This is a genomic window from Synechococcus sp. (genome assembly GCF_982614295.1).
This window is the reverse complement of the sequence record NZ_CEXBMR010000006.1, coordinates 2,690-49,282: the sequence shown is the minus strand read 5'-3', so window position 1 is coordinate 49,282 and position 46,593 is coordinate 2,690. Positions and strand designations below refer to the sequence as shown.

At 50.8% G+C, this 46,593-nt stretch carries 50 protein-coding genes, 1 tRNA gene and 1 pseudogene; 23 read left to right on the top strand and 29 right to left on the bottom strand.

Features of this window, described 5'->3' with window-relative positions:
* Positions 1–169: 169 nt before the first annotated feature.
* Positions 170–964, bottom strand: coding sequence for a class II aldolase/adducin family protein (locus AC2JC8_RS02090; RefSeq protein ID WP_484594115.1), 795 nt, complete (start codon positions 962–964; stop codon positions 170–172).
* 110 nt (positions 965–1,074) lie between these two features.
* On the opposite strand from AC2JC8_RS02090, the gene AC2JC8_RS02085 reads away from it, so the two are divergent.
* On the top strand, positions 1,075–1,212 hold the full coding sequence (locus AC2JC8_RS02085) for a hypothetical protein (protein WP_484400551.1): 138 nt from the start codon (positions 1,075–1,077) through the stop codon (positions 1,210–1,212).
* Here the strand turns inward: AC2JC8_RS02085 and AC2JC8_RS02080 are convergent.
* On the bottom strand, positions 1,209–1,514 hold the full coding sequence (locus AC2JC8_RS02080; RefSeq protein ID WP_255131029.1) for a DUF6679 family protein: 306 nt from the start codon (positions 1,512–1,514) through the stop codon (positions 1,209–1,211). The two genes, AC2JC8_RS02085 and AC2JC8_RS02080, sit on opposite strands and share 4 nt — an antisense overlap.
* 61 nt (positions 1,515–1,575) lie before the next feature.
* Here AC2JC8_RS02080 and AC2JC8_RS02075 point away from each other — a divergent pair, with 61 nt between their 5' ends.
* Together AC2JC8_RS02075 and gatC are read left to right on the top strand one after the other, a co-directional pair.
* Entirely contained in the window at positions 1,576–2,364 is a 789-nt protein-coding gene (locus tag AC2JC8_RS02075) for a creatininase family protein (RefSeq protein WP_484400549.1), read from the top strand.
* Positions 2,361–2,654 carry an Asp-tRNA(Asn)/Glu-tRNA(Gln) amidotransferase subunit GatC gene (gatC, locus tag AC2JC8_RS02070; protein WP_255131000.1) on the top strand — a complete coding sequence of 98 codons (294 nt, stop codon included), beginning with the start codon at positions 2,361–2,363 and terminating at the stop codon, positions 2,652–2,654. Before AC2JC8_RS02075 ends, gatC begins: the two co-directional genes overlap by 4 nt.
* Here gatC and crtR read toward each other — a convergent pair.
* From crtR to AC2JC8_RS02055, 3 genes are all read right to left on the bottom strand, one after another.
* Positions 2,651–3,631, bottom strand: coding sequence for a beta-carotene hydroxylase (gene crtR / locus AC2JC8_RS02065; protein ID WP_484594114.1), 981 nt, complete (start codon positions 3,629–3,631; stop codon positions 2,651–2,653). The genes gatC and crtR overlap by 4 nt on opposite strands.
* Positions 3,632–3,678: 47 nt before the next feature.
* Positions 3,679–4,263, bottom strand: a complete 585-nt coding sequence (locus AC2JC8_RS02060) for a hypothetical protein (protein WP_484594113.1) — start codon at positions 4,261–4,263, stop codon at positions 3,679–3,681.
* A gap of 76 nt (positions 4,264–4,339) precedes the next feature.
* Positions 4,340–4,421 (bottom strand) — tRNA-Leu (locus AC2JC8_RS02055).
* Between the two features lie 51 nt (positions 4,422–4,472).
* Between AC2JC8_RS02055 and ileS the strand changes: the two genes are divergently transcribed.
* Positions 4,473–7,766, top strand: a complete 3,294-nt coding sequence (ileS, locus tag AC2JC8_RS02050) for an isoleucine--tRNA ligase (protein WP_484594112.1) — start codon at positions 4,473–4,475, stop codon at positions 7,764–7,766.
* A gap of 58 nt (positions 7,767–7,824) precedes the next feature.
* On the opposite strand, the gene AC2JC8_RS02045 is transcribed toward ileS, so the two are convergent.
* Complete coding sequence (locus tag AC2JC8_RS02045; protein ID WP_484400544.1) at positions 7,825–8,439, bottom strand: DUF3177 family protein; 615 nt, start codon at positions 8,437–8,439, stop codon at positions 7,825–7,827.
* Between the two features lie 89 nt (positions 8,440–8,528).
* On the opposite strand from AC2JC8_RS02045, the gene AC2JC8_RS02040 reads away from it, so the two are divergent.
* Genes AC2JC8_RS02040 through AC2JC8_RS02025 form a run of 4 tightly spaced genes read left to right on the top strand, consistent with a single transcriptional unit; the run spans position 8,529 to position 12,699 of the window.
* Positions 8,529–9,782, top strand: coding sequence for an FIST signal transduction protein (locus AC2JC8_RS02040; protein WP_484400542.1), 1,254 nt, complete (start codon positions 8,529–8,531; stop codon positions 9,780–9,782).
* Positions 9,783–10,445 (top strand): tRNA (guanosine(46)-N7)-methyltransferase TrmB, encoded by a 663-nt coding sequence (trmB, locus tag AC2JC8_RS02035; protein WP_295475259.1) that lies wholly within the window; start codon positions 9,783–9,785, stop codon positions 10,443–10,445.
* An 18-nt stretch (positions 10,446–10,463) separates the two neighbouring features.
* Positions 10,464–11,774 (top strand): IctB family putative bicarbonate transporter, encoded by a 1,311-nt coding sequence (locus AC2JC8_RS02030; protein WP_484419892.1) that lies wholly within the window; start codon positions 10,464–10,466, stop codon positions 11,772–11,774.
* Positions 11,767–12,699 carry a BadF/BadG/BcrA/BcrD ATPase family protein gene (locus AC2JC8_RS02025; RefSeq protein ID WP_484594111.1) on the top strand — a complete coding sequence of 311 codons (933 nt, stop codon included), beginning with the start codon at positions 11,767–11,769 and terminating at the stop codon, positions 12,697–12,699. The genes AC2JC8_RS02030 and AC2JC8_RS02025 overlap by 8 nt, the downstream gene beginning before the upstream one ends.
* Here AC2JC8_RS02025 and glmM read toward each other — a convergent pair.
* Entirely contained in the window at positions 12,688–14,064 is a 1,377-nt protein-coding gene (gene glmM, locus AC2JC8_RS02020) for a phosphoglucosamine mutase (RefSeq protein WP_484594110.1), read from the bottom strand. The genes AC2JC8_RS02025 and glmM overlap by 12 nt on opposite strands.
* Positions 14,065–14,123: 59 nt before the next feature.
* Complete coding sequence (locus AC2JC8_RS02015; RefSeq protein WP_484400537.1) at positions 14,124–14,390, bottom strand: hypothetical protein; 267 nt, start codon at positions 14,388–14,390, stop codon at positions 14,124–14,126.
* On the opposite strand from AC2JC8_RS02015, the gene AC2JC8_RS02010 reads away from it, so the two are divergent.
* Positions 14,390–16,135, top strand: a complete 1,746-nt coding sequence (locus AC2JC8_RS02010; protein ID WP_484400536.1) for a lytic transglycosylase domain-containing protein — start codon at positions 14,390–14,392, stop codon at positions 16,133–16,135. The genes AC2JC8_RS02015 and AC2JC8_RS02010 overlap by 1 nt on opposite strands.
* Positions 16,136–16,159: 24 nt before the next feature.
* On the opposite strand, the gene AC2JC8_RS02005 is transcribed toward AC2JC8_RS02010, so the two are convergent.
* On the bottom strand, positions 16,160–16,651 hold the full coding sequence (locus AC2JC8_RS02005; RefSeq protein ID WP_484419894.1) for a hypothetical protein: 492 nt from the start codon (positions 16,649–16,651) through the stop codon (positions 16,160–16,162).
* 76 nt (positions 16,652–16,727) lie between these two features.
* Complete coding sequence (locus AC2JC8_RS02000) at positions 16,728–17,132, bottom strand: 4Fe-4S binding protein (RefSeq protein ID WP_295456885.1); 405 nt, start codon at positions 17,130–17,132, stop codon at positions 16,728–16,730.
* Between the two features lie 54 nt (positions 17,133–17,186).
* Between AC2JC8_RS02000 and AC2JC8_RS01995 the strand changes: the two genes are divergently transcribed.
* Positions 17,187–17,744 (top strand): thioredoxin domain-containing protein, encoded by a 558-nt coding sequence (locus AC2JC8_RS01995; protein WP_484400533.1) that lies wholly within the window; start codon positions 17,187–17,189, stop codon positions 17,742–17,744.
* Here the strand turns inward: AC2JC8_RS01995 and AC2JC8_RS01990 are convergent.
* Entirely contained in the window at positions 17,712–18,809 is a 1,098-nt protein-coding gene (locus tag AC2JC8_RS01990) for a UDP-N-acetylglucosamine--N-acetylmuramyl-(pentapeptide) pyrophosphoryl-undecaprenol N-acetylglucosamine transferase (RefSeq protein WP_484594109.1), read from the bottom strand. The genes AC2JC8_RS01995 and AC2JC8_RS01990 overlap by 33 nt on opposite strands.
* 49 nt (positions 18,810–18,858) lie before the next feature.
* Here AC2JC8_RS01990 and AC2JC8_RS01985 point away from each other — a divergent pair, with 49 nt between their 5' ends.
* Complete coding sequence (locus AC2JC8_RS01985) at positions 18,859–19,608, top strand: hypothetical protein (RefSeq protein ID WP_484400531.1); 750 nt, start codon at positions 18,859–18,861, stop codon at positions 19,606–19,608.
* A 27-nt stretch (positions 19,609–19,635) separates the two neighbouring features.
* Here AC2JC8_RS01985 and AC2JC8_RS01980 read toward each other — a convergent pair whose 3' ends face one another.
* Both AC2JC8_RS01980 and AC2JC8_RS01975 read right to left on the bottom strand, forming a co-directional pair.
* Positions 19,636–19,797 (bottom strand): hypothetical protein, encoded by a 162-nt coding sequence (locus AC2JC8_RS01980; RefSeq protein WP_484594108.1) that lies wholly within the window; start codon positions 19,795–19,797, stop codon positions 19,636–19,638.
* A gap of 14 nt (positions 19,798–19,811) precedes the next feature.
* Positions 19,812–21,017, bottom strand: coding sequence for a phosphoglycerate kinase (locus AC2JC8_RS01975; protein ID WP_484400530.1), 1,206 nt, complete (start codon positions 21,015–21,017; stop codon positions 19,812–19,814).
* A gap of 99 nt (positions 21,018–21,116) precedes the next feature.
* Here AC2JC8_RS01975 and AC2JC8_RS01970 point away from each other — a divergent pair, with 99 nt between their 5' ends.
* Both AC2JC8_RS01970 and ylqF read left to right on the top strand, forming a co-directional pair.
* Complete coding sequence (locus AC2JC8_RS01970; protein WP_484400528.1) at positions 21,117–21,500, top strand: universal stress protein; 384 nt, start codon at positions 21,117–21,119, stop codon at positions 21,498–21,500.
* Positions 21,500–22,429: a ribosome biogenesis GTPase YlqF gene (gene ylqF / locus AC2JC8_RS01965; protein WP_484400527.1), complete on the top strand. Its 930-nt coding sequence runs from the start codon at positions 21,500–21,502 to the stop codon at positions 22,427–22,429. Before AC2JC8_RS01970 ends, ylqF begins: the two co-directional genes overlap by 1 nt.
* Before the next feature lie 115 nt (positions 22,430–22,544).
* Here ylqF and AC2JC8_RS01960 read toward each other — a convergent pair whose 3' ends face one another.
* Entirely contained in the window at positions 22,545–22,766 is a 222-nt protein-coding gene (locus AC2JC8_RS01960; RefSeq protein ID WP_484400526.1) for a hypothetical protein, read from the bottom strand.
* A 33-nt stretch (positions 22,767–22,799) separates the two neighbouring features.
* Positions 22,800–22,958, bottom strand: a complete 159-nt coding sequence (locus AC2JC8_RS01955) for a hypothetical protein (RefSeq protein ID WP_484400524.1) — start codon at positions 22,956–22,958, stop codon at positions 22,800–22,802.
* Between the two features lie 38 nt (positions 22,959–22,996).
* On the opposite strand from AC2JC8_RS01955, the gene AC2JC8_RS01950 reads away from it, so the two are divergent.
* Positions 22,997–23,959: an RluA family pseudouridine synthase gene (locus AC2JC8_RS01950; RefSeq protein ID WP_484594107.1), complete on the top strand. Its 963-nt coding sequence runs from the start codon at positions 22,997–22,999 to the stop codon at positions 23,957–23,959.
* Here AC2JC8_RS01950 and AC2JC8_RS01945 read toward each other — a convergent pair.
* The 4 genes from AC2JC8_RS01945 to AC2JC8_RS01930 all read right to left on the bottom strand — a co-directional run bounded on the left by AC2JC8_RS01945 (position 23,956) and on the right by AC2JC8_RS01930 (position 30,122).
* Positions 23,956–26,214 (bottom strand): glycoside hydrolase family 9 protein, encoded by a 2,259-nt coding sequence (locus AC2JC8_RS01945; protein WP_484594106.1) that lies wholly within the window; start codon positions 26,212–26,214, stop codon positions 23,956–23,958. The genes AC2JC8_RS01950 and AC2JC8_RS01945 overlap by 4 nt on opposite strands.
* Before the next feature lie 71 nt (positions 26,215–26,285).
* Positions 26,286–26,981 (bottom strand): LuxR C-terminal-related transcriptional regulator, encoded by a 696-nt coding sequence (locus AC2JC8_RS01940; RefSeq protein ID WP_484594105.1) that lies wholly within the window; start codon positions 26,979–26,981, stop codon positions 26,286–26,288.
* A gap of 6 nt (positions 26,982–26,987) precedes the next feature.
* Positions 26,988–28,535 carry an APC family permease gene (locus AC2JC8_RS01935; protein WP_484594104.1) on the bottom strand — a complete coding sequence of 516 codons (1,548 nt, stop codon included), beginning with the start codon at positions 28,533–28,535 and terminating at the stop codon, positions 26,988–26,990.
* Entirely contained in the window at positions 28,536–30,122 is a 1,587-nt protein-coding gene (locus AC2JC8_RS01930; protein WP_484594103.1) for an ABC transporter ATP-binding protein, read from the bottom strand.
* A gap of 71 nt (positions 30,123–30,193) precedes the next feature.
* Between AC2JC8_RS01930 and AC2JC8_RS01925 the strand changes: the two genes are divergently transcribed.
* Entirely contained in the window at positions 30,194–32,485 is a 2,292-nt protein-coding gene (locus tag AC2JC8_RS01925; RefSeq protein ID WP_484419898.1) for a RelA/SpoT family protein, read from the top strand.
* Positions 32,486–32,532: 47 nt separating this feature from the next.
* Here AC2JC8_RS01925 and AC2JC8_RS01920 read toward each other — a convergent pair whose 3' ends face one another.
* Together AC2JC8_RS01920 and AC2JC8_RS01915 are read right to left on the bottom strand one after the other, a co-directional pair.
* Entirely contained in the window at positions 32,533–33,048 is a 516-nt protein-coding gene (locus AC2JC8_RS01920; protein WP_484594102.1) for a phosphoribosyl-AMP cyclohydrolase, read from the bottom strand.
* A 115-nt stretch (positions 33,049–33,163) separates the two neighbouring features.
* Complete coding sequence (locus AC2JC8_RS01915; RefSeq protein ID WP_484594101.1) at positions 33,164–34,570, bottom strand: glycosyl hydrolase family 57; 1,407 nt, start codon at positions 34,568–34,570, stop codon at positions 33,164–33,166.
* A gap of 124 nt (positions 34,571–34,694) precedes the next feature.
* Here AC2JC8_RS01915 and AC2JC8_RS01910 point away from each other — a divergent pair, with 124 nt between their 5' ends.
* Both AC2JC8_RS01910 and mnmE read left to right on the top strand, forming a co-directional pair.
* Positions 34,695–35,111: a Hepatitis C virus core protein gene (locus AC2JC8_RS01910; RefSeq protein WP_484594100.1), complete on the top strand. Its 417-nt coding sequence runs from the start codon at positions 34,695–34,697 to the stop codon at positions 35,109–35,111.
* Positions 35,104–36,459 carry a tRNA uridine-5-carboxymethylaminomethyl(34) synthesis GTPase MnmE gene (gene mnmE, locus AC2JC8_RS01905; RefSeq protein ID WP_484400512.1) on the top strand — a complete coding sequence of 452 codons (1,356 nt, stop codon included), beginning with the start codon at positions 35,104–35,106 and terminating at the stop codon, positions 36,457–36,459. Before AC2JC8_RS01910 ends, mnmE begins: the two co-directional genes overlap by 8 nt.
* Before the next feature lie 14 nt (positions 36,460–36,473).
* Here the strand turns inward: mnmE and AC2JC8_RS01900 are convergent, their stop codons facing one another.
* Positions 36,474–37,172, bottom strand: a complete 699-nt coding sequence (locus tag AC2JC8_RS01900) for a DUF4079 domain-containing protein (RefSeq protein WP_484400511.1) — start codon at positions 37,170–37,172, stop codon at positions 36,474–36,476.
* Between the two features lie 138 nt (positions 37,173–37,310).
* Between AC2JC8_RS01900 and AC2JC8_RS01895 the strand changes: the two genes are divergently transcribed.
* The 3 genes from AC2JC8_RS01895 to argS are packed head-to-tail and all read left to right on the top strand — an operon-like array spanning position 37,311 to position 40,183.
* Entirely contained in the window at positions 37,311–37,466 is a 156-nt protein-coding gene (locus tag AC2JC8_RS01895; protein WP_484400509.1) for a DUF2256 domain-containing protein, read from the top strand.
* 43 nt (positions 37,467–37,509) lie between these two features.
* Positions 37,510–38,337: a carboxylating nicotinate-nucleotide diphosphorylase gene (nadC, locus tag AC2JC8_RS01890; protein ID WP_484400553.1), complete on the top strand. Its 828-nt coding sequence runs from the start codon at positions 37,510–37,512 to the stop codon at positions 38,335–38,337.
* Between the two features lie 40 nt (positions 38,338–38,377).
* On the top strand, positions 38,378–40,183 hold the full coding sequence (argS, locus tag AC2JC8_RS01885; RefSeq protein ID WP_484400508.1) for an arginine--tRNA ligase: 1,806 nt from the start codon (positions 38,378–38,380) through the stop codon (positions 40,181–40,183).
* A 59-nt stretch (positions 40,184–40,242) separates the two neighbouring features.
* Here argS and AC2JC8_RS01880 read toward each other — a convergent pair.
* Positions 40,243–40,689 (bottom strand): annotated as a pseudogene (locus tag AC2JC8_RS01880) (DUF1643 domain-containing protein); the annotation flags it as partial.
* Between the two features lie 85 nt (positions 40,690–40,774).
* Between AC2JC8_RS01880 and AC2JC8_RS01875 the strand changes: the two are divergent.
* Positions 40,775–41,857, top strand: coding sequence for a pyridoxal phosphate-dependent aminotransferase (locus tag AC2JC8_RS01875; RefSeq protein ID WP_484594099.1), 1,083 nt, complete (start codon positions 40,775–40,777; stop codon positions 41,855–41,857).
* Positions 41,858–41,968: 111 nt separating this feature from the next.
* On the opposite strand, the gene AC2JC8_RS01870 is transcribed toward AC2JC8_RS01875, so the two are convergent.
* From AC2JC8_RS01870 to prfB, 6 genes are all read right to left on the bottom strand, one after another.
* Entirely contained in the window at positions 41,969–42,697 is a 729-nt protein-coding gene (locus AC2JC8_RS01870) for an MBL fold metallo-hydrolase (RefSeq protein ID WP_484594098.1), read from the bottom strand.
* 42 nt (positions 42,698–42,739) lie between these two features.
* Positions 42,740–43,333 (bottom strand): anthranilate synthase component II, encoded by a 594-nt coding sequence (locus AC2JC8_RS01865; RefSeq protein ID WP_484594097.1) that lies wholly within the window; start codon positions 43,331–43,333, stop codon positions 42,740–42,742.
* The gene (locus AC2JC8_RS01860; RefSeq protein ID WP_484400966.1) at positions 43,333–43,755 is read right to left on the bottom strand and encodes a diacylglycerol kinase family protein; all 423 of its coding nucleotides are present in this window, start codon (positions 43,753–43,755) and stop codon (positions 43,333–43,335) included. The genes AC2JC8_RS01865 and AC2JC8_RS01860 overlap by 1 nt, the downstream gene beginning before the upstream one ends.
* A 32-nt stretch (positions 43,756–43,787) precedes the next feature.
* Positions 43,788–44,297 (bottom strand): rRNA maturation RNase YbeY, encoded by a 510-nt coding sequence (ybeY, locus tag AC2JC8_RS01855; RefSeq protein ID WP_484400959.1) that lies wholly within the window; start codon positions 44,295–44,297, stop codon positions 43,788–43,790.
* Positions 44,297–44,452, bottom strand: a complete 156-nt coding sequence (locus AC2JC8_RS01850; protein WP_484400958.1) for a DUF3285 domain-containing protein — start codon at positions 44,450–44,452, stop codon at positions 44,297–44,299. The genes ybeY and AC2JC8_RS01850 overlap by 1 nt, the downstream gene beginning before the upstream one ends.
* Before the next feature lie 10 nt (positions 44,453–44,462).
* Positions 44,463–45,588 (bottom strand): peptide chain release factor 2 gene (gene prfB / locus AC2JC8_RS01845; protein ID WP_484400965.1). Its coding sequence is split into 2 segments (ribosomal slippage): positions 44,463–45,512 and positions 45,514–45,588, totalling 1,125 coding nucleotides; the frame shifts between segments, so codons are not numbered across the junction.
* Positions 45,589–45,680: 92 nt separating this feature from the next.
* On the opposite strand from prfB, the gene grxC reads away from it, so the two are divergent.
* Positions 45,681–45,938, top strand: a complete 258-nt coding sequence (grxC, locus tag AC2JC8_RS01840; RefSeq protein WP_484594096.1) for a glutaredoxin 3 — start codon at positions 45,681–45,683, stop codon at positions 45,936–45,938.
* Between the two features lie 17 nt (positions 45,939–45,955).
* On the top strand, positions 45,956–46,593 hold a 638-nt coding region (locus tag AC2JC8_RS01835), incomplete at its 3' end, for an ATP-grasp domain-containing protein (protein WP_484594095.1).

Genomic DNA, 46,593 nt, shown 5'->3' with positions numbered 1-46,593 from the left:
GCAACTGGAAACCACTAAATTTCAATATTGGTGCAATCGTGTGATTGGCCTAGGTAAATTAGAATTCAAACAAACAGATCCCAGCCAAGAGGCTAGCTGCCTTAAACTTGCAGAAACACTTTGGCAACTAAGTGCAAAGCAGATCAATGCATCTATCACATAAAGCCGCTTAATCAAACATATCGATATCCGTTGCTTTTATCTCCTCCCAAAAGGATTGAAAACCATACCAACCTGCAAGTTCATTTCCAATTTGCTGGCTTGTATAACTTGCCCACTCATCTCTTATTAATTTTGGAGTTCCAGCAGCTTCTGCTAATAGCTGCGCTTGGCAGCAACGCTCCATTGCAATAAACCAAAACGCAGCTGAATCTATTGTTTCACCAACAGTGAATAAACCATGGTTTTGATGAATTGCAGCTTTCCCAACCATGAAATTATCTGCAAACTTATTGGCGGATTCCTGCTCTAATACCACCTTGCCGCCATCAACTGAAATCAATTGATGCTGTTTATAAAAACTGCATGCATCTTGAGTAATTGGATCAAGCTGTTTACCAAGGCTTGAAAATGCTTTGCCATAGGGTGAATGGGCATGGGCTGCTGCTATCACTTCAGGCCTTCTTTGATGAATCGCCGCATGCAATACAAATGCAGCACGATTAACAGGCAATTCACCAATCACAACATCACCTCTATGATTTACTAATAATAAATCACTAATGCACACCCTCTTAAACGACATTGCAAATGGATTTACCCAAAAATGATCCATGTATTCAGGATCCCGGGCCGTGATATGACCAGCCACACCCTCTCCAAAACCCAAGTCACCAAATATCCTTAATGCACCTACCAAACGCTCCTTACGATGTTGCCTTTCCTGTTTTAGATCAGAAAAAACTGGTGGCGCAAATTTCCTCAGTTGCTTTGGGGTGAGCTGAACCCCATCAATTTCATACATACCAACAAACCGTAACCACCAGAAATAAACCTAAAACCCACACCAAACGCGGCAACCAACCATGGTTTTAAGCGCCAGAATAAAATTCATAAGCATCCAATCACTGCCCAATGGAATCAGCTGGAATCACCCTTGGCCAACTTCTACCGCTACTAACAGTGCTGTTCAGCATCAGCTTGTTTGTGTTTGGCAGCACCGGTGGTTACTACGACACTGATTCCTACGACGGCAATGGCACAGCCCACTAAGGCTGAGGTTTTAATTGTTCTGCCTCTGGGCATTCACCTTGCTCAGCCACGATCAAATCCTCAGAAGCAGCACTACGGCTGAAAAATGCTAATCGGGTGCTCACTGCACCAATTGAATCGATCCGCACAATTTCTTCCCAACTGTGCAGTTCGTCTTCTTCCTCAGCGTCGTAACGCAAAGTAACGCAATCGCCTTCAATCTCCAGGATTTTGGCCTGTTCGATCCAGCGTTGCTGATCTCGCAGAAATACCCACACCGGGCGTTGTTCTGCGCTGAACTGATAGAGCTTGCGTTGCAACATGGTCGAGGCGCTCCCGCGCGCTATCGCCATCCTAGGCAGGCTCCGCCACTATTTTGCAGCGATGACAACAACTTCACCAGCTTTAAACACCGAAGCGATCCGCCTGCAGCTGCGCAGCTGGCCGGAAGTTGAAACCTACCTACTGCGCTGCAAGGGAATAATCGTTCCACTTGGTTCCACCGAACAGCATGGCCCCACTGGTGCAATCGGCACCGATGCCCTCACAGCAGAAGCTGTTGCCCTTGAGGTGGGGCGCCGCAGTGGTGTGCTCGTAACACCAGTTCAAGCTTTTGGCATGGCTGAGCATCACCTGGGCTTCCCTGGCACCGTGAGCCTGCAACCCAGCACCTTGCTGGCAGTGATGCGGGATGTGGTGCTCTCGCTGGCGGGCCACGGCTTTGAACGGATCTTTGTAATCAATGGCCATGGCGGCAACATCGCCACCAGTCGTGCTGCTTTTGCTGAAGCCTATGGAGAAGCGCGGCGGCGCCAGCTACCTGTAGCCGGGCAATTGCAATGCAAATTGGCAAATTGGTTTATGGCTGGTGCTGTGATGCGGGAAGCGCGGGAGCTCTACGGCGATCGGGAAGGGCACCACGCCACCCCAAGTGAAATTGCCCTCACCTTGCACCTAGAACCAAGCCTCGAACAACTGCAAAAACCCTTAGCGGAAGCCGCACCCGCCGGACCAATCCACGGACCGGATGATTTCCGCCGCCGCCACCCCGATGGCCGCATGGGTTCTGATCCATTTTTAGCAAAAGCAAGCCATGGCGAGCGTCTGCTCGATCTAGCCGCCACCTCCCTCTGCAAAGATCTAGAGGAATTCCTCACCCCTAGCGCCCCATGAGCCGCATCAGCGCCAATGACGTACGCAAAGTGGCCCAGCTGGCGCGGCTGCAATTAAGCGATGAAGTAATTGAAACTTTTACACCGCAGCTAGAGGAAATTATTGATTTTGTTGCTCAATTAGAAGAGATCGATACAACGAATGTTGCCCCTACTACCAGGGCCGTGGAGGTGGTTAATGTATGTAGAGAAGACGTAGTTAATACTACAGAAGTGAGGGAAGAATTATTAGATCTTGCCCCTGAGAGGGAAGGTGATTTTTATCGAGTTCCTAAAATATTGGCCGACTAAGATCTAGGGCCTACTGATGTTTTGTGAAGCAGTGAAATCAACTTTCTTTTATCAGAAAACCTAGGGACAAATGCAGCAAGCCAGCGCAACTTTGATCGATTGCGGCTATGGCTGCGAATTCCGATAATAATATCGTATAAAAAATTTCCAAAATCATTAAAAGATTCAAAGATACCAATTCTTTGTGGTGAACTGTGTTTGTCTAGTAGTGGTTTTGTTGCTCGATAAGCCTTTTGATATAGGAACCAAGGGATCGATGGCCAGAGGTGATGTATGAGGTGATAATTTTGCCCCATAATTAAAATATTCATGGTTTTACCTGGATATACCCGGGCATTGTGCCAACGATTTCTTGAGTGAAAGGGGCGATGGGGCAGATAATCAAAAAACAATCCAAGCGTTACGCCCACCATCAATGCTGGAGCAAACCAGCAATTAAATACAAATTGCAAGTTCCCCCCCTGAGCAGCCGCAACAATAATAAAAACAAAGATTGTGCGCGCTAGGGCCCATTCAAATAATTCATATCTACGCCACAAACGCCGCTGGAAAAAGAAATATTCGTGATAGAAAAATCTTGGTGCTATCAGCCAAAGGGGGCCAAAAGTTGAAACGATATGGTCTGGATCATGTTTTGGATCATTTACATGGGCATGGTGTTGAAGGTGCACCCTTGTGAAAACAGGAAAGCTAAATCCCAAAAGCAAAGCTGCCCCATGGCCCATAAAGGCATTCCAAAAATTATTTGGATGGGCTGCGTTATGGCAGGCATCGTGGATAACAGTGCCCTCTAGATGCAGAGCAAGGAAACCTGTTAAAACTAAAACTGGCAGAGCCCAATGGCCAACAAACCAACCCCAAATAGTTAGGGTAGCTAATAAATATCCGCCAATAAATAATCCCAGCGTTGGATTCCACGCGGGAGGGGGTTCAACAAATTCGCGGGGCACTGATCGCAGCGCTGCAGAGTCGCTCATGAAATCCAGCCTAAAAAGCCACCAGCGCAAGAGCCAGGAAGTTGATTTTAGCCGTTTTCTTTAGCGATGAGCTGGGGCAGCAACGTGTGGGTGGGTTGGCGGCGACCAGGCCTTCCGCAACTCAAATCCAGTAGCCCCATCACCTTGTCTGGGGGAAACGTATTTGCTACCCAACGAGCCTCCAATTCATAAAGGCGTTGATCTGGGGGATATGCAGAAAAAATATGCAGCTTTTCCTGCGCCGGGGTGGAAGCCATCATTTTCTGTTGCAGCTGATCTAACCCCTTGGAAAGGGGTGCGGCCTCCCTACAGATCTGCATCACATGAACCGATTCATGGGCAAGGGTGTTCCAGTGGGTTTCCGCTTGGGGCGGCATGGTGTTTTTACACATCAAGATCTGGCCGATGCGATGGTTGTAAAGGCCCTCCAACCCCTTGGAGCAGCTATTGGAATGCACCACCTTCACCCCATGGAGCGCAAGGCGCTGCTCTAACTCCTGCAACTGCAACCAACTGGCGGCCACAGGGGTTGGGAATCCAGCGCTCAACTGATGAAAAGAGCCTTGCAAAGGCAAGGCAGAACCAAGTGATGCCGCAGCTAGGAAAGAAACCAGCAGTGCACGCGCCGCCAAGGCAGGAGCCCATAATGACAAACCATGGTCTCGAGAGACCAGTGCTGCGACTAGCTACATATTTATTTTAGATTTATGCCCACCGGGGGACTTGAACCCCCACGACCTAAGCCACTGGTACCTAAAACCAGCGCGTCTACCGATTCCGCCAGGTGGGCGTATTAGCAACTCTAAACAGCGCTTGAATATGGGCAGCCTTAAACCACCCATTGCTGGCCAATTTGATTGGTGTGCTGGCCCTTATTGCCGGCCTCTTACTGCTTTTCCTGCCGTTGCTGGCCTCTGATCTAACTCGCCCCCGAGATAGTTTCTGGGGTGCCCTAGTGCTGCTGCTAGGCCTGGTGCTGATTACCACCGCCGAGCGGTTAAGGGGTGCCCCAATGCTTGCGGTGCTTTGCGCTGGATTGCTAATAGCTCGATTAACAAACGAGGTGGCCGCTAACCGCTGGAATGCCTTAGCCCCTCAACAAAAAGAACAGCTTGCCGATCTTGCCCTCTGGCGCCAGCGCTTAGTTGCCACAGCAAAAAGGCTCCAAACCCTGTTCGGTTCATTAAAGAAAGCAAACCAAAAACCAGCAGCAACAAAAAAATGGGTGCGCGTGGATAATCAACAGCTGAATGCCCCTGCAGAATTGCAGGCAAGCAAAATCTCTTACAAGGACAGCCTGAACCTGCTGGAAACCCCGTTTTCAATGCGGGCTAATGCCAAAACCCGTGAACCAGAACTCCAAAATTTCTGGCATGAAATAGGCCTATACGAGCAATTAAGCCGCCACAACCCCGGCAGGCCCTTCACCCTGCACGATGGCCCCCCATACGCCAATGGAGCGTTGCATGTGGGCCATGCTTTAAATAAAACCCTAAAAGACATTGTTAATAAATATCAGCTGATGCAAGGGCGGCGAGCCCGATTCATACCCGGTTGGGATTGCCATGGCTTACCAATCGAATTAAAAGTGCTGCAAGGCATCAGCCAAGCGGAGCGCTTAAAACTCAGCCCCCTTGATCTAAGGCGTCGCGCCCATGCCTTCGCCCTTGAACAGGTGGAAATCCAAAAGCAGGGCTTTCGCAGGTGGGGGATCTGGGCTGATTGGGATAGCCCTTACTTAACACTGCAAAAGAAATATGAAGCGGCTCAAATTGATGTTTTTGGCCGCATGGTGCTGGCGGGCCATGTATATCGCGGCCTAAAGCCTGTGCACTGGAGCCCCAGCTCCCGCACAGCCCTTGCAGAAGCTGAGCTCGAATATCCAGATGGCCATATTTCACCGAGCGTTTATGTGGCCTTTGCGGTGCTTAAGCCCAGCCCCGCATTAGCTGCATGCCAAGCCCTTGAAAATCTGCAGCTCGCAATTTGGACCACCACCCCCTGGACCCTGCCCGCAAACCAAGCAGTGGCCGTGAACGGTACACTTAATTACGCCGTTTGCGCTGATGGGAAGGGTCGCACTTTAATCATTGCAGAGGATTTAGTAGAAAATCTACGCACAAAGTTAGATCTGAATCTAGAAAGTTTATTTATCATTAAAGGTGTTGATCTTGAAGGCACTAGCTATCAAAACCCCATCTTAGATCGCATTAGTGAAGTAGTAATAGGTGGCGACTACATCACAACTGAAACCGGCACTGGCCTTGTGCACACTGCCCCAGGCCATGGTGTGGATGATTTTAATACCGCCAAAACCTACAATCTCCCTGTTATTTGCCCCGTAGATGAGGGGGGCACTCTCACCGCAGAAGCGGGTATCTTTGCAGGCTTAAATGTATTAAAAGATGCTAATTCTGTGATCATTAGTGCTTTAAAAGAAGCCAATGCTCTTCTCCTAGAGCATCCATATGAACACCGCTACCCCTACGACTGGCGTACAAAAAAACCAACGATCTTCCGTGCTACAGAACAGTGGTTTGCATCTGTTGAAGGCTTTCGCAGCGAGGCGCTTAAGGCCATATCAGAAGTGGAGTGGATTCCAACAAGTGGGCGCAATCGCATCGAAGGAATGGTTAAAGAACGTGGCGATTGGTGCATAAGCCGCCAACGCACTTGGGGGGTGCCAATCCCGGTTTTCTACCATCGCAGCAGTGGAAAAGTGTTATTAAATAGCGAAAGCTTAAATCATATTCAAGCCCTGATTTCTAAACATGGCGCTGATGTGTGGTGGGAAAAAGATGAAGTAGATCTGCTACCCGAAAGCTATGCCGCAGAGGCAGATCAATGGCGCAAAGGCACAGACACAATGGACGTGTGGTTTGATTCAGGCTCATCCTGGGCCAGTGTTCTTGGTGAAGAAACAGACCTCAATTATCCAGCAGATCTCTATCTAGAAGGCTCTGATCAACATCGAGGCTGGTTCCAAAGCAGTTTGCTCACTTCAGTGGCTGTGAACGGCTGCGCCCCCTACTTAAAAGTATTAACCCATGGCTTCACCCTTGATGAAAAAGGGCGCAAAATGAGTAAATCATTGGGTAATGTTGTAGATCCAGCTGTAATTGTAGAGGGGGGCAAAAATGAGAAACAAGAACCCGCCTATGGCGCTGATGTATTAAGGCTTTGGGTGAGCTCAGTTGATTATTCAGCTGATGTGCCGCTCGGATCTGGCATCCTTAAACAACTTGGCGATGTGAATCGCAAGGTAAGAAATACAGCTCGATATTTATTGGGCAATTTACATGATTTCAATCCCAAAGAAGATGCCATAAATTATGAAAACCTACCATTATTAGATAAGTGGATGCTATATCGCACAGCTCTTGTGATCGATGAGGTTACAGAGTATTTTGAAAATTATGAATTCTACCGTTTCTTTCAAACGCTTCAGAATTTCTGCGTTGTTGATCTCTCTAATTTCTACCTTGATATCGCCAAAGATCGCCTTTATGTAAGTGCAGCAGATTCCCATCGCCGCCGCAGCTGTCAAACAGTTTTAGCTTTAATTGTAGAACGTTTAGCTGCTTTAATTGCACCGGTGTTATGTCATATGGCAGAAGATATTTGGCAAAATTTACCTTACGAAGTTAGTGAGAAATCAGTATTTCAACGGGGTTGGCCCGCAGCCGCAAACGAATGGAAAGGCGAGCTGCAAATAAGCCTTAGTTCAAATGTAACCAGCTTGATCGAATTGAGATCCCAAATAAATCGTTTATTGGAGAGCTGCAGAAACAAACAGGAGGCTGCGTCGATTGGATCTTCCCTTGAAGCCCAGGTGCAGATTGAACTTGGCCATGGCGATCAAGCTGATGCCCTCACAACCGCTCTTCAACAATTAGCTGCTAGCAATTACCCGGAAGTTGACAACTTAGCAGATTGGTTATTAGTTAGCGAACTATCATTCAACTCCGCTCCATTTACTGAACCTCTGGCTGAATTTTGCAGTGATGGCGTTACCTTACGGATCGCCCGTGCCGCTGGTGAAAAATGCGAACGCTGCTGGCATTACTGCACAGATATCGGTGAAAATGCAATTCACCCAAGCATCTGCGGACGTTGCATTGAAGTGATTTTATAACTTTTATAAGTTATTAATTAGTTATTAATTAGTTATTAATTGGCAACTTCTGAGTTAGCTAAAACCCTCCCGCCAAGCGACCCTGGCGCGGCAAGCGCACCAGCAGCCATTGGATTACCCCCACCCCATAAGCCGCAAGCCCCAAATAACCAAAGAAGCCAGATACTGCGGCTGTCCATTGGGCGCCAAAGAAGAAGCCCAGCACCAAAGCCAGCACCCCTTGGAAATGACCCGGCGCCTCTAGCCAGAGGGCGCAGCTAGCTGCTGGTGCTTGCCCCCAAGCGCAACCCAAGGCCATTGCACTCAAGCCAAATCCCAGCAGGCTTAATGCCGTTAAGGCCCAACGCCACAGCCGCATCGTGAAAGGCAAGGCTCGAAACGGCGGCAGATCGGCCAACTCTTCATTTAGATCTACCCAAAACCACAACGACACCACAATTAATAACTGGGCCAAGGTGGCCGTTATGAATGCCATTGGCCTAGCTGCTGCCATCAGCAGCACTGTTATCCCCAGCAAGCTGCTCACTTTCCAATACAAATTCAGCAATCGCACCAAAGCAGGCTCCTGCCGCATTGCCGCCCACACCAGTAACACCAGTGGCAAACCCACGGCAAACACCAGCTCCAAGCGATAAATCATCCACACCAAACTGCGTAGCAGAGGAAGGGCCATGGAAAAGATTGAGTTTGGGCCATTATCCGCAACATGATCCGCAATCAGTTCAGCACTGGCATTAAGGTCGAAAAACTATCCGCCCCTTCATGCTGCAACTGTTTAAAGGCAGCAAATCCACTCCTCTGGTGCGCACTGCCCTTTCCCAGCAGCCTGCACTAGAGCAAGCGGTTGCTGAATTAGCCCAGCAATTGAAAGGGCTTGGTGAGATGGATCTCGCCCTTGTATTTGCCAGTAGTAGTTACGCCAGTGATCTACCAAGGCTGCTGCCTTTGCTGCAAAAGCAATTGCGCTGTAGCCACTGGCTCGGCGCTTGCGGTGGTGGCGTAATTGGCACAAATACAACCGGAATACCGCAAGAAATCGAATCCGGCCCAGCTATCAGCATCACTTTGATGCGCTTACCGGGGGCAAAACTGAGCCCATTTCAGATCAACCTCAACAAATTGCCCGATCTCGATGGACCACGGGAACCATGGATGGAGGCCGTTGGGGCAGATCCAGAAGCCGGTGGGGCGATGTTGATCTGGATTGATCCAGCCAGTAGTGGCATAAACGATCTGATCAGCGGCCTTGATTACGGTTACCCAAGCATGGCCAAGCTCGGCGGCTTGGCTGGTCAACACAGCGCAAACCATGGTGGTTTGTTTTTTGGCGATCAAGTTTGCAACGGTGCTGTGGGTTGCGTGATCAGCGGCACCTTCAGCCTCCAGCCATTGGTTGCTCAAGGCTGCCGGCCGATTGGCCCCATATTTGAAGTGGCTCAAGCTCAACGCAATGTGCTGCTTGAATTGCGCCAAGGCGATGCCTTGCGGAACCCCCTAGCAGCTTTACAAGGCCTGATCGGCGAGCTGCCCAGCAGTGATCGAGATCTACTGCGCAATGCCCTGTTTGTGGGTTTAGGAAAGGAGAGCTTCAGCATGCCAAATCCAGAAACACCACAGGTATCGCCCTTTTTAGTGCGCAATTTGATGGGTATGGATCCGCGCCTTGGCGCAATTGCTGTAGCCGATCGCTTACGCATTGGGCAGCAACTGCAATTCCAATTGCGCGATGGCAACAGCTCGCGCCAGGAATTGCATGAACTGCTAAAAATCCAGCAGCAGCAACAGCCAAAACCTCTAGCTGCCTTGCTTTTTGCCTGCCTTGGTCGCGGCAAGGGGCTCTATGGCGAAGAAAATGTTGACGTGGGCCTCTGCCGTGATCTTTTCCCTGATGTGCCCGTTGCCGGTTTGTTTTGCAATGGTGAGATCGGCCCCGTGGCAGGCAGCACCCAAATGCATGGCTACACCGCAAGTTGGGCTTTTCTTGTGCCAAACCCTGAGCTAGAGCCCGGTAAGTAGTTGCGGCAACACGTAAATCCCCTCAGCAGTTTTTACCAACTGGAACGCCAGCTGCCAGCAATTGCTGAGCTGTTTCCAGATCCAGCCCTTCCCCTCCACCTAGATATTGGTTGTGCCAGGGGGCGATTTCTTTTAGCCCTCGCTCCCCAAAGGCAAAACCACAATCACTTAGGCCTTGAAATCCGCAGGCCATTGGTGGATTTAGCGGAGGCTGATCGCCGCAAGCTGGAACTAACGAATCTCTATTTTCTTTTTTGTAATGCCAATATTAGCCTTGAAGATTGGCTACAACAATTACCACCAAATCTTTTGAAGCTGGTAACAATTCAATACCCAGATCCATGGTTTAAAAAAAGGCACCACAAACGCCGAATGGTGCAACCATCTTTAATCACTGCCCTAGCGAAGGCGATGGCGCCTGATGCACAACTATTTCTGCAAAGTGATGTGCCCGAGGTGATTCGCTTAATGCTGGAGGCTGTTGATAATTGCCAGGCTATTGATAACACTCATGTTTTTTACCCCTGCGATGGCGGCAGCTGGATGGAGCTAAACCCTTTCCCTTATGCCACTGAGAGGGAAGCTCAGGTGCTCGAAAAAAACCTGCCTGTTTATCGCAGGCTCTATGCAAAACGCGCTGGCTCCATAATCCAAACCAACTAAGTTTTAAAAGTGCCGTTTATGGATTCAACCCCTGCGATCCCGTGGTTGCTGCGTTGGCAGGGGCTATGGCATAGAGGCGCAAAATCAAGCCGGTTACAACCTCTATTACCACAGCTGGCGGGGGGGTTATTGGTGGCGCTGCTGCTGCTGCTACCCCTCGCCGATCGCGGCGGGCTTGGCTTATTGATAAGCGCTTGCAGTGTGTTGTGGCTTGTTTGGTGCCTTTCCGCCCCCCCAAGTTCAAAACCGCTGGGGGCAATTAATGGCTGGTTGCTGGCTTATCTCGCCTTGGCGCTGCTCGCCACAGGGTTCTCGCCCGTGCCTGCTGCTGCTGCAAAAGGTTTATTCAAATTATTGAGTTACTTAGGCGTTTATGCATTGATGCGCAGGCTTTTGGATGAAGCCCCCCGTTGGTGGGATCGATTACTCGCTGGCCTGCTGCTGGGTGAGCTAATTACTGCCGTGATCGGCTTGCGGCAGTTATATGGCAACACCACTGAGTTGGCTCGTTGGGCTGATCCAAATTCTGTTGCTGATGGCACGCAGCGGATCTACAGCAGCCTTGAAAATCCGAATTTACTTGCTGGATATTTAATCCCAATCTTGCCGCTTGCCTTAGTGGCTTTGCTGCGTTGGAAGAGCCCTTGGTTGCGCTTATTTGCCCTTACTAGCTTTGTATTAGGTGCCGTTGCAATGCTGTTCACCTACAGCCGAGGCGGCTGGATTGGCATGGTGCTGGCCCTTGCTGTTTTAGGCCTACTTCTATTACTGCGTTTCAGCCGTTTACTAGCAGCTCCTTTAAAACGCTGGTTGCCGCCATTAGTAATCGCTTTTGTGGTGCTGGCCTTAGTGGTTGCAGCCGTGAAGGTGGAACCACTGCGGGTGCGGCTGATGAGCATGGCTGCCGGCCGGGAAGATAGCTCCAACAACTTCCGCATCAACGTGTGGTTAGCAGCTATCGAGATGATTCAAGATCGCCCCTGGCTTGGTATTGGCCCTGGAAACACAATTTTCAACTTGATCTATCCCCTTTACCAGCAGCCGCGTTTCACCGCTTTAAGTGCCTATTCAGTGCCCCTTGAACTTGCAGTTGAAACCGGCATTCCCGGTTTGCTTGCGGTTTTTGGATTGCTAATTACAAGCTTAAAAATTGGCTTCAGCCAGATCCATAGAGATTTGTTTTTAAGCCTGCCTTGCCTTGGTGCAATTGCTGCTTTGGTGGGGTTAGCGGGCCATGGCTTTGTAGATACGATCTTTTTTAGGCCTGAGGTGCAAATCAGCGGCTGGTTTGTGCTCGCAACCCTTGGCGCCAAAAAAACGGATGACTAAATCAATCGTTTTAGCTGGATTTGATGCCGGCCAAACCCATACCCGCTGCCGCCTTGCTTTAGCTGATGGCACCGTTTTAGCTGAAGGGGAAGGCAGTGGCGTAAGCCACCTCAGCAGTGCCGGCGGCCCAGAACAATTTCAACAAGCCCTACGCAGCAGCTTTAATGCGGCAAGCAGTTGTTGTGAATTAAAAGAGCCAATCCAAGCTGCTGCGATTGGGGCCAGTGGCATTGAGCTCCATAGCCCCACTCAAGGCCTTGGCACCCGTTTAGCCCAAGAAACCCTGGCGATGCAGGCGGTTTTGGTAACTGGTGATGAACGCACTGCCCTTGCCGGCGCCTTTCCCGCTGGAGCAGAAGGCATTGTTTTAATCAGCGGCACTGGCGCCATTGCCGTTGGACGCAATCAATTAGGCAAGCAACATCGCTGTGCTGGTTGGGGTTGGTTGGTTGATGGGGTGGGTAGTGCCATGGATATCGGCCGCGACGGCTTAGCCCTCAGCCTGCGGATGGCCGATGGACGCCTCGCCGAAACAAAGCTCAAATCTGTGCTGTGGGCTGCCCTTGGCGTTAGCCAGCCCCATGAATTAAAAGCTCTGGTGGTTGATCCAAGCTTCGGCGCTGCAGGATTTGCCCGCCTTGCCCCTTTGGTGAGCGATCTAGCTGCAAGCGGTGAAATCAATGCCCAAAACGTTATATGCATTGCTGGCGAAGAATTGGCCTTGATGGTGGAGGGGGTAGCTACCGCCCTTGAGATGCAAAAGGTGCCGCTTTGCTGTTTTGGTGGAGCGATCGAACACCTCCCTCCACTGCAAGCAAGTTTTCAGGCTGTGTTGCAACAGCGGCTGCCTGGCTGCAGCCTGCAAAAACCCCTAGGAGATGCCTGCCATGGCGCTTTACAACTGGCCGGGGAGTTACTTATTTAATTCCCGCTCTGCAATTACCGAGAGGGTATTAGTCCAGCGATCTACTAATTCCGAGCTAGAGGCCTCCACCATCACTCTTAGTAGCGGTTCAGTGCCGGAAGCGCGCACTAAAACCCTCCCCTCTGTTGCCATTTCCGCCTCTGCCTGGGCCACCGCTTCCACTAACGGGATGCATTTCTGCCATTCCTTACGGCGTTCACGGTTTGGCACCTGCACGTTTTGCAAGCGTTGCGGATAAGAAACAAAACTCTGGTTGCGGCGATCCGCCAAGGTTTCACCTTTTTCTAAAAGCGCCGCAAGTTGCAAAGCAGTAAGCAAACCATCACCGCTCATGCCGTGATGAGCGCAAAGAATATGGCCCGATTGCTCACCGCCAAGGGCTGCTCCCTGCTGCTCCATAGCTTGATGCACAAATTGATCTCCCACAGCAGTGCGCTCAAGTGCGCCGCCACGGCTGTTCCAGGCCCGTTCAAAACCAAGATTGCTCATCACGGTTGCTATGAGCAACTGTTTTGGCAAGTGGCCCGCTGCCGCTAAAGCAGAGCCCCACATAAACAAAATGTGATCACCATCAACCAAGCGGCCCTGGCCATCCACTGCCAACACCCGATCGGCGTCACCATCAAAAGCAAAACCCATCTCAGCGCCGTGTTGCAACACCGCCTGCTGCAATGGCTCCAAATGGGTGCTACCGCAACCCACATTGATGGCCTCGCCATCAGGGGTGCTATGGAGCTCTATCACATCAGCGCCAAGGCTCCTAAATAATTCCGTGCTGCAGGCAGTGGCAGATCCCCAGCAAAGATCCAACACGATGCGTCTACCGCTGAGCTGGTTATCACCCAGCCCCTGCCGCACTAATTGGCGGTAGTTATTAAGCAGGTCTTGGCGTTGATAGATGTTGCCGCAACGGTTCAGCGCTGGGATTAATTCTCCCCGCAAACCCAACTCAATCGCTTGCTGTTGCCGCCTACCCAACTTGGCGCCACCGGCTGCAAACAACTTGATGCCGTTGTCTTGCGGCGGGTTATGGCTAGCCGAAACCATCACGCCACCTGCTGCCCCGAGCTGTTGCACCAACCGCGCCACAGCGGGTGTGGGGCATAACCCCAGGTTCCACACCTCACGGCCAGCGGCAGTGAGGCCAGCTTCCAAAGCCGCAGACAACATCGCCCCACTAGTGCGGGAATCGCGGCCGATCAACACTGGCCCATCCCCTTGCAACACCTGCCCGCCCCAGTAGCCCACTTGGAGAGCTAATGCGGGGGTCATCAAAGTGCCAACGCGGCCGCGAATGCCATCCGTGCCAAAGCTCACACCTGCAGGAAAAGGGGAACCCACCGGGTGGCCAGAAAGATCAGCCATGGCAGAAAAATCTCTTGCCCGAAGGGTAACCGCAGCTGCTGATCACCAGCTAAAGCCCCCTACTGCCAGCGTTGGGGCCGCCAAGCAAGGGCCGCTAGTTCAATGGCGCCCCAAAGCAGCAAGGCGCCAATTACAGCGCCAGGCAACCACTGAAAAGGTGGAATTGGCCGCAATAACCAACTGCCAAGGCCTAGGGATACGGCTACGGCACAGCGGCGTTTTTGCAGCTCTAAGGGCAAAAGATCTGGCCCTAAATAGCGCTGCAACCGCTGTAAAAACCCGAGCGCTGAATTAAGCAATTTGAATAGCCGGATCAACAAAGCCATTGTTGCCCCCATACGATGCCAGCGCCAATAGAGCAGAAAAGGTGTTGGGCATAGAACAACGGGGAGCAGCGGGATTAGCTGCTGTTGCCTTGGGCACTGCCATTGCTTTAGGGGCATTGCAGCAGCAGCTAGTTCGCCAAAGGCCCAGCCTTAATAGCAACAGCGATTTATCTTTTTTGCGCCGCAGCGCCAAGTTTGATCCCGATCCACAGCGTCGAAGGGAGGCACGCCTAATCCTTGTAGGCCAACAGGTTGATAGCGCCAGCCAATTGGAATTATTGCGGGGGCAAGGCTGGGGGAATCCCAGCCAGGAGAAACTTCTGGCGCCAATCAGCCTCAAATTGGAGGCGCTAGCCCAAGCGCAATTGGGCCAAGCAGAAGCAGCTAAAAAAAGCTGGCAATACCTGTTTAAACAGTTTCCCGCCGCTCCCCCCAGCGCTGATGCTCTTTACGCCTTAAGCAAACCCGTGGAATTGTTTAAACAATTTCCGGCCCATCCCGCCGCCTTAGCAGCAGCGCTTAAGTGGCAACAGCAAAGGGGTGGCAGCGAAGCAGGCTTGCACCTGGCTCGTTATGGCAAGCGCTGGCCTGGTGCCGGGGCAGCAATGGCAGCCGCCTGCAAGCAATCGAAACAGCCTGTGAGCGCTGAAAACAAGCAACTACTGGCAGCTGGCTTAGTTGCCCAAGGGGATCTAGCAGCAGCAAATCGCTGCCTAGGCGATAAAAAAACGAAGCTGCAAGAAGAAGTTGAACCGCTCAGTGCCGTTAGCAAAGCCTGGCAAATAACTAGAGAATTACTTGTAAAACGCCAATGGGCAAAGGCCTACAACTTCCTCGCCCAAGCAAACCCAGATAAACAAAGCGCTCCAATCGCTGCGCGCAGCCGCTTTTGGATGGGGTTATGCGCCTGGCAGCAGGGCCAAACAGCAGAGGCAAGGGCTATTTGGCAAAACCAATTGCAGCAATATCCCTATGGCTATTACGCCTGGCGGGCCAGTGTTCGCCTAGGGGTTGCAGCGCCAGCGCCAACGCAAGCTGCAAACAGGGCTGGTTTACTGCCCGCACCGTTAGCAAAATTAGAAAGCCTGGGCTTGCATACTGAAGCTTGGGAGCATTGGCGCACCTGGCGCTTGGGCCAATCGGCGCAAACAGCGGCAGATCTTTGGCGGGAAGGCCAGTTGCGGCTTGCGGTGGGGGATCGCTGGCTAGGGCTTGCTCAACTTGATAGCGCAGCCCTGGCTGGAGTAGCCAGCAACAAAGAACAACAAAGCCTTCTGGAGAGGCAGAGGCATCCATTAAGTTTCAGCGCAGAACTTGGCGCTGCTGCTCGCAAAGCGGGGATCGAACCACTGCTGCTCCAAGGGGTAGCCCGGCAGGAATCACGGCTAAATACAACGGTGCGGTCGCCGGCTGGGGCGGTGGGGCTTCTGCAACTGATGCCCGCTACGGCGCAGGAACTAGCAGGGGCAAAACTCACGGATATGGAGCTGGAAAAAGCAAGCCTTAATTCCCAACTAGGGGGGCGCTATTTAAAACAAATGCTTGTGAAATCAAACGGCAATATCTTCCTTGCTGTTGCCAGTTACAACGCCGGGCCAGGGGCAGCTGGCAGCTGGCTAAATGAAACATTGCAGCAAATTCCTGAATTATGGGTAGAAGCAATTCCATACCCTGAAACTAGAATCTACGTAAAAAGTGTGCTCGGTGGCAAATTTAGCTACGAACAAATAAGCCGCCTTAAATAAATTAAATATATTTAATTGTTTAACTTACCGACCCCCTAGAAGCCCAAGCTCGATTAAGTTTCTTACTATTGGCCATTGAAGCAATTCCAGGTGCATCATTTCACCATAGGTTATAAAAAACATTATAAATGCAGTAAATCCAAACAAAGCCAGCCATGATGATGGCCAAATTCTTAAACGCACTAAATCAAGCCTCGCCAGCAATAACGCACTGGCTAACACTAAAAAATCTGAGAAGCCTGGAAGATACAGCAAGTACATGCCTCCAACCACAACCAACAAAAGAGTTAAAACAAGCGTTAATACCTTACTTGCTGCCATAAATAAAGACAGCTGACGTAATACTAAATCTGGTAATGTGCAGAAAAGTGTAATAACAAATACTTGGGCTAAATTAAAAATCCAGAATGCTTCATCCACCATTGTTGCGTCTATCCCACCACCCCTGATTCCATCTTGTTCAAATCCCCAATGAACACCCAAATAAAAACTAATCAACCCCAGCAGGCTGATCATCGGTGCCCTGATAGGCAGTAGTAACAATTTCGCAGATCCGTTCATAACAAAGATGCGTTTAGAAAAAATGCTGTTGTTAAAGGGTGAGGCTGATGGCATCCAGGGGGCATACCGCTATGCATTGTTCGCAAACAACGCAGCGGCGCAGATCAAACTGCAATTGCCATTTTGGTGCCCTGCAACTCAAAGCACCACTAGGGCACACACTGGAGCAGATGCCGCAATCCACGCAACGCTCCGGATCGATATGTATTTCTCCAGCGGCACTGGTGATCTCTAGCCCAATATCCCTTAACCATTGCTCAGCTGCCGCCAGCTCATCTATATCGCCGGAGAGTTCCACCACCATGGTGCCCCTTTGATTTGGGGCCATTTGGGCCTTGATGATGCGGGATGCCACGTCGTAATCAACCGCCAGGCGGTAAGTGATCGGCTGATGCACCGCTTCACGGGGAAACAGCAGTGTGAGCCTGCGTTTCAAGGCAAGATTTTCATAGTGCTGCCAGCATGGCAGCGATTCTTATTTCTGGCTGCCATGGGAGCTTCCCCCACCCCTGCTCGCCGCATACCTCAATTGGTATTGCTAGCTGTTGCCCTGCTGGTGGTGGCTATCACCTGGCTGCAAGGAACCCTCGGCCCTGGTGATCTGCTCGATCAATTGGCGCGCCGTTCGGTACCCCTAAATCAAGCCCTAAGCAACGGCAAACCAAGCCTTGTGGAATTTTATGCCGATTGGTGTGAGGCCTGTCGCAGCATGGCACCTGCCATGGCAGACCTCGAAAAACAACATCCTGAAATCAATTTGGTGATGCTCAACGTTGATAACCCCACCTGGCAACCTGAATTGCAACGCTGGCAGGTAAACGGCATCCCACACCTCCAACTTTTTGATAGCAAAGGGGAATCGGTGGGTCGTTCGGTGGGTTTGCGTTTGAACGCTGAATTACTAAGCCTTGCTGCTGCCTTAAGCGAAGGCCGCTCCCTTCCCGATCTAGCTGGGGTTGGAGCGGTGAGCAGCCTGGATGATGAATCTAAAATCGGCCGAGAAAACTCAATAAATTCAGCGGCGGCGGGTCCGCGTAGCCATGCTTAATTCACACAGCAAATTCACCAATTGCTGATCCGCATCCCGCACCGCTAGCCGGGCCATGCCTGCTGCTAACTGCGTTAGCGGATCTGCGCTCCCCTCGGCGCCCCTTAAACGAGGGCCTAGCAAACGCCAAAGCATGCGGCTCAAGGGCTGCCCCTCAGGTTGATGCTGCAGCATTAATACGGCTGCGCCAACCGCCATACATGCCTCGGCGTTAGCTACTTGATGATTATCGGCCGCTTGGGGGAAAGGCACCAATAGGGCAGGGGTGTTGCAGGCCGCAAGTTCGCTGATGCTGCCGGCCCCAGCCCTACTTATTGCCAGGTTGCAATGCTGCAATAGGCCAGGGATTTCGTTGCTGAATTGCCGCTCCACATAGCCGGGATGCTGCAGGCTGCCGAAATCTGGATCATGGCTGCCGCTGAGTTGCACAACTCTGCAACCCTGAGCTAACAATGCCGGCAGCAGTGGCCGCACCATCCGATTCAGCCCCAATGCCCCCTGGCTGCCACCAATCACCAGCAGCAAGGGCCCCTTTCCCTGTGGCACCCACTCAGGGCAAGGGGCTGGGGCAAGAAAGCCCTGCCTAACAGGGGTGCCGGTAACCAGGGGGTGGCATGCGGGTAGAAATTGTTGCGCCTGGGGAAACCCAAGGGCAACTTTTTGGCAATAGCGGCCAAGCAAGCGGGTAACGCGGCCTGGTGTGGCATTTGATTCATGCAACACCACAGGAATGCCGCACCATTTAGCTGCCAATATTGCTGGGGCAGCTATGTAGCCACCAGTGGTGAATACCACCTCGCATTGCTGACGGCGCAACAACTGCGCAACAGGAATGGTGCTCGCAAGCAACTGCCACAACTGCAGTAGTTTTTTAAAACCACGCCCCTGCAATCCGCAAGCCCGCACCGTATGCAACGGGTAATGGGTTGGCACAAGCTCACGCTCGAGGCGATCAGGCACCCCAAGCCAGCTCACCTGCCATTCAGATGGCATGCAATCTGCCACTGCGAGGGCCGGGAACAAGTGGCCACCAGTGCCGCTGGCAGCGATCAAAAGCCGGGCCATGAACTTTGGGCAGGCGGCGCCTAACTTAAGGCTAGTTAGTGCATTTTTCGTGTTTGTTTCCCTGCGGCGTTTATTTCCCCACGCCCTTGGAGCCTTAATTGCCTTAGTGCCGATCTCCGCAATACAGACCAGCGCCCAAGCACGTTTGAGTGAAGATTTAGTGCGCGCATTGGAAAATGCACTCAATAGCAACAACAGCGCTGGCCTCAATGCTCTTTTAGAAAAAGGACCAGGCCTAAACCCCGCCGGCTTAGAAAACAGGGTGCAAATGCTGCGTCAAACCTTTGGAGATGCCCGCTGGCAATTGAGCAATGGGCCAGATCTCAAAGACGGCCGCAGCACTCTGCTCATAAAAGTTACCGGTAGCCATCAAGAAGCAGGCCGTAGTTTTCGCTTAGAAGCAAATCAAAAGTTAGCGGTGCAACAAAACGGTAAAAAGTTAAGTTCCCAAGAAATAATTGGTCAAGAATCTATATTGCGCAGCGGCAAAAAAGATCTTGAAGTAAGTGTAATAGCCCCGGAGGAGGTATTAACAGGCCAGCGTTATGATTTTGATGTGGTGGTGGATGAACCGCTAAAAGATGCTGTTCTAGCTGGCGGCGTTGTGGAAGTATCCAAAGAAGCAATTGCTAATTTGCGCAGCCCTGAAATATCTCTCGGTGCTTTAAATGGCGGCGGTATTTTCAAAACAATCCAGGCTACATATAAACCAGGAAGCCAATCTTGGGCTGTGCTTTTAATGCACCCAGAAGGCACAGTTAGCGTGAGCCGCATGGTGCGGGTGGTAGCGCGCCGCTAATTGCGGGAGTTTGCAAAATAAATATATTTAGCGTCCCAGTATTAGTGCAAGCGCGAATGCCAACGCGAATACTAGTAGCCACCAACGGGCCTTGCGGCCCATCGGTGCTCCGCGGCGGGGCAATAAGCGCCCCCCCTTACGTTGTTGCCAAAACTGCTTAGACAGTTCCCGTTCCCGATCAGTAACCACAACAGGCGATCAAATCAAGCCTCATTGAGGGCAGCTACCCCAGGCAACACCTTGCCCTCCAACAGCTCAAGGCTGGCACCACCACCGGTGGAAATATGAGACATCTTGTTTGCAACACCAACCTTTTCAACTGCTGCAACGGAATCGCCACCACCAATAATCGTGCAACAGCCGCTGCCGCTTAATTCGGCCAGGGTGTGGGCAATGGCATTTGTGCCGGCTGCAAATTTATCGAATTCAAAAACACCCATTGGGCCATTCCAAATCACAGTTTTGCAATCAGCCAAGGCCGCTTGAAACGCTTTGATTGAATCTGGACCAATATCTAAACCCATCCAGCCATCGGGGATCACATCAATTGCCACTGTTTGAGTGTTGGCATCAGGGGAAAAGTTGTCGGCCAGCACCACATCAGTTGGCAACAACAACTGCACACCCTTGGCAGCAGCTTTTGCCTCTAATTCCTTAGCTAGCTCCAGCTTGTCCTCTTCTACCAAACTCTTACCAACAGCTAAGCCACGGGCTTTGTAGAAGGTGAAGATCATGCCGCCACCGATTAAAACCTTGTCGCATTTATCGATCAACGCTTCCAAAACACCAATTTTGCTGCTCACCTTGGAGCCACCAACAATCGCTGCTAAGGGGCGTTTTGGCTCATCGATTGCACCCTGCAAATATTGCAGCTCTTTTTCCATCAGTAAGCCCGCCACACTGGGTTTGAGGTGAGCTGTTACACCTTCGGTGGAGGCGTGAGCGCGGTGCGCTGCACCAAAGGCATCATTTACATACATATCAGCCAGATTTGCCAACTTGGCAGCAAAAACTGGATCATTTTTTTCTTCCTCTGCAAAAAAGCGCACGTTCTCAAGCAGCACCACATCACCATCTGCCATTGCTGCCACCTTGGCTTCAGCATCTGGGCCGATGCAACTTTCTGTTTTAGGAACAGGCTTGCCAAGCAGTTCAGTTAAACGAACAGCCACTGGTGTTAGCCGCATCGCTTCATTCACCTCACCTTTGGGCCTGCCGAAGTGAGCGGCCAAAATCACCTTGGCACCGTTGCTGATCAGATGATTAATTGTGGGTAAGGCAGCGCGGATGCGGGTGTCGTCGCTTATGGCACCGGCTTCATCGAGGGGCACATTGAAATCAACCCGCACCAGCACACGTTTTGAGCGCAACTCATCAGCGGTGAGAACGGTGAGAGAGCGCTTAGCCATGGGTAAGAATTAAGGGAACGCTGCTGAGATTAACGCGGAATCACTTGCCACAAGCGATTGGCGAGCTAAGACAAGGGTTGTGTTGGTACTGCGCAATAAATGTTCGACACGATTCTGTTCCCCCTAGACCACAGCCGCAGCGCCCTTGATACCGCTGCAACAGCAATGAAAATGGTGCAGCAGCACAACAGCCGATTGGTGTTGCTTTCTGTGGTGGATCCAAGCGACAGCAGCATGGCTAATGCCGAGGCAGTGGCACAACTGCTGCAACAAGCCCACGACACGTTTCAACGGGCCGGCATCAGCTGTGAGGTGATCGAACGGGAAGGTAACCCTGCTTTTGTAATAGGTGATGTGGCCGATGAAATCGAAGCAGATTTAATCGTTATGGGCACCCGTGGCATCAGCCTCGATAGCGATCAACAAAGCACTGCTGCCCGCGTGATTCAACTAGCACCATGTGCAGTATTGGTGGTGCCCTAATGCTTAGTAGCGCCGCTCCGGCGATTCAGTGGTATCCAGGCCACATCGCCAAGGCGGAGAGGGCCCTCAATGGCCATTTAGCAAAAGTAGATCTTGTAATTGAGGTGCGCGATGCGCGCATCCCCAATGCCACTGGCCATCCCAGGTTGCAACGTTGGATCAAAGACAAGCAACACCTTTTGGTGTTAAATCGCCGCGACATGGTGAGCAAAGAAGCTCAGCAGCAATGGGATGCCTGGTTTCGATTGCAGGGCCAAACCCCTTGGTGGTGCGATGCCAAGGTGGGAACTGGCGTTAAACAATTGCAACAGGCAGCAATCCGCGCTGGCAACAGCCTCAACAGCCGCAGAGCCGATCGTGATATGAAGCCGCGGCCAGTGCGAGCTTTGATGTTGGGGTTCCCAAATGTGGGGAAATCGGCCCTGATCAATAGGCTGGTGCGTCAGAAAGTAGTTGCCAGTGCCCGTAGGGCAGGGGTTACCCGAAGCCTGCGTTGGGTGAGATTGGGCCAAGACATTGATTTATTAGATGCACCGGGGGTGTTGCCACCACGGCTTGATGATCAGATGGCGGCTTTACGGCTTGCCCTATGCGACGACATTGGCCAAGCCGCCTACGACTCAGAAGCGGTTGCAAAAGCTTTTTTAACAATGCTCACGCAGCTAGAAGGCACAGCCGCTGCTGGGGTTGCCCCCAATTTGTTGCAAAAGCGCTATGGCCTGGAATTAACGTTTTTGCAATCTGGTGCACCAGATGTGGAGAGTTGGTTTGCGGCTTCTGCCAACCGCCATACCGGTGGAGACAGCCTGCGAATGGCCACCAAACTGCTGGATGATTTTCGAGGGGCCCGCCTAGGCGCTATTTCATTGGAACTGCCTGAAAACGCAATAACTGAGTTCAAAGTTCCTGTTTCAGAACCTTCCTCATAACAAACTTCAACGGCATAGGGCTGCAATACCTGCAGGCAATTGGGCAAATCAATTCCTGCTATCTGAGCGGTGAAACCCCATTCCTCATCTGGATAGTTGAGGTTGAGATTTAGCGCTAAAGCACATGGGATGCCACCCACACGATTTTGCCTGTGCGGGCGGCATGACCGATCACATGCCAGCGGGAGCCCGCTAATTTATCTGCATCCGAAACTCCGCTTACGATTAAATCAACTTCGAGAGTTAATCCTTGAAGTTTGCAGTAATGATTCCACCAAATTTCAACCTTTGCTGTGGGCTCTAAGTGCAAAATACGACTAATAACAAGTAGATCCAAATCCGAGTCTTTTCATGCTGTGCCAGCAGCATTTTAGCCAAACAACACCAGTGCTTGCACTGAAGGATCACAACTGATGTTGAGTAGAGCTTTTTCCAACTGCTGCAGAGCAACCGCATCTAGCCCAGGGCCCATCTCCGGCAGCAAAAATGCCTGGGGAGTGTGCCAGTCGCAGCATGAAACAATCACCATAGATTTATTATCGCCCGCTTTACCTATAGCGTTGCAGCATGGTTCATGCAGAAAACAAATTGGGATTTGGCCAAGGGGAAGGCGAATTACTAGGGTTTACATATCCAAAACCACTACCGATGCGTTTGGATCGTTGGCTTGTTAGCCAACGGCCAGAACAAAGCCGCGCCCGCATCCAAAAATTTATTGATGCCGGTTACGTTGAGGTAAATGGTGTTACGGGCCAAGCTAAAACCCCCCTGCGCCAGGGCGATTTAGTGCAGTTATGGATGCCACCACCAGAACCACTTGAATATCTCAAACCCGAAGCAATACCACTAGAAGTGTTATTTGAAGATAAACATTTAATTGTGTTAAATAAGCCTGCCGGTATCACTGTGCATCCAGCGCCAGGTAATAAAACAGGAACATTAGTTAACGGCTTGCTGCACCATTGCCCTGATCTTCCCGGTATCGGCGGTGAAATGCGGCCCGGCATTGTGCATCGCCTTGATAAAGACACCACCGGTTGCATCGTGATTGCCAAAAGCCAAGAAGCGCTGGTGAAATTACAAATTCAAATTCAGCAGCGGATTGCCTCAAGGGAATATCTGGGGGTGGTACATGGAGCACCAAAAACTACAGAGGGCACGGTGGTGGGCGCGATCGGTCGCCACCCGATCGATCGCAAAAAGTATGCGGTAGTTGCAGACGAGCAAGGGCGGTATGCCTGCACCCATTGGCGCTTGCTAGAGCGGTTTGGCGACTATTCCCTTTTGCGCTTCAAGCTGGATACCGGCCGCACCCATCAAATCCGGGTGCATTGCGCCCACATCGGGCATCCAATGGTGGGCGATGTTAATTACAGCCGTTGCCGCAAATTGCCCGTTGAACTACCTGGCCAAGCACTACATGCGGTGGAGCTTGGCTTAAATCATCCGGTTACGGGGGAAAGGATGATTTTTGAAGCTCCCCTGCCGGGGAGTTTCGAGCGATTGCTAGAGATGCTGCGCCGGCGCTAGAAGCCAGCACTCCGCTGGGCCGCGAAAGCTAATGCACCCGTGAAGCCAGAGTTGTAGTCGATAGCCACCTCATTAGCGATGTAGTCGCTACGCACATCGGCATAAGCAAAGTCGTTGGCCTGGCTGGGGCCCCCTACCAGGGCGCCATAGAGGATATTTTCGTTTGGCAGGCCATTGCGGAAACCATCCCAGCCCACCCCGGAAGCGGCCCGATGGTGGGGCTGCTGGGGCGAGTTATCACCATAACCAACCAAATAACTGGAGTTACGGGGGTTGTCACCGAGGATGTAGTCGATGGTATCCGTGGCCAGCTGGCTGTAGGCGCCATTGGGATCGGTAACGCTATCGGCGTAAACCCCAGCCAGCATCGCCGTATTTGCGGCATAGCGGAGGGAACCCCACTGGCTGATAAAACGCAGGCCCCCAGAAGTTATCTGCACCCCATTGCTGCCATTCACCCAACTGTTCAGCCAGCCCTCCACATCGCTGCGGATCTTGGCATTACCCGTGTCTTCAGCAAGAAGCATAGCGGCGCCGTAGGAGCAGTCATCCCAGTTTTGGGTCCAGCCGTTGCTCAAGCCACCGATCTCGGTGTTATAGAGCTGGAGAGCCTTCTGGCGGTAGGCAGTGCCATCACCACCAGCTGCCTCTGTGGCCCGGGCCAACCAAGCGGCGCCATAGCTGAGTTCGTCTTCGTAGCCACTCCAGGAGTTGTAGTAGCTCTGCACCTCGGTGATTGAGTCTGAATACTTGCCCCGGTAGGTATCGGCAAAGCGATAAAGCGACTCCGCATGGCGCAGCAGTTCATCGGCGTAGGCAATTGAACCGTTCTCCCGAAAGAGAATTGAAGCGGAGGCCAGGGCAGCGGCACTGCCGGCTGTTACGTCGGAGCCGGGCTTCTGGGCGGTAACGGCCATGGCCGGCCGGGCAATGGTTTGGCTTTCGGGGGCGCTCCAAAGAGCATGGTCTGCGGCCACATCACCCACCTGCGCCACAAAGAAACTGGTGTTGCCAGCGGCATCGGTGCCATGGGCCTTGAGCAGGTAATCGCTGCCCCACTTCACCGCCGCCAGCAGTTCATCCAGCTGACCAGTGGCGTTGTAGCCCTGCTTGAAGGCAATCCCCCCCCAGGCCAGGCTGGAGATGGTGGAGGCCAGGGGCATCCCGAATTTGCCGTGGTCACCGGCGTCGAAATAGCCACCTGTGAGGTTAAGGCTGAGCCCCAGCTGCAGGTTGGCGGCGTTGCGATCACCGAAGTACACCCCATCGCGGCCATCATTGAGGCCGGAATCACCTCGCCAGGGCACCCGACTTGTGGCCTCATCAAGATCACCGGAGCGATTTGCCTCATAGAAGAGGAAAGACTTCTGCAGGGCCTCGGCGTAACCAGTGCCATTTCCAATAACTGGGGGGCTTGGCACCACTGGGACTACCGGCACCACGGGAACCACTGGTGTTATGACCACTGGCGGCGTGCTGTTGCCAAACAACTGCGCTGAGCTCAGGGCCCCATCGTTGCCAATGCTGCTGCCCTGGCTGCCATTGAAACCAACGCTCACCGACGACCCCGCCTTAAGCCCCGCCGCCCAGCCAGCACCACTCAGCGTGTAGCGGCTAATCCCATTACCCAAGGCGGTGCTGGTAACAGTTGCCCCCCAGGGGGCGCCACTAATGCTGTGGGGACTATCGAATGTGTAACTCCAATTCTGCAGATCTTTATCACTGCTGTTGGTGATCTTCAGTTCAGCGGTGAAACCACCCCACCAACGGCTACCGCCCACTTCCACGCTCAACCCACCATTACCAACCACTGGGGAAGTAACCACTGGGACTGGGACTACCGGCACCACGGGAACCACTGGTGTTATGACCACTGGCGGCGTGCTGTTGCCAAACAACTGCGCTGAGCTCAGGGCCCCATCGTTGCCAATGCTGCTGCCCTGGCTGCCATTGAAACCAACGCTCACCGACGACCCCGCCTTAAGCCCCGCCGCCCAGCCAGCACCACTCAGCGTGTAGCGGCTAATCCCATTACCCAAGGCGGTGCTGGTAACAGTTGCCCCCCAGGGGGCGCCACTAATGCTGTGGGGACTATCGAATGTGTAACTCCAATTCTGCAGATCTTTATCACTGCTGTTGGTGATCTTCAGTTCAGCGGTGAAACCACCCCACCAAAGGCTACCGCCCACTTCCACCGTCAGCGGCGAACTTTCCAGCAATGGCGAAATCAAGGGGGCTGCACTAATGAGGAGCATTTAGATATTTGAAAGTCAACAACTTCTATGCGAAACAGATCAACCCCATCAATCCGTCAAATGGAGGGTTCTCAGCGGCAATAGCCCTGGCGCAGCCCTTCAACCGCTGCCGCTGCCCGGCTTTTCACCCCCAAACGGCGCAGGATGTCGCGCACATGGTCCCGGGCGGTACTAGTTGCGATATGTAGCTGTTCTCCAATGGAACGGTTGCTTAAACCCTCGGACACCAACTGCAGGATTTGGATCTCCCTAGGGGTCAGCTCCCCTGGAGCATTGTCAGTACAAATAGGCCTATTAAAGGCGGGATCCACAAAACCCTGCCCCTTGCTGAGGCATTCCATCGCAAAAATCAAGGCGCCGGTACGCCCCAAACTTTCCTCCAAAACCACCGCATCGGCCCCCGCCGCCAGGGTCTGTTGCGCCAGCACTTTATGGTTATTAGTGAGTACCAACAAACATCGGTGCTTTGGATTAAGAACTTTGGCCTGACGAATCAGTTCCATCCCAATCCCATCGATGAGATGCTCGGTGGTAAAGATGTAAAAGCTGCCAGATTGCCGCTGCAATATCTCCAAGCCCTCGGTCATGGAAGCGGTCATATGCAACTGCCGTTTGGAGGATCGCGGCAAACCCAGGGCTGTCCCACTAAGCAGGTTGAGCAGGAGCAATCTCGGGTAAACGCAAATCAACACATTTTGATCACGCATCAACAACTTGATAAGGTCAACTCGAGCCTGAATCAAGGCAATATCAATCGGGAAATCCATTCCTGATCAGGGTTGTTGGCCGCCCAGCTCCACCATGGCGTGGGGGGAGAGCTGGGGCAGACGAGAGTTCACCGCCATGGGAAATACCAGCAGGGCAAAGACACTAAGCAGAAACAACTGACTCCCCTGATCCAGCTCATAGGGGCGGCCAGAACCAAATAGATAGGAGGCGAAAGTAATACCCCCCAGATATAAAAACCACCAGGCACCGGCCCTAAACTCAACTCCGCCAGCCCCGCAAACCAGCAGGTATCCAAGGCTGGGCAAAAGGATTAGGGGAACCGCCAGCTGCAGGCTGCCCCATCCACACCAAAAAATCGCCCAGGTGGACAGCACAAAAGCCAGGGGGCACAGCCAGGGGGCGGCTGGCAGCCGATAAGGGCGATGAACCGTAGGGGCTTGGCGGCGCAAGGCCTCGAGGCTAATGGGACCCATGGCCAAGGAAATCACAAGGGCAGCAGTTACAAAGCCCACGGCCTTGGGCCAGCTGGGTCCACCTTGCAGCAACACCAGGCCAATCAACACCGTGGCGGCCAGGGCCACCGACGGCACCCCAGCCCTATTGATGTGGGAAAAGGGGGCTGGCAACAACCTACAACGCGCCAACATCCAGTTAACCCGGGCCGCCGTGCCCATGTAGGCCATCGCCGTGGCACTGGGAGACACCACCGCATCAGTGATCAAGAGGGTAGCCAGCCCACTGAGCCCAAGCCCGAGGGCCACCGCCACCAGTGGTCCCCCATGGGCCGTGAGCTGCAGCCGCCCCCAGCCCTGGACCAACAAAGGCGGGGGCACCGCCAGGAGAAAGGCCAGCTGCAACAACAAATAAATCAGCAGCGATATCGCCAAACCGATACCCATGGCCAGGGGCACATCCCGCTGGGGATTTTTCGCCTCGCCAGCTAAATCCATGGCGGTGCGAAAGCCCAGCAGGCTGAAGAGGATGCCGCCGGTGCTAAGGGCATCAAGCACCCCCCGGGCTTGATAGCCCCCCACCTGCAGGTTGCCCCCATGGGCCGAGCCCAGGATCAATACCAGGGAAACCCCCAGCGGCACCAATAACTTCCAAACGGTGAGGCCATCAATCCAACGGGCTAGGGCCGCCACCCCCGCCAGGTTGATCCAGCCAAACAACAGCAGCAGCAGGCTGGCCAAGCCAATACCCCAGTTGCTAAGACCTGCGGAACCGCCACCGCGGATGAGCCAGGGCAGGCTGCTGCCCAGATATTGCACCGTTGCTAGCACCTCAATGGCCGGCAAGGCCACATAACCCAACCAGGCGGCCCAACCACCAACAAAACCTGAGGTGCGGCCATGGGTGAGCAGTGGAATCTGCGCCAAGGCACCGGAGCTACTCACCAAGGCACCAAGTTCAGCAAAAACCAAGGCGATCAAAAATGCCATTGCCCCGCCCGCCAACCAACTAAATAAGCTGGCCGGCCCTGCGAGCTGAGCCGTTAAGTAGGGGGCAAATAACCAGCCAGAACCGATGGTGCTGGTAACAACGGCCATCACCAAACTAAAAAGTGAAAGCCGCCTTTGCATTTGAACCATTTAAACCACCAGTTGAGGCAGTCTTGGGGAGGCTGCTACCAATTGTTTGGTGATCTCTGCAAGCGGATTTCGCAACAACTTATCCCCGGGCCCCTCCTCAACAATCTTGCCTTGATTTAAAATAATTAAACGATGGCAAAACCCGCTAGCTAAACCTAAATCGTGGGTTACAAAAATAATTCCTAACCCAAATTGATGCTGCAGATCACGCAGCAATTCCAAAACATCAGCTTGAATTTCTGCATCTAACATACTCACTGATTCATCACATAACAAAACACTTGGTTTCAAAATAAGGGCCCTGGCAATTGCCACCCTTTGTTGTTGGCCGCCGGATAACTCACGCGGCAAACGCGAAGCAAAACTAGCGGGCAAACCCACAGCATCCATCAAGGCCAAAGCCATGCTGCGAGCTGCGGCTTTTGTTGCCATGCGGTGAATCAAAAGAGGATCAGCAATAGCGCGCTGAACATCCATTACAGGATTAAGGCAAGCCAGCGGATCTTGAAACACCATCTGCATCCGCTGGCTTGCCACTGCTAGAGGCTTACCAAGCAACAGCACCTCCCCGCCCCGCAAGGGGTTTAACCCCATCAAGGCACGGCAAAGAGTGCTTTTCCCACAGCCGGAAGGACCTACTAACCCAAGGGTTTCAGCAGCATGGAGCCGCAGTGAAACCCCATCAACGGATTTAAGCCAACGGGAACGCCACGGCAGAGAGGGAAGCCTGTGCCAACAACGCACCTGGTGTAATTCCAATACCACTGCTGCTTCTGGCGATTTGGGGGTATCGCCCCCTTCCCGCCGCCGCGCCGCCGCCACCAAACGTTTAGTGAGAGGTTGCTGGGGGTTTTGCAGCACCTGATTAACTGAACCCTGCTCTAGCAAACGCCCCTGCTCCAGCACAGCCATTTGCTCACACCATTTCCCAGCCAAAGCAAGGTCGTGGCTAATCAATAGCAACGCACTGCCCAATTCATCGCAAAGGCTGCAGAGTTCGGCCATTACCTGGGCAGCCACAGCCACATCGAGGCTGGTGGTGGGTTCATCGGCGATTACCAAAGGGGGATTGAGGGCCATCGAAAGGGCAATTGCCACGCGCTGACGCATCCCACCACTGAATTCGTGGGGGTAATTGTTAAAGCGATCAGCTGTGATGCCCACCCGTTGCAGTAAAGCTTCGGCTCGCTGGCGCACCTGTTCGCGCGCAACACCAGGGCGATGGGCCCGCAAGGTGTCAGTTAAATGACCGCCAATACTTAATAACGGGTTCAGGCGAGTCATTGGATCTTGAAATACCAAACCCACCGCTTCACCTCGCAATTTATTCAGCGCCTTGGGCCGCAGGATTCTGGGATCTTGATTACACAAGAGCAAACCACCACTGCTTTTACTGCCAGGGGGTAGTAGCTGTAACACCGCTTTAGCAACTGTGCTTTTGCCGCAACCGGAAGGGCCCACCAAGGCAACACGCTCCCCTCTGTGCAACTGAAGCGTTAGCCCTTGCAACGTGGGTTCGCTGCAACTGGGGTAGGCCACCACCAGTTGGTCTAGTTGGAGCACCAACTGATTTGCAGCTGCTTCCATAGAGGATTAAAGCTTTAGTAATGGGGTTTTTACCCCGATGCTGCATAGCATGGCTGTAATCCGATCGATTAATGCTAAAAACAGCTGATCTGGAAAGCGGTATCGAGGCAGTAACACTGCCTGAAAGGATCCGCTGCTCAAGCAGCTACAACATAAAGCTGCCCGATTGGTTGAAAAAATGCATCGCTAATGTGCCTGTTGGCAATGGCGATAGTTGCCCAACAGATCCAGAAGCACTGCTGGCTTTATCCTTTGATTTTGCTTATCAATTGCATCAAGGCCAAGTAAGAGCGAGCGGTGAGCCTTATATTATTCACCCTGTAGCAGTTGCCGATTTATTAAGGGATATCGGCGGCAGTGCTGCGGTAATAGCCGCAGGATTCTTACATGATGTAGTGGAAGATACCGGTGTAACACTAAACGAAATAGAAGCGCGTTTTGGCTCTGAGGTGAGAGGTTTAGTTGAGGGGGTAACAAAGTTAGGCGGGATTCACTTCACAAACCGCACAGAAGCACAGGCAGAAAATCTACGCAAGATGTTTTTAGCAATGGCTAGTGATATCAGAGTTGTATTAGTTAAACTAGCTGATCGTTTGCATAATATGCGAACGCTTAGTGCGCTGAAACCAGACAAACAACATCGCATTGCAACAGAAACCCGTGATATTTACGCCCCACTAGCAAACCGTCTTGGGATAGGACGATTCAAGTGGGAACTAGAGGATCTGGCATTTAAGGTGCTTGAACCGGAAGCATTTCGTCAAATTCAACAGGAGGTGGCAAGCAAACGCAGCGAGCGGGAAGATCGTTTGGCAACTACGGTTGAATTGCTAAAAAATAAACTTAAAGCTTCAGGAGTAAATGATTGTGATGTTGTTGGTAGACCAAAACATCTATATGGAATATGGAGCAAGATGCAACGCCAACAGAAGGCTTTTCATGAAATTTATGATGTGGCAGCTCTAAGAATTGTTACTTCATCTGTTGAAAATTGCTACCGCGCATTAGCCGTATTGCACGATACTTTTCGGCCGATACCAGGGCGTTTCAAAGATTACATCGGCCTACCTAAACCAAATGGTTATAAATCACTCCATACAGCTGTAATCGGCAGACATAGACCGATTGAAGTGCAAATACGCACATCTGATATGCATCATGTAGCGGAATACGGAATCGCAGCCCATTGGAAATATAAAGAAGGTGGCTCACCTGCCGATGGCGATGAGATGGCACGCTTTAATTGGTTAAGACAACTTGTGGATTGGCAAAAGGAAGGTGGCGGGCAAGATCACAACGATTATTTAAAATCTATCAAAGAAGATCTATTTGATGAAGAGGTGTTTGTATTTACGCCAAAAGGTGATGTTATAGGTTTACGCAAAGGTTCAACAGCTGTTGATTTTGCCTATCGAATCCACAGTGAAGTGGGTAATCACTGCCAAGGAGTGCGTATTAATGATCGCCTTTGCAATCTCACAACCCCATTGCAAAATGGCGATTTTGTTCAAGTATTAACCAGCAAAAGTGCACATCCAAGCCTCGATTGGCTAAATTTTGTTGCCACCCCTACAGCAAGGGAAAGAATTCGTCAGTGGTATAAAAAAAGCCATCGCGAAGAAAATATAATTAGGGGTAAAGAGATTCTTGAAAGGGAGCTGGGCCGTGATGGGCTTGAAAGCTTGATACATAGTGAAGCGATGGCTCGCGTTAGTAAGCGTTGCAATCTTGGCAATGTAGATGATCTTTTAGCTGCCTTAGGTTTTGGAGGTGTTACCCAACATCAAGTAACAAATCGCCTGCGGGAAGAGCTCAGATTGCAGGAAGCAGCCAAGTTACCCGAGGCTAGCAATGAAGAATTAGCAAAAAATCTTTCTGAACAGGCAGAAGTTAGAAGCAACAATATAAATGGCAGCCCAATTCTTGGTGTAGAAGGTTTGGAATATCGCCTTGGCGGTTGCTGTTGCCCATTGCCGGGTGAAACAATAATGGGTGCTGTGGCTTTAGGAAATCACGGCATCACAATCCATCGCCAAGATTGCAGCAACTTGGCTCAAACTCCAGCTGAACGGCGGCTACCTGTGCGTTGGAATCCAAATAGTGGAGATCATCGCCGCAACTACCCAACTCAATTACGAATTGAGGTATTAGATAGGGTTGGAATATTAAAAGATATTCTCATGCAATTATCCGATAGCCGTATCAATGTAAGCGATGCCAGAGTGCGCACTGCTTTTGGTAAACCCGCCCGCATTGATCTACGTATTGAATTAGATAATGCAAGCAAGTTGCAAACAACGCTAAGCCAGATCCGATCCATGGCTGATGTATTAGATATTGCGCGCACTGGAATTGGCAGCTAAAATATAAATATATTGAGATATTGATAACTTGCTTAAATCAATCTAGCTCAACCACCAAAAGGTAAAGACGAATGATGCAACATTATTCTAATTGAACCATCATTTTCCCTAACAAAATTCCATGTTTTATCAACAGTAGTTACAACACCTTTGGAGTCGGTAAACAATACGTTACCCATTGTAGTAGCAGACGGCCCCGCTATTTGAATCACATTATTCACAGCTGTGCAACTGCGCCAATCCTTTAAAGCAAAACCCTTGTCTGATGGATAATTAGGATCATTACCAACGAAGTATGCAAGTGCACCCTCTTTAGTGGCGCGAAAAGTTTGCGCTCCACTGGTGAGGGTGGGTTTAAAAGCCACCGGGCCATATTGATATGCGTAGGCAGAATTAATTACCTGCGCAGCCAGTGGTTTTGCTGCATTAATACCACCGGAAGCATAGGTTGAGCTGATCTTCAATAAGGCATTGCACCATCCGGTTTGGGCCTTTAATACTTGAGCAACAGTTATATTGGAATCGAAGATTTGAACCTTGCTTGCTTCTTGCGCGTGAGACAATGAACTTGACAAGCTCGCAAAAGCAACAAATAGTCCAACCGAAGCGACGAACTTTTTCACTTTTTAAAAAAAATTTTATTTAACTTACCTCAATGCAAATAGCTTGTCAAGCCTTTCAAATGCCCACCAAAGCTTCTTCACCGGCTCGATAGATCTCTGTTGCATATTCAGTCCAGCCGCCTTGGCCCCAATAGCGAAAGCAACTAGTTTGCAGCAATAAAACATACAATAGTGCGGTTTGATATTTAGATGTTTTTGTAATCTCTGGATCTATAATTACCAGATGATCAAACAATTGGTGAAACTTTGCACTTAGTTGATTCATCGGCTCCAATACATTTGCATAACCTTCCACCCAACTTAAATTATTTGTCCAGGAAGCGCCAACCATTGCGCTGGTATCTGGTGGTAATTGATTATCAATCTGCTGCCATAGCTTATATTGCTGCACGGCTTGAATGATTGGAAAATCATCCTCCTGCACACCAGCAGCATCTAATAGCTCCAAATATTCAGTGCCATTAATAGCTACTGTTGAGCTTTGCGTGGCGATGCGCTGATTAGCCTGAATAAAAGCTTGGGGGAATTCATTCATCATCACACCACCATTTTCACCATCAGCAATTTGTGAAACCAAAGCGGGAACTTTCATATTGCCAATTGCCTGTTTAGTTAGGCCCAGTGCCTCATAGCAAGGCTGCATCTGACCTACAAGTTTTGTATCGGAACCCTGGGTTTTAATTAATACTGTAATTGAAACTGATTCGCCTTTAAAATTTCGCGCTATCAACTTATTTGGAATATATTTTTGGGATTGATTCAAACAACTGCCATCTAAATTTTCAACGCTATGTTCCTGCACAAGTAACCAGCGATAGCCACATTCCTTCAAAGCCTTTATAAATTCATATAGCGTATCTGGATGATTAGGTAAATGCATCTCTGGGGCCGAGAAGCCCTTCACCCGTTGCAATGCATCATTGCCAAATAAAGCTGCAAAATGATGCTGCCAAGCGGTGATTTGAAGTTTTAGATCTGGTATTGGAGTAGAGGGCGCAACTGCGTGGCTCCAAAAGGTGCCCAGCCATTCCACGTAGGGCTGAAGGCTTGGGTCGCAGGTTAAATATTTAAGCGAATTTATAATATCAACACGACCCATTTGCTCAAACCCCCAGAGCAGATTTCCAGAATAATCCAACATTATTCGAGGACTACATCCTGCCTCTATCAATTCAGGCATTATTTTTGCAAGGCGTTTATAACAATTAGCAAAAGATTCTGCATTATGATTATCCCCTTCGCCTGGATGCTCAAACATATATTGTAAATGCGAAATCAGGCTTCCATCTACGCCGGCCGGAATCGTTGGCTGATGCATATGCAATGCGCAGCAAAAAGCAGAATTAATTTGCGAAAAATCAAACTTAGAGTTTCTTATGAATACAGGCTGATCTTGTTGAAGCAACTCAAGCAGTTCAGCTTCATTGCCAGAAATTGCTGGAAGCTTAAATGTTGGAATCATTGCTTGAAATAAAAAGGTGAATTAGCAAGCAGCGCAAACAAAACTTTTAGGGCCTAGGTGGAGGGCCCTGGTGGGCAGATCTTGCAGCCGTGTGAAATATTAGTATAACTCCGCCATTTTACCGATGAATAGGCTGATAACAGTTCAAAACAATCTTAAATTAGCAATATTGGGTTTGGTCCTTAATTTATTTGGCTTAATTGCAGCTGGAGTTGCAATAAATCTCGCAGTAACAAAGCCTGATTCCATGCATGTTGCCACATTTGTAGTGGCTTTAGCAGGATGGTTACCAGCCTTGATCATCGGCATTACCGCCTGTATTGCACTGTTGCTGCAACGGCGCTGGGGGATTGTTTTAGCTCTCGTAGCACTTGGCTTGCAACTGATTACGTTGGTGCCCTATGGCATTGTAAGAACAGTGTTGGTACCAGAAAGCAGAGCAATCTGCGGCGTTATCACAGCTGTTGTGTTGGGGGGCGGCACTGTTTTAATCATTTATTGGTCGCAAGCGCTCGCCAAATGGCAACAGGGCCATGAATAACAGCAGCACGATTGCCGCTGTTGCAACAGCGGTAGCGGCTGGAGAGGGCAGTGTTGCGATTGTGCGCATCAGTGGCTCTGAAGCGGAAAAGATTGGGCGCAAATTATTTGTTAGCGCTGGCCAGCAGCAATGGGATAGCCACAAGGTGCTGTACGGCCATGTATGCGATCCCGCTACTGGAGAACGCATTGATGAAGCCCTGCTGCTTTTGATGCGGGCACCCCGCAGCTTCACCCGTGAAACCGTGGTGGAACTCCATTGCCATGGCGGCGTGGTGGTGGTGCAGCGAGTGCTGGATCTGGTGCTGGCCGCTGGCGCTGAACGGGCCAGCGCGGGGGAATTTAGCCAAAGAGCTTTTCTTAATGGCCGCTTAGATCTCACTCGCGCAGAAGCGCTAATTGATCTGATCACAGCCCGCAGTAGGCGAGCTGCACAGCTGGCAATGGCAGGCCTTGCCGGTGGCGTGCAACAAAAAATAGAAGCGCTCAGGCAACAGCTTCTGGATCAATTAGCTGAATTAGAAGCGCGGGTTGATTTTGAAGAGGATCTACCAGCCCTAAATCCCCAGGCGGTTACTGCAGAGCTAAAAAATGTTGCAGAAGAATTGCAATTACTAATTGCAGCTGCCAACCAGGGGCAGTTGCTGCGGGAGGGCCTGCGGGTGGCAATTGTAGGCCGTCCCAATGTGGGGAAGAGCAGTTTGCTAAATCACCTATGCGGCAATGAACGGGCAATAGTTACGGATCAAGCTGGCACCACCCGCGATCTACTTGATGTTGATTTAGTTATTGATGGGGTGCCGATCACCTTGCTTGACACCGCTGGGATTCGGCCAAGTGAAGATATAGTTGAACAACTGGGTATTGAGCGCAGCCGCAAAGCCCTTGCAAGCGCCGATGTAGTAATTTTGGTTTACAACATCCACATCGGCTGGACTCCTAATGATGAAAGCCTAAGAATTGAAATTCCAAAGGAACTACATCTGCTCATTGCGGGAAATAAACTAGATTTAGGTGAAGCAAAAGAAGCTGGGCCGGCAAACGTGAAAATAAGTGCCCAAACAGGTGAGGGCATGAAACAATTCAAATCAGAATTATTATCGTCATGCGGCTATTGCGGAGAGGGCCTAGGGTTAGAAGCTGCCTTAAATCATCGGCAAAAAGATTTAGCAGCTTCTGCAAAACATGCCTTAGAGCATTGTTTAGATGCAGCTGCTAACGGGCTGCCGTGGGATTTTTGGACCATTGATCTGCGCGATGCCATAAGCCAATTAGGTGAAATAACAGGAGCTGAGATATCAGAAGCTGTTCTCGATCGCGTTTTTTCTAAATTCTGCATTGGCAAATAAAAACCTCCGCAAAATCATCGCTTTGGAGCTATGCAAGTTTGCGCGCTCCAATCGCAGGCAGCCAGAGCGGGCTTCTGCCATCTCAAGGGTATTTCAAGCAAATCGCGGGTACCTGTTATTCCTTGAATCACAAATAGCAATGCCACAAGGAGATTTGCGGCTACATGAATTCGCCGCCAGCGAAGTTGGCGCAAAATTTCTTGCCGCGCCCCAAGTGAAAACAACATCAATCCCACCACTGCCACCCCAGCCCAGTAATGGGATTGCCAGAATTCAATTTTTAACGGATTATCACTTAAGCGCCACACTTCCGGTTGGGCACCTAAACCAAGTACCCCAGCCCAGGTGATAAAAGCAAAAATGAGGCGTAGTGGCTTGCTGCTGTAGCGCCAAAGAGCCAGTAAAGAAATAATTGTTCCAATTAGTATCAATAGCAATTCAATAGCGCGGGCCACTCCACCTTTGAATTCAGCAAGAGGATTAGCTGTGGCGATTATCACCGTGAGAGATATCAAGCAAATTGCCACAACGCCAAGGGAAAGCCACTGGCCAAGATCACTGTGATCGCGGCCGGTGCTCACAGGAAGGTTTGCTCCTGCCACTCGCCTCTGGCGGGCTTGCACCCCTAATCTCACCACCACACCAATTAATGGATAGATGAGTACCACTGCTAAAACAGGATGTATTAACCAAAGCCAATCAATGCTTCCCAAAATAAATCGATCGATCCATTACAACCAGCATTAACGCTGTAAGGCTGGAGGGTTGCTAAGCACAGAAAAATTTAAGAAACCAGCTAAAATTTACACAAACCTAAACTCAGATTATAATCTGAGCATATAATTAACAAAATGCCCCATCACTTAAATAGGCCAACCAAGATTTGCAAAGTATGCGGTTTAGCATTTCAGTGGCGCAAAAAATGGGAAAATGTATGGGATGAAGTGCTCTATTGCTCCGAAAAGTGCCGTAGAAAACGCAACAAAACAAAACCCTCTGCTCCCTAACTATTTGGCTCACCTTGCAATCACTCCAGCTTTGCAGCAACAAATGCAGCAGTGGCTTATTGAAGATCTTGGCCGCGGTGATCTCAGCGCTGCCGCCCTGGTTGGTTGCAGTGGCGAGGCCCATTGGCTTGCAAAACAAGCCGGGGTGTTTTGCGGAGGCAGTTTGGCAAAAACAATCTTTCATTGTTTAGATCCAAGCTTAAAAATTCAGTTGCTTGTTAATGATGGAGATGCAATTACTGCAGGCCAACGGGTTCTAGAAATTGAAGGTGCTGCTACTGCGATGCTGGCGGCAGAACGCACTGCCCTAAATCTGGCGATGCGGCTTTCCGGTATTGCTACAGCTACTGCCGCACTTGTGAAGCAGCTGGAGGGTACGGGGGTGCGCCTTGCAGACACTCGTAAAACAAGCCCTGGCCTGCGAATATTTGAAAAATATGCCAGCAGATGCGGCGGCGCTTACAACCACCGTGTAGGGCTCGATGATGCCGCAATGCTTAAAGAAAACCACTTGGCCTGGGCTGGCGGAATTCAAAATGCCATTGCCGCAATACGTGCCAATGCCCCTTGGCCCGCTCGCATAATTGTGGAAGCCGAAACGGCAGAAGAGGCAAAAGCAGCGATAGCAGCAGGCGCTGATGCGATTTTGCTTGATGAATTCAGTGTTGCTGAACTGCAACAACTTGTGCCGCAACTGCGCAGCCTTGCTTTGAAACGCGGCACCCCTGTTTTATTGGAGGCCAGTGGCATCAACCCAGAACAAATAAGGGCTTATGCCAGCAGTGGTATTGATTTGATTTCAAGCAGCGCTGCCTGCACCCGCAGCTCTTGGCTTGATCTCAGCATGCGCTTCAACACCAACAAGGGATGATCAAGTGCTGCTTAATCCCCTGAACTGGTAGCTCTAAGCCATGCTGCGTATCTCCCACACCGTTGAGCAACAGCTTATTAACGCAATCGTGCGGGCTTTCCCCGATGCTGCCGAGCTGGCGCAAAGCAAAGGTGAAAGCCTTAATCCAGCCTTTGGAGCTGCAAGTAAACCAGAATTCGGCGATTTTCAAGCAAACGGAGCTCTTGCACTTTCGAAATGCTTAGGAAAACCGCCACGCCAAATTGCAGTGGCAATTGCTGATCAATTAAAACTCGACCCGGAATTTAATCAAATATGTAAACCAGCTGAAATCGCAGGCCCTGGATTTTTAAATATCACAATTAAACCTGAAGTGTTAGCACAAGAGTTACAAACTCAACTCGCTGATCCGCGCCTAGGTGTTGCGCCTGTAGGCGCTGAAGGAAATGGTTTATCACCAAAAGTAATCGTTGATTTCTCAAGCCCCAATATTGCAAAAGAAATGCATGTTGGGCACCTGCGGTCTACAATTATTGGTGATTGCTTAGCAAGGGTATTAGAATTTAGGGGCTATCAGGTAAAAAGACTAAACCATGTAGGCGATTGGGGCACACAGTTTGGCATGCTAATCACCCAGCTCAAAGAACTGGCACCAGAAGCATTAGATACAGCTGATGCAATCGATTTAGGAGATCTTGTTGCATTTTATCGAGGGGCAAAAGAACGCTTTGATAGTGATATTGAATTCCAGGCAATATCCCGCGAGGAAGTTGTTAAATTACAAGCTGGTGATCCAACTTCGCTCAAAGCATGGGGATTACTTTGTGAGCAGTCTCGCAAAGAGTTTCAAAAAATTTATCATACGCTAAATATAGCATTGCAAGAGCGCGGTGAATCATTTTATAATCCTTATCTGCAAGCAGTTGTTAGTGATCTAGCTCAGGCGGGCTTTCTGGTTATTGATGATGGTGCCGGCTGTGTATTCCTTGAAGGGATGCTTAGCAAAGAAGGCACTCCCCTACCACTAATTATCCAAAAGAGCGACGGCGGTTTTAATTATGCAACCACTGATCTTGCTGCAATTCGCTATCGATTTGATAAGGCTGGAGATGGCGCAAAAAGAATCATCTATGTAACTGATGCAGGCCAAGCGAACCACTTTGCAGCTATATTTCAAGTGGCGAAACGAGCCGGCTGGATTCCGCCTGAGGCAAGCATTGAACATGTGCCCTTTGGCTTGGTGCAAGGGGTTGATGGCAAAAAACTAAAAACTAGATCGGGTGAAACAGTTCGCTTAAAAGATCTCCTAGCAGAAGCAGTGGAGCACTGCAGCAATGATCTTCGCAAGCGAATTAAAGAAGAAGATCGCAGCGAATCAGAGGATTTCGTGAAACAGGTATCAACAACTATTGGGTTAGCTGCAGTTAAGTATGCAGATTTAAGTACTAATAGAATTACAAATTATCAGTTTAGTTTTGATCGCATGCTAGCTCTAAATGGCAACACAGCTCCCTATCTACTATATGCGGCAGTAAGAATAAAGGGAATCGCAAGAAAAGGCGGCATTCTTAATACCAAGCAAACAGCCGACTTAATATTTGATCAGCCTCAGGAGTGGATCTTGGCGCGGCAACTACTACAGTTTGACCAGGTTATCCAAGATGTTGAAATCGAACTGCTTCCAAACCGGCTATGTAGCTATTTGTTTGAATTAAGCCAATCTTTTAATCGCTTTTATGATCAAGTAACAGTATTAAAAGCAGAGGAGCCTGCCCGCAGCTCACGGCTTGCACTCTGCGGATTAACAGCCAAAGTTTTAGAGCTGGGCCTCAATTTATTGGGCATTGAAACCCTTGAGAGGATGTAGCTATTTAGATCAAAAGAATCGAAACCCCATTGATAATTTAAACGCGAGGGATGGCGGGGATGCCCAGCCTTCGTGAGGGGTCCAAAATGCAACCAATTAATTTTTTTAGTTTTTATTGTTTCATAAACATAAACCAAACTTTTTAAGAAATATTCCCTTAAAGTTATGCCCTCACCCCAGGCAAGCCACACAGCTGGCTCGGGGCTGGCGAGTATAAAATTAATAATTTGCACTTGATTATTTAAACATATTTGAGTATTTACATTAAGCGGCAATAGATTTATATGGGTGCAGCGAAGCGGGCATAGATTTAACATCACAAAGCCATCATAGCCGTTATTTTTTGCAACCTTTTCCACTCTGGTAATTGTTGCATCCGCCCTATCTGCTGTTGCAATACTAGGGTTGAGCCCAATAATCCTCAACAACTTTTCACCACTTTTACCAAGTGCTATACGCTGCTTATTCGCTTGCTTATTTATATAAATATCAAACAGGCCAAGCATTGGGCTTCCAAGGTATTAGCTTGTTCATAGCAAACGTAAGTTCACCTTGGGAGATTCGTTTGGGCCGCCGCCAGCCCGGGCGGAAGTGGAAAACCTGCAGAGTTACAGCGCGCCCTTGGAAGGTCGCAGGGGGATGTTGCGACTCGACTTTAACGAAAATACTGTGGGGCCAAGCCCCAAGGTGGTGGCAGCAATCCGAGCAATACCTGCCAACCACTACGCCATCTATCCGGAATACAACGAATTAAGAGATGCTTTCTCCCGTTCCCTTCAATTGGCTCGCGAACAATTAGGCCTCTTCAATGGCGTTGATGCTGCTTTGCATGCAATTTGTCATGCCTACGGCAATCCGGGCGATGTTCTACTCACCACTAGCCCCACCTTTGGTTACTACAAACCCTGCGGTGAGATGCAAGGTATGCAGATCAAGGCGATCCCATACCAATTGCCAGATTTTCAATTTCCCCTTGACGAGATTCGCTCAGCCTTAATTCAATTGCGGCCGCGTTTGTTGTTATTGTGTAATCCCAATAACCCCACTGGTACGCGGCTAGCAGCTACTCACATCCTTGAATTAACAGCTGCTGCTCCTCAAACTTTAGTAGTAGTGGATGAACTTTACGAGGCCTTTACTGGTGATAGTCTACTACCTATATTGCTAAATCAAGCAGGCAGCTCTAATCCGTTTAGTTCATACCCAAACTTAATAATCTTACGCTCGTTATCAAAAACTGCTGGTATCGCCGGATTACGTCTTGGCGTTGCATTAGCTGAGGCTGCAGTAATTGAACGTTTGAATCGTGTTACCGGCCCCTACGACATCAATAGTTTTGCTAGTACCGCTGCAATTGCAGCCTTAGGAGATCAAGCCTACGTTGATAGTTATGTAGAGGAGGTATTGCTGGCAAAAAAATGGTTGATAGAACAGCTCAGCAAAGCCAAAGTGAAACACCATGGAGCCGGCGGCAATTATTTATTGATCTGGCCTAAGCAGGCGGCAGAATTTGTGGATCAAAAGTTAAGGGCAGAAGGAATCCTTTGCCGAAACATGGCTGGCAAAGCGCTAATCGACGGTTCTTTAAGGGTAAGTATTGGCACTAGGGAGCAGATGCACCTTTTCTGGCACGCCTTTGCTGCGATCGAAGGGCTGCAGGGAACCTCCACTTAAGCCCATAAAAATTGCCAGCAAACCAAGTTGCAGTGCTAAGCAACAACCCACTGCCCGGCGTTGCTCCCAGAACAGTTTCGCCATCACCCCAAATGCGGAGGACGAATATTTTCAGGGCATCAACTCAATTTTGGTTGTATCGCCGAGGGGTGGTGTGAGGGTGAGCACACCACCGGGCTTATTAACGGCCACGCCCTTCAAGGCTTCCAGGAAAGGTTTGCTGTCGCCTTGATCGCAATTCAGGGGTGCTTTAGAGCTGCGCAGATATTGCACTGGGATAACCCGGCGCGGATTTAATTCCCGCACTACAGCTGCTGCTTCCGATCCGGAATACACCTTGGCTCCACCGCCGATGCCAATAATCAACACATCAGGGCGACCCAACAGCACTTTGTCTTCTGGTTTGAGCGTTGCTGCTGTACCGCCAAGGTGGGCAAATTCCAGGCCCCCCTGGCGCCAACGCCAGATCACTCCATTACCAAAACGACGGCCGCCCACCCGATCATGGGGGGCAGCAAAACCTTCAAAGCGAATGCCTGCCAATTTGTAAGAACCAGGGGTTGCTAAAAAGCGGCCGCCTCCAACCTTTGCGCCTTCATCCCGCAAAAGGCTGCTAGCTAAAACCACATTGGCTGATACTGCCGGCATCGTTAACCCCGCCGCACAACCAACCGATTGATAAGGATTAAGCAGCACCGAGCTGCCTCCCCCTTGAATTAAAAGGGCGCTATGGCCATAGCTAGTGATAGTTACCCCACCACCTGCACCAGCGACAGGTAACGCCAGCCCAAGGGCGGCGGCACCGAAGAAAGCACCGAGCACTGGGCGAAACATGGGCATAAACAATTTAAATTGAAACCTAGCAGTATTGATTCAATTAGCTCAGGCAGAAGCGCTAGCTAGGAAATTGGCTAGCAGTTGATGGCCAGCTTCTGTAAGCACACTTTCAGGATGAAATTGCACCCCCTGCAGCAAGGGATAACTGCGATGCCTAAGCCCCATCACCATGCCATCTTCTAGCCAAGCTGTTACTTCCAAACAATCAGGCAGGCTTTCACGTTCTGCGATCAAGGAGTGGTAACGGGTTGCCGTTAAAGGATTAGGCAAGCCAGCGAAAACCCCTTGCCCCCCGTGGCGTACCGCCGATGTTTTGCCATGCATTAATTCTGGCGCCCGCACCACTTTTCCGCCAAATACTTGGGCGATAGCTTGATGGCCAAGGCATACCCCAAGCAGAGGCAGCCGCGGCCCTAATTCAGCTATCACCTGGGGGCAAATACCTGCCTGATCAGGGGTGCCAGGGCCGGGTGAAATTAAAATTGCCGCGGGGTTCAAAGCTTCAATTTGAGCTAAATCAAGGGCATCATTACGTTCAACCCGCACATCTAAAGCAATTGGATGATCAATAGCTAACTCGCCAAGATATTGGACTAAATTGAACGTAAAACTATCGTAATTATCAAGAACTAATAACATTAGAAACTAAGCCTTGAGAGCAGAGGTGGCAATAGTAAAAGCACCGCAATTAATAAAGATGCAACTGCCGCCACCAACACCGCCGCCGCCGCACAATCCTTGGCGATGCGGGCAAGCGGGTGATAGCGGCGACCCACCGCTAAATCTACCGCTGCCTCCATGGCTGTATTAAGCAATTCCAGCACTAATACCGCTGTTACGGTAAGTACAAGCACCGCTAAGCGATCCAGAGATAATTGCAGCCATAGAGCTAAGCCAAATACCAACACCCCCGTTGTTACGTGGATACGGAAATTGCGTTGGGTAAGTAAGGAATAGCCCAAGCCCTGGGCGGCATAGCGAAAGCTGGCAGGCAAATCCCTAGCCACTTGCCAAGCCCCCACCCTTAAACGACGCAAGCGGCGATTAGCCGATAGGTCGATAGGGCTTGGATCAGTGGCTTCTAACTCTGAGGTCAACGGCTGAAAGCCTGTTTAGCAACGATACCGCTGATCTGGGCTGGCAACAGCTCGAGCAATTGTTGTTGCCTCATCAGCATTGCCGCCAGCTGTTCTTCATCAGGATGATCCCAACCCAGCAGGTGCAGCAATCCATGGCTCGCAAGGAAGCAAAGCTCGTGTTCAATGCCTTCAAGGGCATCACGTTTTGCAGTTTCAAGCGAAATAACAATGTCCCCCAGTTCGCAGGGCACCCCCGGCAATTGCAATTGGGGGCCGGAAGGAAAAGCCAGCACGTCGGTGGCTTCTGGCTTGGCGCGCCAACTGCCATTTAAAGCAGCAATTACATCATCGCTGCAAAGCTGCAAACCCACGCTGTATTCAGCAGCCCTAAATTCCTGCGGCAACTCGTTTTGCAAATTTAGCAACCACAATTCAAGAATTTGCTGCCAATGGCCTTCACCAAGAGGATCAAGCAGAGCTGAATCTGGGGCGTTGTAGGCCAGATCCAAAACGAGGCTTGGCATCAGCCTGGCACTGCTGGCCGCGCAAACCAGGCTAAAAGCAGCAACACACCAGTAAGGCCAACGGCGGTGAGGCCAAAATGAAACAAGCTTTGGCGCCCTTTGCGCACCATATTGCGCATGGCTAATTTAACGAAACTTGGCGATGCTTCTGTCATCGGATTTTTTTCATGAGGCTTCCTCACCAACGGCGTCTACACCTTGGCGCAATAGCGACTGAATGAAGGGATCTAGATCACCATTCATCACCCCTTGCACATCTGTTGTTTCCTCTGCCGTGCGGAGATCTTTCACCATTTGATACGGATGAAATACATAGTTACGGATTTGATTACCCCAAGCTGCTTCCACGATGTCGCCGCGGATATCAGCGATTTCAGCTGCCCGCTGCTCTTGTGCGATCACCATTAATTTTGCTTTGAGTAGCGCCATGGCCTTTTCTTTATTTTGGAGCTGAGAGCGCTCCTGGGTGCAACGCACCGCAAGACCGGTTGGAACATGCAAAATCCGCACAGCTGTTTCGACCTTGTTTACGTTTTGACCGCCCGCGCCGCCTGAACGGGAAGTGGTGATCTCCAAATCTTTATCAGGAATATCCAGCTTTACATCTTCATCCAGTTTTGGCATTACCTCCACTCCAGCAAAACTGGTTTGGCGCTTGTCGTTTGCATTAAACGGTGAAATTCGCACCAACCGATGGGTGCCCTTTTCATTGCGTAAATAGCCATAGGCATAGCGGCCATCAATTTCGATCGTGCAGCTTTTGATCCCTGCTTCCTCCCCTTCGGAAATTTCATCCACACTCACCTTCATGCCATGGGCTTCCCCCCAGCGGGTGTACATACGCATCAACATCAAGGCCCAATCCTGGGCATCGGTGCCGCCGGCACCGGCATTAATGGAGATCACCGCACCTTCTTGGTCGTAGGTGCCGCTCAGCAGGCGCTCAAGTTCCCAGCGATCTAAGGCGGATTTAAGCGTTTGCAAGCCGCCATTGGCCTCATGCAACATCGCCTCGTCTGGTTCAAGGTCGTAGAGCTCAAGGGTGGCGCGAGCATCATTAATAGAGTTGTGCCATTGCTTTAGCTGCAGCAACTGGGCCTTCACGTCATCGAGTTGCCGCATTTGCTTGCGGGCATTTTGCTGGTCGTTCCAGAAATCAGATTGGGCTGCAAGCTGCTCAAGATCACGCTGACGCGCATTTAAACCAGCTACGTCAAAGACAGTCCTGGACATGGCCCAGGAGATCGGTGAGTTCAGATAAATCGCGTTTGAAATCGGTTAGATCGAGCACCTGGCCTTGTAATTCCAAGCCAAACCGTACTCAATCGCAGCCCCGTTAATGCTCACCCCTCTAAATTGGTAAATGCAAAAGGATTGCTTTTCATGACCGCCAGCGTTGAGATCTACACCTGGAGGTCCTGCCCATTGTGCATCAGGGCAAAACAGCTGTTAGATCGCAAAAAGGTGATTTATACCGAACACGCAATCGATGGCGATGAAGCAGCCCGCACGGTTATGGCAGCTAAAAGTGGCGGCCGCCGCAGCGTTCCCCAAGTTTTCATCAACGCTGAACACGTTGGCGGTTGTGATGATCTCCATGCCCTAGAACGATCCGGCCAGCTAGATGCTCTGCTCACTTGATTTAGGAGTTAAAGCCAGTGGCCCGTCAGTTATTTGTTGTTGATCCGGTTGAACGCCTGAAGCCTGAAAAAGACAGCAGCGTTGCTTTGATGCAAGCCGCCGAGCGGGCTGGTGAGCAGGTGTGGGTGTGCTGCATTGCCGATCTCGCCTTCTCAGCAGAGGGCCCTTTGGTGCGCGCCCAACCGATAACCACCACGCCTTGGTTTGAATTAGGAGAGCAACAATGGCTGCCTTTGCGGCAGTTTCCAAAGGTGTGGATGCGCAAAGATCCGCCGGTGGATGAGGCTTATATCTATGCCACTCAGCTCCTGGAATTAGCCGAACTAGAGGGGGTTCAAGTGCTTAATCGCCCTGCCAGCCTGAGGGCCTGGAATGAAAAATTAGGGGCCCTGCGTTTTCCCCATTTAATGGCTCCCACCATGGTGAGCAGCCAGGTGGAGGCCCTAGCAGCTTTTGCTGAAACCCATTCCGATGTGGTGCTTAAACCCCTTGGGGGCAAGGCCGGTCAAGGGGTGATCAGAGCAAATGGCGCTGGCCCGGGGCTTGCTGCGTTACTTGAATTAGTAACCCAGCAGCAGCAACTGCCAGTGATGATTCAAGCCTTCCTGCCGGTGGTTTGTGCAGGTGATAAACGCATCCTGCTGGTGGATGGCAT

Excerpts from the sequence above, each read along its gene's own strand:
- AC2JC8_RS02090 (WP_484594115.1), bottom strand. The coding sequence starts at position 964 with ATGTATGAAATTGATGGGGTTCAGCTCACCCCAAAGCAACTGAGGAAA.
- AC2JC8_RS02085 (WP_484400551.1), top strand. The coding sequence starts at position 1,075 with ATGGAATCAGCTGGAATCACCCTTGGCCAACTTCTACCGCTACTAACA.
- AC2JC8_RS02080 (WP_255131029.1), bottom strand. The coding sequence starts at position 1,514 with ATGTTGCAACGCAAGCTCTATCAGTTCAGCGCAGAACAACGCCCGGTG.
- AC2JC8_RS02075 (WP_484400549.1), top strand. The coding sequence starts at position 1,576 with ATGACAACAACTTCACCAGCTTTAAACACCGAAGCGATCCGCCTGCAG.
- gatC (WP_255131000.1), top strand. The coding sequence starts at position 2,361 with ATGAGCCGCATCAGCGCCAATGACGTACGCAAAGTGGCCCAGCTGGCG.
- crtR (WP_484594114.1), bottom strand. The coding sequence starts at position 3,631 with ATGAGCGACTCTGCAGCGCTGCGATCAGTGCCCCGCGAATTTGTTGAA.
- AC2JC8_RS02045 (WP_484400544.1), bottom strand. The coding sequence starts at position 8,439 with ATGGCCCTTCCTCTGCTACGCAGTTTGGTGTGGATGATTTATCGCTTG.
- AC2JC8_RS02040 (WP_484400542.1), top strand. The coding sequence starts at position 8,529 with ATGCTGCAACTGTTTAAAGGCAGCAAATCCACTCCTCTGGTGCGCACT.
- AC2JC8_RS02030 (WP_484419892.1), top strand. The coding sequence starts at position 10,464 with ATGGATTCAACCCCTGCGATCCCGTGGTTGCTGCGTTGGCAGGGGCTA.
- AC2JC8_RS02025 (WP_484594111.1), top strand. The coding sequence starts at position 11,767 with ATGACTAAATCAATCGTTTTAGCTGGATTTGATGCCGGCCAAACCCAT.
- glmM (WP_484594110.1), bottom strand. The coding sequence starts at position 14,064 with ATGGCTGATCTTTCTGGCCACCCGGTGGGTTCCCCTTTTCCTGCAGGT.
- AC2JC8_RS02015 (WP_484400537.1), bottom strand. The coding sequence starts at position 14,390 with ATGGCTTTGTTGATCCGGCTATTCAAATTGCTTAATTCAGCGCTCGGG.
- AC2JC8_RS02005 (WP_484419894.1), bottom strand. The coding sequence starts at position 16,651 with ATGATCAGCCTGCTGGGGTTGATTAGTTTTTATTTGGGTGTTCATTGG.
- AC2JC8_RS01995 (WP_484400533.1), top strand. The coding sequence starts at position 17,187 with ATGGGAGCTTCCCCCACCCCTGCTCGCCGCATACCTCAATTGGTATTG.
- AC2JC8_RS01990 (WP_484594109.1), bottom strand. The coding sequence starts at position 18,809 with ATGGCCCGGCTTTTGATCGCTGCCAGCGGCACTGGTGGCCACTTGTTC.
- AC2JC8_RS01975 (WP_484400530.1), bottom strand. The coding sequence starts at position 21,017 with ATGGCTAAGCGCTCTCTCACCGTTCTCACCGCTGATGAGTTGCGCTCA.
- AC2JC8_RS01970 (WP_484400528.1), top strand. The coding sequence starts at position 21,117 with ATGTTCGACACGATTCTGTTCCCCCTAGACCACAGCCGCAGCGCCCTT.
- ylqF (WP_484400527.1), top strand. The coding sequence starts at position 21,500 with ATGCTTAGTAGCGCCGCTCCGGCGATTCAGTGGTATCCAGGCCACATC.
- AC2JC8_RS01955 (WP_484400524.1), bottom strand. The coding sequence starts at position 22,958 with ATGGTGATTGTTTCATGCTGCGACTGGCACACTCCCCAGGCATTTTTG.
- AC2JC8_RS01950 (WP_484594107.1), top strand. The coding sequence starts at position 22,997 with ATGGTTCATGCAGAAAACAAATTGGGATTTGGCCAAGGGGAAGGCGAA.
- AC2JC8_RS01945 (WP_484594106.1), bottom strand. The coding sequence starts at position 26,214 with ATGCTCCTCATTAGTGCAGCCCCCTTGATTTCGCCATTGCTGGAAAGT.
- AC2JC8_RS01940 (WP_484594105.1), bottom strand. The coding sequence starts at position 26,981 with ATGGATTTCCCGATTGATATTGCCTTGATTCAGGCTCGAGTTGACCTT.
- AC2JC8_RS01935 (WP_484594104.1), bottom strand. The coding sequence starts at position 28,535 with ATGGTTCAAATGCAAAGGCGGCTTTCACTTTTTAGTTTGGTGATGGCC.
- AC2JC8_RS01930 (WP_484594103.1), bottom strand. The coding sequence starts at position 30,122 with ATGGAAGCAGCTGCAAATCAGTTGGTGCTCCAACTAGACCAACTGGTG.
- AC2JC8_RS01925 (WP_484419898.1), top strand. The coding sequence starts at position 30,194 with ATGCTAAAAACAGCTGATCTGGAAAGCGGTATCGAGGCAGTAACACTG.
- AC2JC8_RS01915 (WP_484594101.1), bottom strand. The coding sequence starts at position 34,570 with ATGATTCCAACATTTAAGCTTCCAGCAATTTCTGGCAATGAAGCTGAA.
- AC2JC8_RS01910 (WP_484594100.1), top strand. The coding sequence starts at position 34,695 with ATGAATAGGCTGATAACAGTTCAAAACAATCTTAAATTAGCAATATTG.
- mnmE (WP_484400512.1), top strand. The coding sequence starts at position 35,104 with ATGAATAACAGCAGCACGATTGCCGCTGTTGCAACAGCGGTAGCGGCT.
- AC2JC8_RS01895 (WP_484400509.1), top strand. The coding sequence starts at position 37,311 with ATGCCCCATCACTTAAATAGGCCAACCAAGATTTGCAAAGTATGCGGT.
- nadC (WP_484400553.1), top strand. The coding sequence starts at position 37,510 with ATGCAGCAGTGGCTTATTGAAGATCTTGGCCGCGGTGATCTCAGCGCT.
- argS (WP_484400508.1), top strand. The coding sequence starts at position 38,378 with ATGCTGCGTATCTCCCACACCGTTGAGCAACAGCTTATTAACGCAATC.
- AC2JC8_RS01870 (WP_484594098.1), bottom strand. The coding sequence starts at position 42,697 with ATGCCCATGTTTCGCCCAGTGCTCGGTGCTTTCTTCGGTGCCGCCGCC.
- AC2JC8_RS01865 (WP_484594097.1), bottom strand. The coding sequence starts at position 43,333 with ATGTTATTAGTTCTTGATAATTACGATAGTTTTACGTTCAATTTAGTC.
- ybeY (WP_484400959.1), bottom strand. The coding sequence starts at position 44,297 with ATGCCAAGCCTCGTTTTGGATCTGGCCTACAACGCCCCAGATTCAGCT.
- AC2JC8_RS01850 (WP_484400958.1), bottom strand. The coding sequence starts at position 44,452 with ATGACAGAAGCATCGCCAAGTTTCGTTAAATTAGCCATGCGCAATATG.
- grxC (WP_484594096.1), top strand. The coding sequence starts at position 45,681 with ATGACCGCCAGCGTTGAGATCTACACCTGGAGGTCCTGCCCATTGTGC.